Source organism: Streptomyces lucensis JCM 4490 (genome assembly GCF_014650035.1).
Classification (GTDB): domain Bacteria; phylum Actinomycetota; class Actinomycetes; order Streptomycetales; family Streptomycetaceae; genus Streptomyces; species Streptomyces lucensis.
The window spans coordinates 393040-435657 of sequence record NZ_BMUE01000005.1 but is presented as its reverse complement, the minus strand read 5'-3'; the positions used below and the strand labels follow the sequence as shown (position 1 = coordinate 435657).

The 42618-nt window shown below is 73.6% G+C and carries 30 protein-coding genes (1 of these 30 only partly in view); 15 read left to right on the top strand and 15 right to left on the bottom strand.

Annotated elements, in window-relative coordinates; genetic code table 11:
* The first annotated feature begins 605 nt into the window (after window positions 1–605).
* Window positions 606–1055: a PTS sugar transporter subunit IIA gene (locus IE177_RS15180; RefSeq protein WP_190015848.1), complete on the top strand. Its 450-nt coding sequence runs from the start codon at window positions 606–608 to the stop codon at window positions 1053–1055.
* A 77-nt stretch (window positions 1056–1132) separates the two neighbouring features.
* The gene (gene ptsP, locus IE177_RS15175) at window positions 1133–2803 is read left to right on the top strand and encodes a phosphoenolpyruvate--protein phosphotransferase (protein WP_190015847.1); all 1671 of its coding nucleotides are present in this window, start codon (window positions 1133–1135) and stop codon (window positions 2801–2803) included.
* 107 nt (window positions 2804–2910) lie between these two features.
* Here ptsP and IE177_RS15170 read toward each other — a convergent pair whose 3' ends face one another.
* The gene (locus IE177_RS15170) at window positions 2911–3804 is read right to left on the bottom strand and encodes a DUF8829 domain-containing protein (protein WP_190015846.1); all 894 of its coding nucleotides are present in this window, start codon (window positions 3802–3804) and stop codon (window positions 2911–2913) included.
* A 146-nt stretch (window positions 3805–3950) separates the two neighbouring features.
* Complete coding sequence (locus IE177_RS15165; protein WP_190015845.1) at window positions 3951–5918, bottom strand: acetoacetate--CoA ligase; 1968 nt, start codon at window positions 5916–5918, stop codon at window positions 3951–3953.
* A 214-nt stretch (window positions 5919–6132) separates the two neighbouring features.
* On the opposite strand from IE177_RS15165, the gene IE177_RS15160 reads away from it, so the two are divergent.
* Window positions 6133–8493: a glycoside hydrolase family 31 protein gene (locus tag IE177_RS15160; protein ID WP_190015844.1), complete on the top strand. Its 2361-nt coding sequence runs from the start codon at window positions 6133–6135 to the stop codon at window positions 8491–8493.
* Window positions 8494–8524: 31 nt separating this feature from the next.
* On the opposite strand, the gene IE177_RS15155 is transcribed toward IE177_RS15160, so the two are convergent.
* Complete coding sequence (locus tag IE177_RS15155) at window positions 8525–9061, bottom strand: NUDIX domain-containing protein (RefSeq protein WP_190015843.1); 537 nt, start codon at window positions 9059–9061, stop codon at window positions 8525–8527.
* Between the two features lie 308 nt (window positions 9062–9369).
* On the opposite strand from IE177_RS15155, the gene IE177_RS15150 reads away from it, so the two are divergent.
* The 3 genes from IE177_RS15150 (at window position 9370) to glpK (ending at window position 13746) form a co-directional block, all read left to right on the top strand.
* Complete coding sequence (locus IE177_RS15150; RefSeq protein WP_190015842.1) at window positions 9370–11022, top strand: GGDEF domain-containing protein; 1653 nt, start codon at window positions 9370–9372, stop codon at window positions 11020–11022.
* Window positions 11023–11367: 345 nt separating this feature from the next.
* Complete coding sequence (locus IE177_RS15145) at window positions 11368–12117, top strand: MIP/aquaporin family protein (RefSeq protein ID WP_190015841.1); 750 nt, start codon at window positions 11368–11370, stop codon at window positions 12115–12117.
* A 108-nt stretch (window positions 12118–12225) separates the two neighbouring features.
* Window positions 12226–13746 carry a glycerol kinase GlpK gene (gene glpK, locus IE177_RS15140; protein WP_190015840.1) on the top strand — a complete coding sequence of 507 codons (1521 nt, stop codon included), beginning with the start codon at window positions 12226–12228 and terminating at the stop codon, window positions 13744–13746.
* Window positions 13747–13849: 103 nt separating this feature from the next.
* On the opposite strand, the gene IE177_RS15135 is transcribed toward glpK, so the two are convergent.
* The 5 genes from IE177_RS15135 to IE177_RS15115 are packed head-to-tail and all read right to left on the bottom strand — an operon-like array spanning window position 13850 to window position 21808.
* Window positions 13850–14455 (bottom strand): GTP-binding protein, encoded by a 606-nt coding sequence (locus tag IE177_RS15135; protein ID WP_190015839.1) that lies wholly within the window; start codon window positions 14453–14455, stop codon window positions 13850–13852.
* A complete protein-coding gene (locus tag IE177_RS15130; RefSeq protein WP_190015838.1) occupies window positions 14436–18110 on the bottom strand; it encodes a hydantoinase B/oxoprolinase family protein in 3675 nt (1224 codons plus the stop codon). The genes IE177_RS15135 and IE177_RS15130 overlap by 20 nt, the downstream gene beginning before the upstream one ends.
* A gap of 24 nt (window positions 18111–18134) precedes the next feature.
* The gene (locus IE177_RS15125) at window positions 18135–18530 is read right to left on the bottom strand and encodes a DUF742 domain-containing protein (RefSeq protein WP_190015837.1); all 396 of its coding nucleotides are present in this window, start codon (window positions 18528–18530) and stop codon (window positions 18135–18137) included.
* 9 nt (window positions 18531–18539) lie between these two features.
* Complete coding sequence (locus IE177_RS15120) at window positions 18540–18971, bottom strand: roadblock/LC7 domain-containing protein (RefSeq protein WP_190015836.1); 432 nt, start codon at window positions 18969–18971, stop codon at window positions 18540–18542.
* Window positions 18968–21808 (bottom strand): nitrate- and nitrite sensing domain-containing protein, encoded by a 2841-nt coding sequence (locus tag IE177_RS15115; protein WP_190015835.1) that lies wholly within the window; start codon window positions 21806–21808, stop codon window positions 18968–18970. Before IE177_RS15115 ends, IE177_RS15120 begins: the two co-directional genes overlap by 4 nt.
* Before the next feature lie 419 nt (window positions 21809–22227).
* On the opposite strand from IE177_RS15115, the gene IE177_RS15110 reads away from it, so the two are divergent.
* Both IE177_RS15110 and IE177_RS15105 read left to right on the top strand, forming a co-directional pair.
* The gene (locus tag IE177_RS15110; RefSeq protein WP_190015834.1) at window positions 22228–22761 is read left to right on the top strand and encodes a hypothetical protein; all 534 of its coding nucleotides are present in this window, start codon (window positions 22228–22230) and stop codon (window positions 22759–22761) included.
* A 128-nt stretch (window positions 22762–22889) separates the two neighbouring features.
* Window positions 22890–23657, top strand: coding sequence for an IclR family transcriptional regulator (locus tag IE177_RS15105; protein WP_190015833.1), 768 nt, complete (start codon window positions 22890–22892; stop codon window positions 23655–23657).
* 90 nt (window positions 23658–23747) lie between these two features.
* Here the strand turns inward: IE177_RS15105 and IE177_RS15100 are convergent, their stop codons facing one another.
* The 4 genes from IE177_RS15100 to IE177_RS15085 all read right to left on the bottom strand — a co-directional run bounded on the left by IE177_RS15100 (window position 23748) and on the right by IE177_RS15085 (window position 31750).
* The gene (locus IE177_RS15100; RefSeq protein ID WP_190015832.1) at window positions 23748–28412 is read right to left on the bottom strand and encodes a hypothetical protein; all 4665 of its coding nucleotides are present in this window, start codon (window positions 28410–28412) and stop codon (window positions 23748–23750) included.
* A gap of 37 nt (window positions 28413–28449) precedes the next feature.
* Window positions 28450–29343: a hypothetical protein gene (locus tag IE177_RS15095; protein ID WP_190015831.1), complete on the bottom strand. Its 894-nt coding sequence runs from the start codon at window positions 29341–29343 to the stop codon at window positions 28450–28452.
* Window positions 29344–29374: 31 nt separating this feature from the next.
* Entirely contained in the window at window positions 29375–30904 is a 1530-nt protein-coding gene (locus tag IE177_RS15090; RefSeq protein ID WP_190015830.1) for a hypothetical protein, read from the bottom strand.
* A gap of 144 nt (window positions 30905–31048) precedes the next feature.
* Window positions 31049–31750, bottom strand: coding sequence for a GntR family transcriptional regulator (locus IE177_RS15085; protein ID WP_190015829.1), 702 nt, complete (start codon window positions 31748–31750; stop codon window positions 31049–31051).
* Window positions 31751–31881: 131 nt separating this feature from the next.
* Here IE177_RS15085 and IE177_RS15080 point away from each other — a divergent pair, with 131 nt between their 5' ends.
* From IE177_RS15080 to IE177_RS15065, 4 genes are all read left to right on the top strand, one after another.
* Window positions 31882–33201: an MFS transporter gene (locus tag IE177_RS15080; RefSeq protein ID WP_190015828.1), complete on the top strand. Its 1320-nt coding sequence runs from the start codon at window positions 31882–31884 to the stop codon at window positions 33199–33201.
* A 194-nt stretch (window positions 33202–33395) separates the two neighbouring features.
* On the top strand, window positions 33396–34154 hold the full coding sequence (locus IE177_RS15075) for a LamB/YcsF family protein (RefSeq protein ID WP_190015827.1): 759 nt from the start codon (window positions 33396–33398) through the stop codon (window positions 34152–34154).
* Window positions 34151–34768 (top strand): 5-oxoprolinase subunit B family protein, encoded by a 618-nt coding sequence (locus tag IE177_RS15070; RefSeq protein WP_190015826.1) that lies wholly within the window; start codon window positions 34151–34153, stop codon window positions 34766–34768. Before IE177_RS15075 ends, IE177_RS15070 begins: the two co-directional genes overlap by 4 nt.
* A 150-nt stretch (window positions 34769–34918) precedes the next feature.
* Complete coding sequence (locus IE177_RS15065; protein WP_190015825.1) at window positions 34919–35788, top strand: 5-oxoprolinase subunit C family protein; 870 nt, start codon at window positions 34919–34921, stop codon at window positions 35786–35788.
* Window positions 35789–36027: 239 nt separating this feature from the next.
* Here the strand turns inward: IE177_RS15065 and IE177_RS15060 are convergent, their stop codons facing one another.
* Entirely contained in the window at window positions 36028–37446 is a 1419-nt protein-coding gene (locus IE177_RS15060; RefSeq protein WP_190015824.1) for a HEAT repeat domain-containing protein, read from the bottom strand.
* A 300-nt stretch (window positions 37447–37746) separates the two neighbouring features.
* On the bottom strand, window positions 37747–38139 hold the full coding sequence (locus IE177_RS15055) for an ankyrin repeat domain-containing protein (protein ID WP_190015823.1): 393 nt from the start codon (window positions 38137–38139) through the stop codon (window positions 37747–37749).
* A gap of 307 nt (window positions 38140–38446) precedes the next feature.
* Here IE177_RS15055 and IE177_RS15050 point away from each other — a divergent pair, with 307 nt between their 5' ends.
* Together IE177_RS15050 and IE177_RS15045 are read left to right on the top strand one after the other, a co-directional pair.
* Window positions 38447–38641, top strand: coding sequence for a hypothetical protein (locus IE177_RS15050; RefSeq protein ID WP_190015822.1), 195 nt, complete (start codon window positions 38447–38449; stop codon window positions 38639–38641).
* 40 nt (window positions 38642–38681) lie between these two features.
* Entirely contained in the window at window positions 38682–40301 is a 1620-nt protein-coding gene (locus tag IE177_RS15045; RefSeq protein WP_190015821.1) for a hypothetical protein, read from the top strand.
* 92 nt (window positions 40302–40393) lie between these two features.
* Here the strand turns inward: IE177_RS15045 and IE177_RS15040 are convergent, their stop codons facing one another.
* Window positions 40394–41899, bottom strand: coding sequence for an SCO1417 family PLP biosynthesis transcription factor (locus IE177_RS15040; protein WP_190015820.1), 1506 nt, complete (start codon window positions 41897–41899; stop codon window positions 40394–40396).
* A gap of 102 nt (window positions 41900–42001) precedes the next feature.
* Between IE177_RS15040 and yczE the strand changes: the two genes are divergently transcribed.
* Window positions 42002–42618, top strand: the 5' portion of a protein-coding gene (gene yczE, locus IE177_RS15035; protein WP_190015819.1) for a membrane protein YczE. The gene runs 37 nt beyond the window's last position; only the first 617 of its 654 coding nucleotides appear in the window; it begins with the start codon at window positions 42002–42004; its stop codon lies beyond the right edge, outside the window.

Sequence of the window (42618 nt, the reverse complement as noted above, 5' to 3'; positions counted from 1 at the left end):
ACGCCGCCAGCGTTCGTCCTGAGCCAGGATCAAACTCTCCGTGAATGTTTACTCGGCCGTAATTCAGCCGGTGCAACACCACGAGAGCGGTGCGAGAGGAGGAATAATCCACTCGCACACAGCGTCCTCGCTGTGTTTTTCAAAGGAACCTCGTCCCGATCGTGATGACCGGAGACGGGGTATCAACTAATCTGGCGTTGATTTTTGGCACGCTGTTGAGTTCTCAAGGAACGGTCGCTTCCTTTGTACTCACCCTCTCGGGCTTTCCTCCGGGCGCTTCCCTTCGGTGTTCCAAACTCTATCAGGGTTTTTCCGTCTTCCTGACCACCCCCCTGCGGGCACGCAGAAGGAGATCCAGAAGTAGGATCCGACGAGTTTGGGTGCTGCCGAGCGAGGACGCTTTCACATCCCTCTGCCCGAGCAGGAGTACGACTGTACACGGGGCCTCGAGACGGGTGCAAATCCGGGGGGTTGGTGGTCTAGACCACTTACTGGTAGCTTCTATACGGAACCGCCAGTTCACTTGACATAGCCTGCTGCTCAGTGCGCCGCCCGGGGCACCCGGTGATGGCCCGCAAGCAGCTCCACTCCCTGGGAGGCTTCCCATGACCACCGTGACGTCCCCTCTTGCCGGACGTGCCATCGGACTGGCTGCAGTGCCTGATCCGGTCTTCTCCGGGGCCATGGTCGGCCCGGGCACCGCCATCGACCCCGTACGCGAGCCCTCCGAGGCCGTGGCGCCCGTGGACGGCGTCATCGTCTCCCTGCACCCGCATGCCTTCGTCGTCGTGGACGGGAACGGGCACGGTGTGCTCACGCACCTCGGTATCGACACCGTCCAGCTCAACGGCGAGGGCTTCGAGCTGCTCGTCGCCAAGGGCGACACGGTGACGCGCGGGCAGAGCATCGTGCGCTGGGACCCCGCCGCGGTGGAGGCCTCCGGCAAGTCCCCGGTGTGCCCCGTCGTCGCGCTCGAAGCCACGGCCGACTCTCTTTCCGACCTCCGTGACGGCGGCGACGTCAAGGCCGGCGACAGCCTCTTCGCCTGGAACTGAGGGCAGCGCCGCCCCGGGCGGCTACCAGGACAACCACCGCGGCGGCGGGACCCGCCGCACTAACGGAGACGGGTGAGATGGAGACAACGCTGCGAGGCGTCGGCGTGAGCCATGGCGTGGCGGTCGGCGAGGTCCGGCACATGGGCACGGCGGTGCTGGAGCCGCCGGCCAAGCAGATTCCCGCCGAGGAGGCGGAGCGTGAGCAGGGGCGTGCCCGCCAGGCCGTGGACGCCGTGGCCGCCGACCTGACGGCGCGCGGCAACCTGGCGGGAGGCGAGGCCCAGGCCGTACTCGAGGCACAGGCCATGATGGCCCAGGACCCCGAGCTGATGGCCGACGTCGACCGGCGGATCGCCGTCGGCAGCACGGCCGAGCGCGCGGTGTACGACGCGTTGGCGGCCTACCGGGAGCTGCTGGCCGGTGCCGGTGAGTACCTCGCCGGGCGGGTGGCCGACCTCGATGACGTGCGCAACCGGATCGTCGCCCGGCTGCTGGGCGTTCCGATGCCGGGCGTGCCGGACAGCGACGAGCCGTACGTGCTCGTGGCGCGGGACCTGGCTCCCGCCGACACGGCACTGCTCGACCCCACGCTGGTGCTCGGCTTCGTGACCGAGGAGGGCGGTCCGACCAGTCACAGTGCGATCCTGGCACGTGCGCTGGGCGTGCCGGCCGTCGTCGCGCTGCCGGGTGCCGGGGAGCTGACGGAGGGCACCGTGGTCGCCGTGGACGGCAGCACCGGCGACGTCTTCGTGAACCCGAGCGAGGAGAAGAAGGCGGAGCTTCGGGCCGCGGCGGCCGAGCGCAAGGCCGCGCTGGCCGCCTCGACCGGTCCGGGCGCGACCGCGGACGGGCACAGGGTTCCGCTGCTGGCCAACGTCGGCGGCCCGGCGGACGTGCCGGCGGCCGTGGAGGCCGGTGCCGAGGGCGTCGGTCTCTTCCGTACCGAGTTCCTCTTCCTGGACGACAGCAAGAACGCTCCTTCCGAGCAGAAGCAGGTGGAGGCCTACCGGCAGGTGCTGGAGGCGTTCCCCGAGGGCCGCGTGGTCGTGCGTGTGCTGGACGCGGGTGCGGACAAGCCGCTGGACTTCCTGACGCCCGCGGACGAGCCGAACCCCGCGCTCGGCGTCAGGGGCCTGCGCACGCTGCTCGATCACCCCGAGGTGCTGCGGACGCAGCTGACCGCGCTGGCGAAGGCCGCCGAGGGGCTGCCCGTCCACCTCGAGGTCATGGCGCCCATGGTGGCCGACCGCGCGGACGCGAAGGCGTTCGCGGACGCCTGCCGTGCGGCGGGGCTGACCGCCAAGTTCGGCGCGATGGTGGAGATCCCCTCGGCCGCGCTGCGGGCACGTTCCATCCTGCGGGAGGTGGAGTTCCTGTCACTCGGGACCAATGACCTCGCGCAGTACACCTTCGCGGCGGACCGGCAGGTGGGTGCGGTCTCGCGGCTGCAGGACCCGTGGCAGCCCGCGCTGCTCGACCTGGTCGCGTCGGCCGCCGAGGCCGCCCGGGCCGAGGGCAAGAGCTGCGGCGTGTGCGGCGAGGCCGCCTCCGACCCGCTGCTGGCTTGTGTGCTGACCGGTCTCGGTGTCACCTCCCTGTCGATGGGTGCGGCGTCCCTTCCGTACGTACGGGCGACGCTGGCGAAGTTCACCCTGGCGCAGTGCGAGCGGGCCGCGGCGGCCGCGCGGAGCGCGGACAGCGCCGAGGAGGCGCGCGGTGCGGCTCAGGCCGTGCTGTCCGGCGAGTAGCCGCGGGCGTCGGCGCGTCCGGTGTGCCGGCTGATCAGGGGCGTCCCGCCTTCGGGTGGGGCGCCCCTGTGGCGTCGGTGCCTCTGCCCGCCCGTCGTGCGCGGGAGTCAGTGGCGGTGGTCCGCCTCCGTGTTCCCCTCGCCGAGGTCGGGTGCTGCGCAGTAGTCGACGTCGGGCTCCGGGGAGACGAGATCGCCGGATTCGGGGTCGGTGCAGTAGGCGTCGAAGACCTCCGACGCGGTGAGTGGTTCGAGGCCGCCGGCGCGCAGCCGCCAGCCGCAGACCTGGTCGGCCGTGCCGGGTGCGCTGGTGCGCATGACGAGACCGCCGGGGCTGCGGGTGGCCAGGCCGAGCGCGAGGACGCTGGTGAACTCGAGGGCCTCGGCCTCGTCGAGGCGGGTGGCGCCGTGGGCGTCCTGGTCGCCGTGCAGTACGGAGACGAGTGTGTCCGGTGCTCCGGAGACGCTGCACACGAGGTGCCGGTCGCCCGGCGGTGCCGCGTCGAGGATGCGGACCACGAGGTCGGAGGCGCGGGTGAAGGCGGCCCTGCCGATGTCCTCGCCGCAGGTGGGGCAGGGGCCGAGGCGGGTCAGCAGGGTGGTGGCGTACTCCCAGGTGGCCTGGCGTACGGCTTCGTCCACGAGGTCGGGCAGGAGAGTGGCGAGGGGCCGGCCGTCGTAGGGAATGGTGGGACCGGTTGCCGCGAGTTCCGCGGTGAACCGCGTCCGGCTGGCCGGGGCCTCGGGGTCGAGACCGGTTCCGGCGCAGTAGGCGGCGTAGTCCTCGGGGTCGAACAGGGCGATCGTGGTGAGGGCGCCCTCGGCGGCGCGGGCCCTGAGGACGGCTTCGACCTGCTGCAGATAGGTCGCGTGGTCGTCGAAGGTGAAGCTGCGGTATCGCCGCATGCTGCGGAAGTCGTGTTCGTCGGTGAGCAGGCCGATGGTGCCGGCGATCTCCCGGTGCAGGACGCGCCGCATGGTCCGGTGGTCGGTGTGCGCCATGTTTCCCCCTGGTGCGCAGTCGATCAATGCTCACTCACCGTAACCGGCGGCACTGACAACGAGGGAGCCCGGTGGCGGAGCCCCGGACCCCACCCGTCGGCGCGGTGGGTGGTCCGGGGCTGTGCGCGGGTGGTGACGCGGGCGGCTCAGGCGCGTTTGCGGGCGAGTTCCTCGTAGAACCCGAGCAGGCCCAGGTCGTCGATGGATCCGGGGTTGACCGCCTTCTCCATCGGTGTGCCCTGCAGGAGTCGTTTGACGGGAACCTCGATGCGCTTGCCGGTGAGGGTGTGCGGGACGCCGGGCACCTCGATGATCTCGTCCGGTACGTGCCGCGGTGAGAGCTGTTCGCGGATGGCCTGCTTGATCCGCTTCAGCAGTGCCTCGTCGAGGGCGGCCCCCGGTGTGAGGTGCACGAACAGCGGCATCCAGTAGCCGCCGTCGGGCTGTTCGATGCCGATGACCAGGGATTCCCTGATCTCGGGCAGGCGCTCGACGACCTCGTAGATGTCGGCCGAGCCCATGCGCACACCCTGCCGGTTGAGGGTGGAGTCGGAGCGGCCGTGGATGATCACGGATCCGCGTGAGGTGACGGTGATCCAGTCGCCGTGGCGCCAGACGCCGGGATAGGTGTCGAAGTAGCTGTCGTGGTAGCGGCTGCCGTCGGGGTCGTTCCAGAAGCGGATCGGCATGGACGGCATGGGGTTGGTGACGACCAGTTCCCCGACCTCGTCGATGAGCGGCTGCCCGCTCGGGTCCCAGGACCGCAGGTCGGTGCCGAGGCCGGGCGCCTGGAGTTCGCCGGTGTACACGGGCAGGGTCGGGACGGCTCCGGCGAAGCAGGAGCAGACGTCGGTGCCGCCGCTGACGGAGGCGATCCACAGGTCGTCGCGGACCTCGTCGTGCAGCCAGCGGAAGCCGTCGGGCGGCAGGGGGGAGCCGGTGGTGGCGACGCACTGGACCCGGGAGAGGTCGAAGTCCCGGGCCGGGTGCACGCCCGCCTTGCGGCAGGCCATGACGTAGGCGGCCGAGGTGCCGTAGAGGGTGGCTCCGGTGCGTTCGGCGATCCGCCACTGGGCGCCGGTGTCGGGGTAGCCCGGGCTGCCGTCGTACAGGATGATCGTCGTTCCGGTGAGCAGGCCGGAGACGAGGAAGTTCCACATCATCCAGCCGGTCGAGGTGTACCAGAAGAAGCGGTCCCCGGGACCGAGGTCGCAGTGCAGCCCGAGCTGCTTGAGGTGCTCGACGAGGATGCCGCCCTGGGACTGGACGATGGCCTTGGGCAGGCCGGTCGTGCCGGACGAGTACAGCACCCACAGCGGGTGGTCGAACGGGACCTGCTCGAAGACGGGTTCGCGGTCCCCCGCCGTCAGGGCGGACCACTCCAGCGCGCCCTCGGGCGCCTCGGTGCCGAGGACCGGGATGTGGACGACGGCGCGCAGCGTGGGCAGCTCGCGGCGCAGCTCGGCGACGATCTCGCGGCGGTCGTGCTCCTTGCCGCCGTAGCGGTAGCCGTCGACGGTGAACAGGACGACGGGTTCGACCTGCTGGAAGCGGTCGAGGACGCTGCGAGCGCCGAAGTCGGGGGCGCAGGAGGTCCACACGGCGCCCACGGCGGCCGTCGCGAGGAGGGCGACTACCGCCTGGGGGACGTTCGGGAGGTAGCCGCTGACCCGGTCGCCGGGGCTTACGCCGAGGTCGCGCAGTGCGGCGGCGAGGGAGCCGACCTGACGGCGCAGCTCGGACCAGGTCACCGGGCTCGGCTCGTGCGTCTCGTCCACGTACAGGAGCGCGGGCTCGTCCGGGCGGTCGGCGGCGGCGCGCAGGGCGTGTTCGCTGTAGTTGAGGGTGGCTCCGGGGAACCACTGGGCGCCCGGCATCGAGCGGTCGCCGAGGACGCGCGTGGCAGGGGCCGAGAACCGTACGTCGAACCACTCCGTGAGGGCGTTCCAGAACGTGTCCAGCTGGTCGACCGACCACCGGTGCAGCGCCGGGTAGCCTCCCTCGGCCGGGGCGCCGTGGTGCTCGGCGGCCCATGCCTGGAACTGGGTGATACGCGCCTGGGCGATCCTCTCGGGATCGGGCTGCCAGAGCGGCTGGGGGTTCGCGGTCGACATGGGGCGGCTCCCGGGCTGTGCGCGTCGTGTGCGTCGGTCCGCGCACGGGCTGGGGTGTGCGCGTGACGCGGCTGACAGGGACGATGCCATGTGATCGACTTCTGCACCAGGGCGCGCCCCACATAGTCCCTGTCGTGAAGATGTGGTCGTGGCACGGGTGAACGGCAGTTGAACGACACGCGCGCGTGGGGCGCTCAGTGGCAGGGTGAGCAGCATGGACGGTCGTGACCTGGTGCGTTCGGTGAGTGTGGTCGGTTCGGGGAGGGCGGCTCGGGGGTGGCTCACCATGCGGGCCGCGTGGCGCAGGCGGCGTGTCGACGCCGCCGGGCTGCCGCGGCGGGGGGCGGAACGGGCGCGGGTTCCGGGACAGGTGCAGGGTGTGGAGCCGGGGCCGGGAGGCGGGCTGATCCGTTTCGGCCGGTCGGAGCTGCGGATCACCGTGGCGGTGAACGGAGCCGTCTTCCGGGGCTGGGACGGGGCCGGCCCGCAGCCGTCGTACGCGCTCGCGGGAGCCGGTCTCGAGCCGGATCCGCGGGCGGTGCTGGAGCCGGACAAGGACGGTGGCTGGCGGGTGGTCGCCGAGCGGGTGACGGTCGTCGTCTCGCGTCACGGTGCGGTGCAGGTGTGCACGCCGGGCGGGGTGACGCTGCGGCGGGATCTGCCGCCCCGCTGGTGGGAGCCGGTCGGCGGGGGCCCGGCACGGTGGACGCAGCGCTCCGAGGTGGCGGCGGACGCCCGGTTCTTCGGCCTGGGCGGGCGGGCGGCGGGGCCCCGGCTGCGGGACGGCGCGTACCGGCTGTGGAACACCGACCCCGGCCGCGCGTTCGGGCCCGGGGACGATCCGCTGTACCTGACGATGCCGGTGCAGTTGGTGGTGGCGGACGCGGGCACGCATCTGGTGTTCCACGACACGACGTGGGACGGCACGGTGGTCCTGCGGGAGGGTGAGGAGGGCTCCGGGTCCGGGCACGACCGGGCGGGGCGCTGCGAGGTGCGCGTGGACGGTGGTCCGCTGCGCTGCTGGGTGATGGTGGGCACTCCCGCGCGTGTGCTGTACACGTGGGCCGCGCTGACGGGGGCCCCGGCGGTGCCGCCCGCCTGGGCGCTCGGCCACCAGCACGCGCGGTGGGGCTTGGGCGGCGAGCGGGAGGTGCGGCGCGTCGTCGCGGGCCACCAGGAACGTGGTCTGCCGCTGGACGCCGTTCATCTGGGCATCGGCCACCACGACGACCAGCGGGTGTTCACGACGGACCCGGAACGCTTCGCGAAGCTGCCCGTGCTCGCCGAGGAACTGCGCCGCGACGGGATAAGGCTGGTGTCGGTCGTCGAACCGGCCGTGCGGGCCGAGCCGGGCAACGCCGTGTACGACAGCGGTTCGGCTGTGGACGCGTTCGTCCGGGATGCCGCGGGGCGGTCGGTGCGGGGCGTGACGCGGGCCGGTGAGTCGGTCTACCCGGACTTCACGCACGCGCGCGTGCGCAAGTGGTGGGGCGGGCTGTACGAGGAGCGGCTGGAGCAGGGCTTCGCGGGGTTCTGGCACGACATGAACGAGCCGACGTCGCTCCACGCCTTCGGTGAGCGGACGTTGCCGCGGTCGGCCCGGCACGCCCTGGAGGGGCGCGGCGGCGACCACCGGGAGGCGCACAACGTGTACGCGCTGTGCATGGCCCGGGCGAGCTACGAGGGGCTGCGCGAACTGTCGCCGAAGGAGCGGCCCTTCGTGTTCTCCCGCTCCGGCTGGGCGGGGATGCAGCGGTACGGGGGCACCTGGTCGGGGGGCGTGGCGACGGGCTGGCCGGGGCTGCGGGCGTCGCTGTCGCTGGTGCTGAACCTGGGGCTGTGCGGTGTGCCCTACTCGGGTCCTGACGTGGGTGGTTGCGACGGCAGCCCGTCGCCGGAGCTGTACCTGAGGTGGTTGCAGCTCGGCGCGTACCTGCCGCTGTTCCGTACGCACGCGGGTCCGCACGCTGGGCGCGGGGAGCCCTGGGAGTTCGGTGCCGAGGTGCTGGAGCACGCGCGCGCGGCGCTGCTGGAGCGCCGGCGGCTGCTGCCGTACTTCGTCACGCTGGCGCGTCTGGCCCGGCGGACCGGTGCGCCCTATGTGCGGCCGCTGTGGTGGGGTGCGCCGGAGGACCGGGCGCTACGGGACTGCGAGGACGCGTTCCTCCTCGGTGACGGCCTGCTGGTGGCCCCGGTCCTGGATCCCGGGGCCGGACGGCGTGCGGTCCGGCTGCCGAGGGGCCGGTGGTACGACACCGCGACGGAGCGGTCCTACGAAGGGCCGGCCCGGGTGGTCGTCGACGCGCCGCTGTCGCGGATACCGGTGTTCGCGCGCGCGGGGGCGGTACTGCCCGTGCGGGGCGCGGACGACGGGCTGGAGCTGGAGGTGTGGGCGCCGCCGCACGGCCGCACGGGTGGCGGTCTGGTGGTGGCCGACGCGGGCGACGGGTGGGACGAGCCGGAGATCGAGCGCTACGTCGCCCGTCGGCAGGACCGGCGGGTGGTGGTGAGCCGCGAGCGCGAGGGCGGCACGGGTGAGCCGCCCTGCCCGGTGCGCGTAAGGGGCCTCGGCTGAGGCCGGCCGGCGGCGGACCGGCCCGTGGGGCTCAGATGTAGCGGCCCTCGAACCAGGCCCGCGCGGCCACGGTGTGCAGGGGGAAGGCGAGTTCCTCGGGCCTGCGCAGCAGGTGCCGGCCCGCGGTCTCGTCGGTGGGGCCGGACGGCGGGAGCCCCTCGGCCGGGCGTTCCGGGAGGAGTCCGAAGAGCAGGAGGTGGCCGTCGGGCGAGCTCATGGCGTCCACGAGCCGCACGTCGCGGGCGGGCGCGTCGATGCCGGTCTCTTCCCTGAGTTCGCGTACGACGGCCTGCTTCCAGTCCTCCCGGTCGTCGATGTAACCGCCGGGCAGGGCCGTGCCTCCGCGCGCGGGGCCGATGGCCCGGGTGATCACGACCAGGGCCGTGCCCTCGGTGTCGTACACGGGCTGCAGCGCGATCGCGACCGGCAGCGGGTTGCGGTAGGCGACCGACCCGCAGGTCCGGCAGGAGCGCGGCCAGCCGGTCGCGTCTGCTCCGTACGGCGCTCCGCAGCTCGAACAGTGGGAGTTTGGCGCGGAGTTGACAGATGGGTGCTGAGTTTCGGACACGCGCGGACTGTATCCGATCACGTCGGGGACGTCTTCCGGCGGCGAGGCGCGAGAACCGACGGAAGTCGGAAGGCGGCCGGGATCACCCCCGTCGACCCCGGCCGCCTCTCCCGTATCACGACGCCGGAGAGCCGCTTTCGGTTCACCGGAGCGGTCCGCTTCCGCCGTCCGCCCCGCGGCGGGTGCGTGACGATGCGACGGAGGAGGTGACCTCCACCGTCCGACACTGTGCGTGATCGCCCGGGAATCCTGCGTGAACGTCTCATGAACTGCGCCTGCGCGTCCCCGGGCAGCGCCATCATGCTCCCGTGCACTCCTGGACGGATACTCTCCGCTTCGCCTTCCAGCCCGTGGTCAACCTGAGGACGCGCGCGGTCGCCGCACTGGAGACACTCGCCCGCCCGGAGACCGGTGACATCCTCGCCGAGGCCCGCCGCGACCCCGGTCTCGACAGCACGCTCGCCGTGCTGGCGCTGCGCGCCGCGACACGCAGGGAGACGCTGCTGCCGCTGCACCTGAACGTGTTCGCGGCCACGCTCGCCGATCTGGGCGGCCTGACACCGCTGCACGACGCGGTGCGCGCTGCAGGACGCATGCCGTGGGAGGTGACGCTCGACATCGTCCCGCCCTACGCGCACGTGCCGCAGCGGGCCCTGCTGGAGGCGGTGGCCGCGCTGCGTGAGCAGGGCTTCCGGATCAGCGCGGACGGTGTCGGGGACGGCGACGTGCCCCTCAGGCTGCTCGCCGACCTCTCCCCCGACCTGATCAAGCTCGACGCCTCGCTGCTGCGCCGGCCGGCCGCGGTCCGGTCGATGCGGACGCTGTGCGAGGAACTGCGTGCCCTGGTCGCGGTGGAGGGTGTGGAGACCGAGCTGCAGTGCGCGGCGGCGGTGTCGGCCGGTGCGCAGCTGGCCCAGGGCGAGCTGTTCGCGCCGCCGGCCCGGATTCCCGCGGCGGACGTGTACGTTCCGCCGCGCGCGCCGGGTTCCCTGGCCATGCCACGCTCGGGGCCTCCGGTACGGGAGTTCGTCCGTCCGGCCGCGGTGCTGCCGGTGACCGCTTCGGCGGGGCAGGTGCGGGCCTTGCTGACCGGGTCGCCGGACGTCTCCGGTGTGCTGCTGGCGGACCAGGCGGGGAGGCCGGTGCGGTCGGTGCACCGCTCACGCTTCCTGCTGTCCATGTCGGGCCGCTACGGGCACGCCCTGTACGCGGACCGGCCGGCCTTCAAACTGGGCGACGTCCCGAGGACGGTCGGTGTCGGCGCCACCGCCTGGGAGGTGCTGGACGTCGTCGCGGTCGGCGGCCGTGACCGGACCTCCGACGATGTGGCGGTGGTCGACGAGTACGGCCGGTGCGTGGGCGTCGTCCGGCTCGCGGATCTGGTGCGGGCCCTGGCCGAGAGCCGCGTCGAGGAGGCGGCGGGGCTCAATCCGCTGACCCGGCTGCCCGGTTCGGACGCCATCACGGGCGAGGTGGACCGGCGGATCGCGGACGGGCGGGCGTTCACGCTCAGCTGGCTGGACATCGACCACTTCAAACAGGTCAACGACGGTGCCGGGTTCGCGGCCGGGGACGAGCTGATCCGGTCGGTGGGGCGGGCGCTGCAGCAGGCGGTCGGGGGGCACGCGCGCGTGGGTCACATCGGCGGTGACGACTTCCTGGTGCTGGCCGACGAGGAGGCTCTCGATCCGCTGGTCACCGCAGTGCTCGACGCGCCCTGGTCGGCGGGTGGCCGGCCGGTCACCCTCTCGCTCGCGACGGTCGTGTGCGCACCGGGCAGCGTCGGCGACCACCGCCAGGCCGCCGCCCACCTCGCACCGCTGAAGAAGGCGGCCAAGGCACTCGACGGCGCGAGCTGGGTGCTCGGGCGCGCCGGGCTGCCCGGCCAAGAGGTCCGCCGGGACGGTTCGGGGGCGGCGCGGGACCGGGCCGGGGTCGGGGCAGCCGAGCCGCGAAGGTGAACCGCGCCCGTGAGTGGCGCCGTTGAGGTATGGACGCCGTGCGAGGCCGCCGGGGCGTGCCGCCGTCACCGTCGCCGTCGGCCACCTTGACGCCCTCGTGACACCGGTGAACACTTCCCGGTGTCGGCCGACATCGCCGTACATTCTCGGCGTTATCAGGCACTGTGCCACGGGTCTGTCCTGCTCCACGGCCCGTCCCTCCATGGCGATCCGGCCACGACGACACGCTCGTCACGGACGCCGGGCGAGGCGCGGGTCTCCCTGCTTCGGCCGAAGTCGCCAAGGAACCGTTCCTGCACGGAGGGTCGGGGCTGATCGCCCCCACCGGCGCCAAAGGGAGCTGCCATGAGCAATGGAGACATTTTCGTCGGCGAGGTCATCGGCACCGCGATCCTCATCCTGTTCGGTGCCGGTGTCTGCGCCGCCGTCACCCTCAGACATTCCAAGGCGCGGGCCTCGGGCTGGGTCGTGATCGCGTTCGGCTGGGGTTTCGGCGTGCTCGCCGGCGCCTACACCGCCGCCCCCCTCTCCGGCGGCCACCTCAATCCCGCGGTCACCATCGGCATCGCCGTGGACACCGGCAAGTGGGGCAAGGTCTGGGTCTACCTGCTGGGCCAGATCGTCGGCGCGGTGCTGGGCGCCGTCCTCGCCTATCTCGTGTACATGGCGCAGTTCCAGGCCAACGTCCGCACGACGGACGCGACCGGGGGCACGGCCGGCGAACCGGTGCCGACCCTCGGCGTCTTCTCGACGATCCCGGAGATCCGGAACCCGGTCGCCAACCTGATCACCGAGGTCATCGCGACCGTCGCGCTGGTGCTGCCCGTGCTCGCCTTCGGGCTGACGAAGGGACTCGGTGAGTCCGGCATCACGGTGCTGATCGTCTCGCTGCTCGTCGTCGGCATCGGGCTCTCCCTCGGCGGCCCCACCGGGTACGCCATCAACCCGGCCCGCGACCTCGGCCCGCGCATCGTGCACACCTTCCTGCCGATCCCGAACAAGGGCACCTCCGACTGGGGTTACGCCTGGATACCGGTCGTCGGCCCGCTCATCGGCGGAGCGCTCGCCGGCCTCGTCTACAACGCGGCCTTCTGACCCGCGCACGGGCCGCCCGGACCCACGCGGGCCTTCCGGGCGGCCCCGCGCCCAGCGACCCACCCCGCGACCCGATCCCGCGACCCGACCAGCGACTTGGGGACAGCCATGACGGACAACGCCGAGAAGTACGTCGCCGCCATCGACCAGGGCACCACGTCCAGCCGCTGCATCATCTTCGACCTCAGCGGCGCGATCGTCGCCGTCGACCAGCGCGAGCACCGCCAGATCTTCCCCAAGCCGGGCTGGGTGGAGCACGACGCCACCGAGATCTGGTCCAAGGTGCAGGCCGTGGTGGCCGGGGCGCTCGCCAAGGCCGGGCTGCGCGCCGGGCAGCTGAGCGCGCTCGGCATCACCAACCAGCGGGAGACCACGGTCCTGTGGGACCGCGCGACGGGCAAGCCCGTGCACAACGCCATCGTCTGGCAGGACACCCGCACGGCCGCCCTGTGCCGTGAACTGGGCGGCCCGGACGGCCAGGACCGCTTCCGCGAGCAGACCGGACTGCCACTGGCCAGCTACTTCTCCGGGCCCAAGGCGGCCTGGCTCCTGGACCAGGTGCCCGGCCTGCGGCAGCGGGCCGAACGCGGCGAGATCGCGTTCGGGACCATCGACTCCTGGCTGATATGGAACCTCACCGGCGGCACCGACGGCGGCCGGCACGTCACCGACGTCACGAACGCCGGGCGCACCATGCTGATGAACCTGGACACCCTCCAGTGGGACCCCTCCATCCTGTCCGCCATGGACGTCCCCGAGGCGGTACTGCCCGAGATCAGGTCCTCCGCCGAGGTGTACGGCACCGCGGTGGGGCAGCTCGCCGGCGTGCCCGTGGCCTCCGCACTGGGCGACCAGCAGGCCGCCGTGTTCGGACAGGCCTGCTACGACGTGGGCACCGCGAAGAACACCTACGGCACCGGCAGCTTCCTGCTGCTGAACACCGGCAACCGGCCGGTGCCGTCCAAGAGCGGACTGCTGACCACGATGGGCTACAAGATCGGCGGGGAGGCGCCGGTGTACTGCCTGGAGGGTTCCATAGCGATAACGGGCGCCCTGGTCCAGTGGTTCCGCGACCAGCTCGGCATCATCCGCACCGCCGACGAGATCGAGACACTGGCGGCGAGCGTCGAGGACAACGGCGGCGCCTACATCGTGCCCGCGTTCTCAGGTCTGTTCGCGCCCTACTGGCGTTCCGACGCGCGCGGCGTCGTCACCGGACTGACGAGGTACGTCACCAAGGCGCACCTCGCGCGCGCGGTGCTGGAGGCGACGAGCTGGCAGACCCGGGAGGTCGTGGACGCCATGTACCAGGACTCCGGGGTGCGGATCACCACCCTGAAGGTCGACGGCGGCATGACGAGGAACGGCCTGCTCATGCAGCACCAGGCGGACGTGCTCGGGGTTCCGGTGGTCCGGCCCCGGGTGTCCGAGACGACCTGCCTGGGCGCGGCCTACGCGGCCGGGCTGGCGACGGGCGTGTGGAACGGCCTCGACGAGCTGAAGTCGCACTGGCAGAAGGACGCCGAATGGGCGCCCGCGATGGAGGAGCGGGTGCGCGAGCGCGAGTACGGCAACTGGCGCAGGGCGGTGGACAAGAGCCTCGGCTGGCTGGAGGACGGCGAGGCGTAGGGCCTCGGCCGCCGGGTGGAAGAGCACGGCACGCGCGCGTGAGTGCTGGTCCCGGACCACGGCCCGTACCCCGGTCGGCGGGGGTACGGGCCGTGCCCGTGGCTCAGGTCCCGACGGCCTGGCGGCTGCCGGCCGCGTACTCCATGGCGTGCTGGACGACGCCGATGAGCACTTCCTTGACCGACTCGCGGTCGCGGGCGTCGCACAGCAGGACCGGCACGTCCCCGTCCAGGTCGAGGGCCTGGCGGACGGCATCCGCGGGGTACTGCGCGGCTCCCTCGAAGCAGTTGACGCCGACGACGAAGGGGATGGCACGCCGCTCGAAGTAGTCGACGGCGGCGAAGCAGTCCTCCAGCCGGCGGGTGTCGGCGAGGACGACGGCACCGAGGGCGCCCTCGGACAGCTCGTCCCACATGAACCAGAACCGCTCCTGCCCGGGCGTGCCGAAGAGGTACAGCACCAGGTCCTCGCGCAGGGTGATGCGACCGAAGTCCATGGCCACGGTGGTGGTGTGCTTGCCCTCCACCCCGCTTGTGTCGTCGACCGGCCGACCGGCCTCGGTGAGCAGTTCCTCGGTGCGCAACGGCCGGATCTCGCTGACCGCGCCGACGAGGGTCGTCTTGCCCACGCCGAAGCCGCCGGCCACCAGGATCTTGAGCGTGACGGGCTCGACCGGGGGCTTGCCGCGCTCAGATCGCCCGAAGATCATCGGTCTCTTCTCCTGCTCGATGGGATACGGGTGACGGCCGGCCGTAGCCGCCGCCACCGGGGGTTTCGATGACGAGTACGTCGCCGGGGCCGACGTCGGCGGAGCCGCTGCCGCCCAGGTCGGTGACCGTGCCGTCGGCCCGCTCCACGCGGTTGGCACCGAGCGCGCCCGGCTCACCGCCCGCCATGCCGTACGGGGGCACGCGGCGGTGCTGGGAGAGCGTGGAGACGGTCATGGGTTCCAGGAAGCGGATGCGGCGGACGGCGCCGTCACCGCCGCGCCACCGGCCGGCCCCGCCGCTCCCCCGGCGGACGGCGAACTCCTCGAGCCGGACCGGCAGCCGCCACTCCAGGACCTCGGGGTCGGTGAGCCGGGAGTTGGTCATGTGGGTCTGCACGACGTCGGCGCCGGGGAAGCCGTCGCCCGCTCCCGATCCGGAGGCGACGGTTTCGTAGTACTGGTGGCGTTCGTTGCCGAAGGTGACGTTGTTCATGGTGCCGGAGCCCTCGGCCTGGACGCCGAGCGCGGCGTACAGGGCGCCGGTGATGGCCTGGGAGGTCTCCACGTTGCCCGCGACGACGGCGGCGGGCGCCCCGGGGGCGAGCATCGAGCCGGGCGGTACGACGATGTCGAGGGGGCGCAGGCAGCCGTCGTTCAGCGGGATGTCGTCCGCGACCAGGGTCCGGAAGACGTACAGGACCGCCGCGTTGACGACCGCGAACGGGGCGTTGAAGTTGGTGGCGAGCTGCGCGGAGGTGCCGGTGAAGTCGATGGTGGCCCGGCGCTCGGTGCGATCGACGCGCACGCGGACGCGGATGACGGCGCCCGAGTCGGTCTCGTAGGCGTACTCGCCGTCGCCCAGGGCGTCGACGACCCGGCGGACGGCCTCCTCCGCGTTGTCCTGGACGTGCCGCATGTAGGCCTGGACGACGTCGAGACCGAACTCGTCGATCATGCGGCGCACCTCGTCGACGCCCTTGCGGTTGGCGGCGATCTGCGCGCGCAGGTCGGCGAGGTTGGTGCGCACGTCGCGGGAGGGGTGGGGTGCTCCGGTGAGCAGGCGGCGGGTCTCCTCCTCGCGGAAGCGGCCGTTCTCGGCGAGCAGCCAGTTGTCGAAGAGGACGCCCTCCTCCTCGATGGTGCGGCTGTGGGCCGGCATGGACCCCGGGGCGACGCCGCCGATCTCGGCGTGATGGCCGCGTGAGGCGACGTAGAAGAGGATCTCCGGCTCACTCCGCGTGTCCGTCGTCCCCTCGGCGTCGAACACGGGAGTGATCACCGTGACGTCGGGCAGGTGTGTCCCGCCGTGGTAGGGGTCGTTGACGGCGTAGGTGTCGCCCGGCCGCATCCCGGTGCCGCGGCGGCGGATGACCTCCTTGACGCTGGTACCCATCGAGCCCAGGTGGACGGGGATGTGCGGGGCGTTGGCCACCAGGTTCCCGTCCGGGTCGAACAGGGCGCAGGAGAAGTCCAGGCGTTCCTTGATGTTGACGGACTGGGCGGTGGACTCCAGCCGGGCGCCCATCTGTTCCGCGATGGACATGAAGAGGTTGTTGAAGATCTCAAGCAGTACCGGGTCGACTTCCGTGTCCAGGCAGGAACTCTGTGTGATCGCCGTGCGTTCCATGACCAGGTGCCCGGCGTCTGTCGCCGCGGCCCGCCAGCCGTCGTCGACGACGGTCGTGGCGCCGAACTCCGTGATGATCGCGGGGCCGGTGACGGTCTCGCCGGGGGGAAGTCCCTCGCGGCGGTGGAGGGGCACATCACGCCAGGCGCCGCCGGTGTGCAGGCGGACGGTCACGGGTACGGCCCGGTGGCCCTCGTACGGGGCGAGGGCGGACAGGTCGGGGGGTGAGGTGATGCCGGTGGCTTCCACGGAGAGGGCTTCGACGACGACCGGGCGGTCGAGGGTGAAGGAGTACGTGGCGCGGTGACGTTCCTCGAAGGCCCGTGTCATGGCGCCGGGGCCGGCCAGCTCGACGGTGAGGGTGGTGTCGGTGCCGTCGTAGCGGAGCTCGGCGCGGCGGGTGACCCGCACGCGGTCGTGCGGGACGTCCTCCGCGGCCAGTTCGGCGCGTGCGGCGGTCTCCAGGTCGTCGGCGGTCCGGTGGATGCCGGGCATGGCGGCGGCGTCCAGAAGTGCCTCGACGGACTGTTCCCGCATGGCGGTGGTGTCCGCGAGGCCGATGCCGAGCGCGGAGAGGACACCGGCCATGGGCGGCACGAGGACGGTGCGGATGCCGAGGGTGTCCGCGACCTGGCACGCGTGCTGGCCGCCCGCGCCTCCGAAGGAGGTCAGGGCGTAGCGGGTGACGTCGTGGCCCTTCTGGACGGAGATGCGCTTCACGGCGTTGGCGATGTTGGCGACCGCGATCCGCAGGTAGCCCTCGGCCACCTGTTCGGGGGTTCGGTCGTCGCCGGTCCGCCGGTGGATCTCGCGTGCGAGGGCGGTGAACCGCTCGCGGACGACGTCCTGGTCCAGGGGCTGGTCGCCGCCGGCCCCGAACACGGCCGGGAAGTGGCCGGGCTGGACCCGGCCGAGCATCACGTTGGCGTCGGTGACCGTGAGCGGGCCGCCGGCGCGGTAGCAGGCGGGGCCCGGGTCGGCGCCGGCGGAATCGGGGCCGACCCGGTAGCGGGAGCCGTCGAAGTGCAGGACGGACCCGCCGCCGGCGGCGACGGTGTGGATGTCCAGCATCGGGGCGCGCAGCCGTACACCCGCGATCCGTGTGGTGAGGACGCGCTCGTACGCGCCGGCGAAGTGCGAGACGTCGGTGGAGGTGCCGCCCATGTCGAAGCCGATGACGCGGTCGAAGCCGGCGCGCTGCGACATCCGGGCCATGCCGACGATGCCGCCGGCCGGTCCGGAGAGGACGGCGTCCTTGCCCCTGAACCGCACGGCCTGGGTCAGCCCGCCGTTGGACTGCATGAACATCAGCGGCACGCCGTGGAGTTCGCCGGCCACACGGCGGACGTGGCGGCGCAGCACGGGCGAGAGGTAGGCGTCCACGACGGCGGTGTCTCCGCGCGGCACGAGCTTCATCAGCGGGCTGACCTCGCTGGACAGCGAGATCTGGGGGAACCCGGTGCGGGCGGCGAGTTCCCCGATCGCTCGTTCGTGTGCCGGGTGGAGGTGGCTGTGCAGGCAGACGACGGCGACCGCGCGGATCCCGTCGTCGTACGCCCGCTGGAGCGGGCCCGCCAGACGGTCCAGGTCGGGGGCGCGCAGTACGGTGCCGTCGGCGGCGACGCGCTCGTCCACCTCGACGACCCGTTCGTGGAGCGGTCCGGGCAGGTCGATACGGCGGGCGAAGATGCGGGGGCGGTTCTGGTAGGCGATGCGCAGGGCGTCGCGGAAGCCCCGGGTGACGACGAGGAGGGTGCGTTCGCCCTTGCGTTCCAGCAGGGCGTTGGTGGCGACCGTGGTGCCCATGCGGACCGCCTCGACGGGCTCCCGGGAGCCGCCGAGGAGTTCGCGTACACCGGCGACGGCCGCGTCGGACACGGGTGCCCCCTCGCTCGCGCGGAGCCGGGAGGCGGTGAGGGCCGGGTGGTCGGACAGCACCTTGCGGGTGAGCAGCCGGCCGTCCGGGCGGCGCGCGACGATGTCGGTGAAGGTGCCGCCCCGGTCGACCCAGAACTGCCAGCCTGCCACGTCAGTTCCCCGCTTCCGCGCCGGTCACAGCGCCCGGAGGCCGTTGATCACGTCGCGCAGAATACTCTCGTCCGGCAGTTCCGCCGGTGGCACCGGCCGCGTGACGTGGACGAATTCCGCGTGCGCGAGGTCGCCGACGAGGACGCGGACCACGCCGACGGGCAGGTCGAGTTCCGCGGCGAGCTCGGCGACCGACTGGGGTGCGTCCCGGCAGAGTCCGACGATCTCCACGTGTTCGGGGGACAGCGTCGGATCGGCTTCCGGGTCGCCCGCGTCAGGCTCCGTGACGACCACCGCGATCAGGTCGAGGCGGTGCTGCCCCGCACTGGTGGTGCGGCCGCGCGTCATGGCGTACGGGCGGACGACCGGTCCGGCGTCGTCGTCGAACCAGTGGTCTGTTCCCTGACCGTCTCCGCTCATGTCATCCCACTACCCGCCTGCGGGCACGTCGGTGCGCGGGGCGGTGCCCAGATGCGCGCCGACCCGCTTGACCAGCAGCGTCATCTCGTAGGCGACCTGTCCGACGTCGGAGTCGGCGTCGGAGAACACGGCGAGGCAGCTGCCGTCACCGGCGGCGGTGACGAACAGGAAGGCTTCGTCGAGCTCGACCACGGTCTGCCGGACGCTGCCCGCCTCGAAGTGGCGGCCCACGCCCTTGGCCAGGCTGTGGAAGCCGGAGGCCACGGCCGCGAGGTGCTCGCTGTCCTCCCTGGTCAGATCCTTGGACACCCCTGTGGGCAGTCCGTCGCCGGACAGGACGACGGCCTTGCGGATGCTGGCGACCCGGTCGACGAGGTCGTCCAGGAGCCAGTTCAGCTCCCCCTTGTCCGTCATGTGGCCGGTCGGCTTCGGTGCGGTCATCGACCGTCCCCCTTAGTTCCTTGTGCGGTGCCGTTCGTGGTTCCGTCGTCCGCGGCGTTCTCGTCGCGGCCTCGCTGCCAGCCGCGCTGGAGCGACGCCATCCGGCTGCGGACCTCCTCGGCGTCGCGGTCGGCGGGTCGGGCCGCGCGCTCCGCGCGCCGTTCGGTGTCCTGTTTGAGCTGGGGCGCCAGGCTGGCCTGGCGTACGCGCCGGGGCAGCGGCCCGGTGCCCGGTGCCCCGGCCGCGCCACCGGCCGTCGGCGTGCGGTCACCGCTGTTCCCGGCCGCGGCGCCGCCCGGTCGTGCCGGGCCACCCGGGCCGCCGGACGCGAGTGCCCTGGGCCGGCTCCGCCGGGGCAGCGCCGGGGGCTCGGACGCCCCGTCGGCGCCGGCGGCCGGGGCCGCGCCCGGCTCGCCCGCACGGTCGGCGGGTTCGTCGCCGGGGCGCCGGGAGGCCGCACCGCGCCGCCGGGCGGGAAGCGGGGCCGGTGCGCCCGTGTCGGCGCCGCGCGGGCCGGCGGGAGGTTCCCGGTCCGTTTCATCGCGGCGGGAGCGCGCGCCGGTGACGGGCTTGCCGTGCGAGCTGACCAGCTTGGGCGTCTGCCGCCGTGGCAGCGGCACGGGTCCGCTGTCGCGGTCGTCCTCGCGCGTGAACGGGTCGCCCGGCCGGGGGGCCGCGCGGTCCTCGCCGCCGGGCCGTGACCGGCGAGGGCGGAAGATCCCGCCTCGTTCGCTGTCCTCGTCGCCCAGGACGCCCGGCAAGTCGTCGAGGGCGTCCAGATCGACCGGCGCCTCCAGTTCGACCGGGCCGTCCAGCAGGGAGGTGGGCAGGCCGGGCAGCTGCACGGTCGCCTGGGACCGTCCGGCGGCACGGCTCGCCGGCTGCCCGGCTTCCTTCGCCGGGCGGTCCCGGTCGAGCCGGAAGCCGATGCCGTTGGTGTCCGGGACGTCGTCCGTCAGCAGCGTCTCGGGGACGAAGACGACGGCGGTGGTTCCGCCGTAGGGCGACGGCTGCAGGGAGACCCGGACGTTCTGGCGCTGGGCGAGCCGGCTGACCACGAACAGACCGAGGCGGTCGGTGTCGGAGAGCTCGAACTCCGGCGTCTCGGCGAGGCGCAGGTTGGCGTCCAGGAGCGCCTCGGCCGTCATGCCGAGGCCCCGGTCGTGGATCTCCAGCGTGAACCCGTTGGCGACCCGCTCGCCGAGGACCTGGACGGCGGTGTGCGGGGGCGAGAAGACCGTGGCGTTCTCGAGGAGTTCGGCCACGAGGTGGGTGAGGTCGGCGACGGCCGGGCCGGTGACGGCGATGCGCGGCAGGCGCCGTACCTCGATGCGTTCGTAGTCCTCGACCTCGGCGACGGCGGCACGGACGACGTCCATCAGCTGCACGGGACGGCGCCACTGCCGGGAGGGCGCGGCGCCGGACAGGATCACCAGGCCCTCGGCGTGCCGGCGCATGCGCGTGGTCAGGTGGTCCAGGCGGAACAGGTCGGCGAGTTCCTCGGTGTCCTCGGTCCTGCGTTCCATGGTGTCGAGCAGCGTGAGCTGCTTGTGCAGCAGCACCTGGCTGCGGCGGGCGAGGTTGACGAAGACCTCTGAGACGCCGGCACGCAGTTCGGCCTGCTTGACGGCGGCCTCGACGGCGGCGCGCTGGAGGGTGTTGAGGGCCTGGCCCACCTCGCCGATCTCGTTCCGGTCGTACTCCAGGCGCGGCACTTCCGTCTCGACGTCGACCTGTTCACCGGTCGACAGGCGGCGCATCACACTGGGCAGCCGGACCCCGGAGGCCTCGTGCGCCTCCAGGCGCAGCTGACGCAGATCCCGGATGAGGGCGCGGCCCACCCGGATGGAGAGGAAGACGGAGAGCAGGAGGGCCACCAGACCGAGGACGCCCACGACGGCGGCCTGCACGATGACGCGCACGGCGACGGGGCGCGCGCGGTCCTGCAGGCGGTCGCCCACCTGGTCGTCGAGGGTGCCGAGTTCTTCGAGGACGCTCGCCGCCGCGGAGTCCCAGCTCTTGGCGGTGACCCCGCGGGGGGTGCCTGAGTCCGTGCCGATGACGGTCCGTTCGGCCGCGCGCAGGGGGGCGGTGGTGGCGTTCCTCCAGAAGCGTGCGTAGCGTTCGCGCTCCGCGGCGGGCAGCAGCGGCAGGCTGATCTCGTACAGGAGTCCGCGCTGGGCGGCGAGGTCGGAGATGTCCCGGGTCTCGTCGCGGGTGAGGCGGCCGACGACGAGGGAGGAGCCGAGGAGGGCGTCCTCCCGCGAGAGCAGTTCGCGGGCGCGTGCGACGTTGATCAGCGCGCGGGCCTGCTTGTCCGTCTCGACGTCGTCGACGCCGTCGAGTGCGGCGAGCAGGGCGTAGCAGGGGTCGACGAGGTGGTTGTAGCGGACGAGGGCCTGGCCTCGGGTGGCCGTGCCCTCCTCGACGTTGCGGCGCAGGGAGTCGAGGCTGTCGAAGGCGTCGAGGAGGGTGGTGAGGTGCTCGTTGTCGTCCGCGTCCATGCCGTCGCGGACGTCCTCGTCCTTGGCGTTCTCACGGATCGTGGCGATGGCCCGGTCGGTGGCGCCCCGGGTCCGGTTCAGCGCGGCGAGCGCGTCGGCGGCCCGGGGGTCGGCGAGGTAGACGAGTGTCTGGCGGCGCTCCTGCTGGAGGACGCGGGCGGCGTCCTCGGCGGGATAGCCGATGTCCTGCATGACGTCCGAGACCTGGAAGAGCCGGGCGACCTCACGGCCGGTGAGCACCGTGGCGAAGGCCCAGACGGCGCCCAGGGACACCAGCGGCACGAGAACCAGCGCCACGATCTTCCGGCGGATCGACTTCCCGCGAAAGCGCATGGCCTCCCCCAGCTCGACCCCCACCGGCCGGGGGTGACATGTGCGTCAACAAACGGCGCGAGCCTACTACCGCCTTACGGATAACTCGAAGACGTGTCTGGCGGGGGAACTTCCGTACCGGCGGCAGGACATGGCGAGTTGTCCGGGCATTGCGGGAGATTGCCACCGCTGTTCGGCGCGCCGCGCCGGGAGGGGACGCACGGCCTTGGACAGGCGGTTGGCCGAATTCTTTCGCCGTTCGGGAATCTTCACGCCGTCTCGTTCGTCCATCTCTACGGGAGAAGGAGGCGGAATGGGCCACATGAGCCCCATCCCGCGCCCCGGGCGGCGTAGAACAGCGCAAGCCGGGCAGCCAGTGGGGAGTCGGAGTCTTCGGACGCCGGGCGAGCGGTCTGCCGGCGGTGGGGAGTGACACGGTGATGGGCACGGCGGAGCGGGGCAGGGCGCGCGAGACGGGCGTCGCGGAGCGCTCGACGGCGCTGCGGCGCCATGAAGCGGCGGATCGCGGCATCCCGGGGCCGGTGCGCGCCGGTGAGTCCGCCGACGGGGAACGGGAGCGGACGTACCGGCCGCTGTGGGTGGAGGAGCCCGCGCGGCGGCACCCGACGCCTGATCCGGTGCGGGGAGCGGCGGTGCTGGCGGTCATCGTCATAGCGGTGACGCTCGTCCAGGCGATGGTGGCGTTCCTGTGCACGATGGCCGGGTCCTGGCTGGCCTTTCCCATGGTGATCAGCAGCGTGGTGAGCACGGTGGTGGCGACCTGGGCCGTGGTCGACGTCTGGGTGACCCGCCAGGTGTGGAACCAGCGGTACGGCGTCGTCTCCGAGCCGAGCAGCACGGCCCGCGCGCTCCGGCGCGAGCGGCGCGTGCGGCGGCGTCAGGAGCGGGACGAGCTGCGGGAGCAGGAGCGGATACGCCGGCGGGGCGGCGCCGGGCAGCTTTCGCACTCCTGAACCCGCGTGGGCGGGGACCGGACGACGGCCGGGACGCGTTCGGGCGCTTCGGTAGCATGACGTCTCGTATGGCGCATGATCCGGCGCGGTACGCAACGCGGCCACCCGCAGGTGGCGGGAGGTGAGTCATGCCCAGTGCACAGGCCGGTGCCGTGCAGTCGGTGGACCGTGCCGTGAGCGTGCTGGAGATCCTCGCCCGGTGCGGCGAGGCGGGCGTCACCGAGATCGCCGCGGAGCTGGACGTGCACAAGTCCACGGCGTTCCGGCTGCTCGGCGTCCTGGAGAACCGGGGGCTGGTGGCCCGGACCAAGGACCGTGGCAAGTACTGCCTGGGGGCCGGCGTCCTGCGCCTGGCGGGGGCGGCCGCGGTGCGGCTGGAGATCTCCCAGGAAGGCGTACCGGTCTGCCGGGAGGTCGCCGACGAACTGGGCGAGACGGTGAACCTCGCCGTCCTGGACGACGACGCGGCGGTCAACGTGATGCAGGCCCGCGGCACCGCCTCGATCACCGCGCAGAACTGGCTGGGCAGGCGCACCCCGCTGCACGCCACCTCCAGCGGCAAGGTACTGCTCGCCCACCTGCCGCCCACCCTGCGCGAAGGCCTGCTGGCCCGGCCGTTGCCGCGCTTCACGGACCGTACCGTGACCGGCGCGACGAGGCTGCGCGCCGAGCTGGAGGCCGTGGTCGAGCAGGGCTACGGCGTCACGCTGGAGGAGCTGGAACCGGGGCTGGCGGCCGTCGCGGCGCCGGTGCGCGGCCACGACGGCCAGGTGATCGCGGCGATCAGCGTCTCCGGCCCGGTGTACCGGCTGAACGGGGACCGGTTGCCGGAGGTGGCGAAGCGGACGGTGGCGGCGGGCGCCGAACTGTCGCGCCGGATGGGGTACGGCCTCTGACCGGAGCCGTACCCCCGGCTCACACCATGCGCGCAACCCGCCGCACGGTACGCAACGGCTGCGGAACCCGCCGGTTGCCCGCCGCGCCCCTCAGGGCGCGGCCGGCGCCGGCCTTTTGAACATGCGGGTCGCCGTGATCTCGCTGCGCACCGCTTCGCCGGCCCCGGGCTGCTGGGGAAGACCGGGCCGCAGGTGCTCCTCGACGCTGATGTACTTCAGGCCCGCCCTGAGGTCGGCGTCGTTGCGCAGCCGGATGACCAGTGGGAACTCCGCGAGCGCGGTCGTGTCGAACAGGCCGGTGGTGTACAGCAGCTGCACCCCGAGCGCGTCGGACACGGCCCGCTGGAGTTCCAGCAGGTAGGTGGCGTTGGCCCGGCCGATGGGGTTGTCCAGGAACAGCGTGCCCGCGTGCCGGTGCCTGTCGCGTCCCCGGTCGTTGCTGCGCAGCGCGGCCATCGTGCAGTACAGGGCGATGGCCGCCGTGAGCAGCTGGCCGCCCGAGAAGACGTCGCCCATCTGTCCGACGGGGACCCGCTCGGCGCGCAGTACGGCGTCGGGCTTGAGGATCTCGACGGCCACGCCCTTCGGCTGCAGCGCCGCCGCGACTCCGCGCAGCAGCAGGGACATGCCGTCGCGGCGCATGTCCGAGTTCTTCTTCACGGCCGCCCGCGTGGCCTCGTCGATGACCTCGCCGAGCCGTTCGGTGAGCGTGGCCTGGTCGGGCTCCTCGAAGCGGATGCGCAGGAACTCCTGCCCGGACCACTCGCCGAGCCCCTCGGGCAGCCGGGAGAGCCGCTGGGCGGACCTCAGCGTCGCCAGCGCGGACTCCACGAGACCGCGCAGCCGGTCCACGATCGAGTCCCGGTTGCGTTCCAGCTGCGCCAGCTCGTCGGTCAGGACCCGCAGCCGGGGCGCGAAGGCGTCCGCCCACTTCTGCGCGTGCTCGGGCAGCGCCGACGCCGGGAGTTCGCGGATCTGCTGCCGGGCGGGGGTACGGACCTGCTCGTAGCGCGTGGCGTTGGCGTGCCGGACGAGGACGTCGCTCGCCTCGCGCACGGCGGCCTCGGCGGCGGACAGGTCGGCGGCACAGCCGCGCAGCGAGCGGCGGGCCTCGGCGGCGGAGTGCCGGGCCTCCTCCAGGGTGCCGGGGTAGGGCTCCGGCTCGTCCTGCTCCTCCTCCGGCGCGTGCTCGCGCAGCAGGTCCCGGAGCATCGCGGCGATCTCGTCGAAGCCGGCGGCCGCGTCCTCGGCGGCGCGGTGGGCCTCCAGCAGTTCCGCGTGCGCCTCCCGGGCCTCGGTCAGCGCCTCCGTGCGGGCGGCGAGTTCGGTCGTGGCCGTACGCAGCAGTACCTGGGCGTGCCCGGCGTCACGCGGGACGAGTTCCTCGGGGAGCTCGGTGTGCGCCTCACCGTCCTCGGGCGCGTGCCGCTCGGCCTCGCCGCGCAGCCGGCCCAGCTGTTCGCTCGCCGTGGACATGCGGGTCTCCAGGAGCTGCACCAGCTCCTCCGCACGCGCCGCCGCGGCCTGGCGGGACGGCCCGTCGGAGCCGTCGGGCGACTGGAGGAGCTGCTCGGCGCGGGTGCGGACCTTGTTGCTGAGCCGGTCCAGTTCGGCGCGGGCGGCGCTCTCGTCGCTCTCCGCGCGGGCCTGCTCGGCCCGCAGGTCGGCACCGACGCCGACCTTCTCGTACACCTGGGACGCGGCCCGGTAGGCCTCCCGGAGGGCGGGCAGGGAGGCCTCGGAGGCGTCCGCGTCGTCGACGGGGACCTCGTCGGGGGCGCCGGCGATCTCGGAGCGCTCGGCGCGCAGGGCGCGCGCGGTGCGGCGCGCGTCGTCGGCGGCGCGCTGAGCGGCGCGGCGGTCCTCGTCGGCGGCGCGGGCGCGCTCCAGGCACGTCTGGGCGCGGGCCTCGGACTCGGCCGCCTCGTCGGCGAGTTCGCGCAGTTTCGCCTGCCAGCCGGCGCGCTCGCGGAGCCGGAAGGCGAGGCCGGCCAGGGCGTCGGCGGCACGGCGGGTCCTCTGTGCGGCCTCCTGCCGCTCGTCGCGGACCTGCGCGGCCTCGGCGGCCGCCTCGTCGGCCTCCGCGCGGGCGGCGCGTGCCTCGGCGAGGTCGGCCTCGGCCTCCTCGGCGAACGCGCGGGCCTCCTGGGCGGCCCCGGCGAGTTCGGAGAGGTGCCCGGCGGGGCAGCCGGTGCGCCAGGAGGTGAGCCGGGCGGCCAGTTCGCGGTCCTTGCCGAGCCGGGCGGCCAGGGCGCGGATCTCCTCGTCGCGCTCGGTGGCCCGCGCACGCAGGGCCTGGCGTTCCTCGTCGGCGGCGTACTCGTCGTGCATGGCCGGGTTCGGCGGCACGAGGAAGACGTCGCCCGGGGTGGCGGCGCCGTCCGGGGCCGGGGCGAGCAGGGCGGCGGCCGTGCCGACGGCGACGGCGGAGCGGGGCAGCAGCGCGGCCTCGCCGAGGGCCTCGCGGGCACGCGCGTGCGTGTCCGGGTCGGTGATGATGACGCCGTCGACCAGTTCGGGGCGGGCGGCGAGCACACGCGCGTGGTCGACGGGGTCGACGGCCTGGGCGAGGTAGCGCCAGCCGGGCAGCGCGGGGATGCCGCGCTCGCCGAGGAACTCGACGGTGGCGAGCACGTCGGGGCCGGGCGGCAGCAGTCCGCCGTCACCGAGGGCGCCGAGGATGCGGGCGTCGTCGGCGGCGGCCGTCCTCAGGTCGAAGAGGTGCCGTTCCGCGGCCGACACCGCGTCGTCGAGGAGCTCCCGCAACTCGTCGGCGAACCGGTCGAGTTCCACGGGGGTGAGCGGGCTCCCGGCCTGGGCGGCCGCGTCGTCCGCGACCGGCCCGTCCGCGGCGCCGTCGTCGGCTGCCGGCCTGGGCGCGGGCACGCCGGCGCGTGCCGCCGGGGGTGCGCCGGGCAGGCTGAGCAGTTCCGCGAGCCGTTCCTCGGCGGCCAGCGACTCGGCCAGACGCCGTTCGGCCTCGTGGGCGCGCTCGGCTGCGGTCGCGGCGTCCGCCGCGCGGGCGGCGGTGAGTTCCGCGCGGGACTCGGCGGAGGCCGCCTCACGCGCGTGCTCGGTGGCCTTGCGGGCGGCCTCGCGGGCCGTGTCCCAGGCGGCCACGGCCGTCTTCTCGGCGTCGCTCGCGGCGAGCGCGGCGCGCGCCGGGTCGGCGTCCGCCGCAGTGTCGTCCAGCCAGCCGGCGCGGACCGCTTCGGCGGTCTCCTGCTCGACCTCGGCGAGGCGCTGGCGCAGGTGACCGGCCTCGCTGCGGGCGCGCTGCGCCTCGGTGGCGGCAGCCGTGGAGTCCCGGTACGCCGAGTCGCCGGCCTCCTGGAGGGCGGCGGAACGCTCCTCCTCCTCGTTGGCGAGGGCCTCGGCGCTCCCGGCGGCCGCGTGCAGGGCCCGCACGAGATCCACGGCGGCCCTGGCGCGTGCGGCGAGCGCCGGAGCGGCGTCCCGTTCGGCCTCCTGGATGGCGGCGGCCACGCGCGTGACGCGGTCGGTGGCCGCACGGTGGCGCAGCACGGCCTCCGCCGCCTGCCAGGCGGAGTGCAGGGTGCGGGCGTCGGCCAGTTCGCGTTTCTGCGCGGCTGCGGACTTCTCGGCGGCGGCGAGGGCCAGGGAGGCGTGCCGGTAGGCGAGTTCGGCGGCGATCTGGGCGCTGCGCTCCCGCGCGCCCTCGGAGTGCGTGACGGCGTACGCGGCGGCCGTGACCCGCTGGGCGAGGTCGGCGGCCCGCATCCGTTCCCGCACGGCGCGCGCGGACAGCCGCCGGGCGAGGGTGCGGGTGCGGCGCTCGGCGCCGGCGTGGACGTCCCGTGCCCGGGAACGGGCCCCGGCGGCCTCGACGATGCGTCCGAGCAGGTCGACGGAGCCCGCGGTGAAGTCGCGTTCGGCCATCAGTTCGGCGCGCCGGCCGAGCTTGTTGCCGAAGCCGCTGACGAGGTCGGCCAGGCCGTCGGTGTCGCGGGTGTCGGTGACGGCGCGCAGCAGCAGGTCGGTGAAGTCGGAGTCCTTCTTGACCGCGAAGAGACCGGCCGCCTCGCCCTCGTCGGCGTTCATCTCACGCTGGTAGCGGAAGAGTTCGGGGTCCAGACCGAGGTCGCCGAGGTGCTCGATCCAGCGGTCGTGGATCTCCTCCCAGTGCGCCTCCAGGTGCGGGTACGCCTTGCCCGCCTCGGTCAGGGCGTCGCGGAAGCCCTTCATGGTGCGGCGGCGGCCCTGGGCGCCCGAGGCGCCCTCGGCGGGCGGCCGTACGGCGGTGGACTCGGCGACCGGCAGGTTGTCCAGGCTGAGGCCGGGACCGGGCCGGAAGGAGTACCAGGCCTCGGCGAACTTGCGCGGGTCGTTGGAGACCTGCCGTCCGCGCCACTCGCTGACCTTGCCGACGACGACGCACTCGCCGGTCTGCACGTGCTGCCACTCCAGGGCCACGTGTCCGCAGTCGTCGGCGAGCAGGAACTTGCGGAGCACGCCGGAACTGGCGCCGCCGAGGGTGTTGCGGTGGCCGGGCAGCATCACCGAGAAGATCAGCTTGAGCAGGACCGACTTGCCGCCGCCGTTCTCCAGGAAGAGCACTCCGGCGGGCGCGGGCCGGCGCGGCGGCCCGGAGGGCTCCTCCTCGAAGAACTCCGCCTGCGTGGGCGCCGGGTCGGGCACGGGCTCGCCCACGCCCCGCAGGTCAAGCACGGTGTCGGCGTAGCGCGCACCGGCGGGCCCGATGGAGTAGAGGCGGACCCGGGACAGCTCGTACATGGCGGACTCTCGTCAGTTTTCTGGCGGTTCGGAAGGTTCAGGAGTGCGACGGCGTGTGGAACGGCAGCCCGGCGTCGGCCACCAGGTCCAGGTCGTCGGTGTCCTCGGCGGGCAGCAGGGTGGCGGTGCCGTCGGTGACCGGGACGACGCCCAGTTCCAGGAGTTCGGCCATGGCGGCGCCGGCGGCCATGTCGCGTACCTGGAGCTGGTAGCGGGCCGTGGTGCGGTAGGTGCCGCCGTGGTCGTCCCCGGTGCGCTGCAGGAAGCCCGAGTCGGTGAGGAAGGCCAGGGCCTTCGCGACGATGCCGGTGGTGGAGGCGGCCGGACGGCGGGCGTCCTTGGTGGCGCCGGTCGCGCTGCGTCTGGCCCAGATCCGCCAGGCGGCCTCGAGTCCGGGGGCGTCCGTCGCCGGGTCGGTGTTCTCGCCCTGTTCCTCGGCGCGCTCCTCCAGGCGCCGGCAGGCCTGCCGCACGAAGGTGTCGACGCCGTTGACCGTGACGCGGCCGATGTAGGAGTCGTCGGCTAGGTCCTCCGGGCGCGGGAACGCGAGGGCGGCGGTGGCGAGATGGGCCAGTCCGTGCAGGAAGCGGTCGCCGGAGTCGGCGGCGGCGCGACGCGCGTAGTCGCCCATGCGGACGGCGAACACCGAGTCCTCCGCGGCCGTCACGGCCATGCCCGCGCGCGGGGACACCTCCAGCACCACGAGCCCGAGCCCGGCGGCGACGGCGTCGGCCAGCCGTGCGAACGGCGGGTCCTCGCGGTAGCGGCGCAGCAGCTCCGCGTACTCCTGGTCACGCGCGGGCTGCAGCTTGGGCTGCAGTCCGAAGGCGACGAGCCGCGCCGCGTCGGCGGCGTCGGCCGGGGTGACGGCGGCGGACGCCGACGGGGCGGGGGCCGCCTCCGTGTCACTCCACTCGACGTGCTCGCTCACGGCTGTGACTCCTTGTCGTTCTCCGGCTTGCTCATGCTGCTTCCGTCCGGTCCGCGGCCATGCCCGCCGCGTCCAGCAGGGCGGTTCCCACGATCAGGTCCGCCCCGCCGAACTCGGGATCGTCCAGTTCGGTGCCGTCGTCGACGGCGAACAGGAGTTTCTGCTCGCCCTGCCGGTAGGCGGTGCCCACGGCGGGGCTGGCCGCGTGGACCGCCAGCAGGGCCACCAGGTAGGCGAGATCGGGGTCCCCTGTCCGCCGTGCCTCCGCCAGCAGGCCGGACAGTCTGCGCGGCGCGTCGGCGGGCAGGTCGAGCAGTTCCGTGGCGGCGGCCAGCTGCTCCTCGCTGAACCGGCTGTCGTCCGGGGTGGCGATGAGGTCCGGCTCCGGCATCTCCGCGCCCAGGTGCTCCCGCTCCACCGGCGGCGTCAGCAGGATGTCGACCAGGTCGCCGACCCGCACGGACACCGGTGTGCGCAGACCCGTGCCACCCGTGAAGAACGCGTCGGTGACCCGGATCGCCCGCTCCAGCGGCAGCGGCAGGAGGGGGGCGAGGAGGTGGCCGTACAGGTCGGTGCCGGAGGTCGCCGCCGGGGTGGCGAACGCCTGCCGGTCCTGTTCGGCGCGGAAGAGCGGACCGGCCTCCAGCAGTCGCGACTGGAGCTGGGTGTGCCGCCGGATGCAGTCCTTGACGATGTCGACCAGTTCGGCCGCGCGGCGCTTGTGCTCGGTGTCCTCGGTCTCGTCGCGGGCCTTGCGGATGTTGGTGAGGATGGCGTTCTCGTGGCGGTAGCGCTCGGCCACGTGGTCCAGGGCCTCGGCGATCATGTCGGGCACGGAGTTGAGCCAGTCGACCGCGCGCACGTTGCGCCGGGTGGCGTCCAGGGCGCGGCGCAGGGTCTCGGAGTACTGCACCGTGCGGTAGCGGGCCTGTTCGGCGGCGAGCTGGGCGTCGGCGAGGCGGCCGCGGCTGATCAGCACCTCCAGCTTCACCTCGGCGGCGATCTGGGCGCTGGTGACGTCGGTGTCGAGGGCGCCGACCAGGACGTTGACGGCTTCGTCGGTGGTCCGCAGGTAGACCGTGCCGCCGGGGCCGGGGACCTCCTCGACCAGCTTGAAGTCGTAGTCGCGGCGGACGTAGGTGCCGTCCGGCGCGAAGGTGCCGTAGACGGCGCGGAAGCCGCGGTCGACGCTGCCGACGTTGATCAGGTTCTCCAGCACCCAGCGGGCCACGCGCTCGTGCTCGGCGGCGGGCCGGTGCGGGGCCTGGGCGGCGATGCGCGGGACGAGCCGGGCCACGATCTGCTCGTGATCGGCTCCGGTGTCGAAGTCCATGTTGAGTGTGACGAGGTCGATGGCGGCCAGCGCCACCTCGGCCATGCCGTACACCGAGTACTCGCCGGCCAGGTTGGCCTTGCGCGCGTCGAGGTCGTGCAGCGGCGCGGTGCAGGCGAGCGCGCGCAGCCGGCGCGCCAGACCCTCGTCGGCGGCCGGGCCCGGAGCCGGGCGCGGCCCCGCGCTGAGCTGGGGCGGAGCGCTGTCCGTCGGTGCAGGCGAAGTCACGGTGGACAGACTAGGTCCTCGGTCTGACATCGACCCAAACGAGAGGCTGGGCCGGTTTGCCCCCGGGCGGGGAGCGGGGCCGCCGCCGGGGCGCGGGCCGCCCGCGGCCGGCCGCGCGGTTCCCCGTGCCTCCGGGGCGTGCTCCTACCGGGCGGGCTCTTCGCCGACCCGGCGGCGGTACACCTGCACCATCCGTGCCAGGGAGTCCGCGAGGTAGGTCTGCAGCAGCTCCTCCGCGCCGCGCCGGTCACCGGCCTGGAGCGCCTGCAGGATCCGGCGGTTGCGGGCGAGGTAGGGCTCGTGCAGCCGCCGCGGGTCGTCGACGACGTGGAAGGCCAGCCTCAGCTCGGCGAAGACGCTGCGCATCAGCTCGTCGGTGCGCTCGCTGCCGGCGAGGGCGACCAGCTCCTGGTGGAAGTGGATGTTGGCGGTACCCATCGCTTTCCAGTCATTCTCGGCCGCCGCCGCATCGCCTTCGGCGACCGCCGAAGCCAGTTCCCGGAGCAGATACGGCGGGTCGCCCAGGCCCCGGACGACGGCGCACTCGACGAGGGAGCGGGTGCGGTAGATGTCCTCGACGTCCTCGACGGTGAGGACCCGGACGAACACGCCGCGGTTGAGTTCGTGGACCAGCAGGCGTTCGTGTGTGAGCAGCCGGAACGCCTCGCGCAGTGTGTTGCGGGACACCCCGAGCGCCCCGCCGATGCTGTCCTCCGACAGCCGGGTTCCGGGCGGGAAGTACCCGTCGGCGATGCGGCTTCTGAGGATGTCCGAAACCCTCTCGGCCGTGCTGGTGCGCCCCAGGAGGGCACGGTCGTCGGCCAGTCCCGCCAGCTGCTCTGCCATGCCCGGAATTGAATCGCAGACAACGGCACGAGACAACGTGGGTATTGAGGGATCGTTGAACGATCCTCTACGTTGCTCCGCACGGCACGGCTCACTTCCCGCACCCTTCGTCCTCCTTCTGCGAGGTGCCCATGAGCACGACTCCACCGCCACGGTCCGCAACCCGGGGCATAGGCCCGGCTCGAACCGAACACGCCGCCGAGGGCGGCCCGTTCGGCTGGCTGCGGGCCCTCGGCCGGGACGGCCGGCAGGCCTTCGCCGGCGCTTTCGGCGGGTACGCCCTGGATTCCTACGACTACTTCACGCTGCCGCTGAGCATGGTGACGCTCGCGGCGCACTTCGGCCTGAACAGCGGACAGACCGGGCTGTTCACCACCGTCACGCTGGTGGTCTCGGCGATCGGCGGTGCCGTGGCGGGCATCGTCGCGGACCGGGTGGGGCGGGTCCGGGCCCTGATGATCACGGTGATCACGTACGCCGTGTTCACCGTGGCCTGCGGCTTCGCGCCCACCTACGAGACGCTGCTGGTCTTCCGCGCGCTGCAGGGGCTCGGGTTCGGCGGCGAGTGGGCGGTCGGGGCCATCCTGGTGGCCGAGTACGCGAGCGCACGGCACCGGGGGCGCACGCTCGGCGCGGTCCAGAGCTCCTGGGCGGTCGGCTGGGCGCTCGCGGCGCTCGTCTACACGCTGGTCTTCTCCCTCGCCGGCGACGCTCTGGCCTGGCGGATCATGTTCTGGACCGGCGCGCTGCCCGCGCTGCTGGTGGTGTGGCTGCGCCGACGGGTGCACGACGCCCCCACGGCGACCGCGGTCCGGGAACAGGCCTCGGTGCGGGGCTCCTTCACGGCGATCTTCCGGCCGGGCCGGGACGGCGCCCCCGGCCTGCTGCGCACCACGGTGTTCGCGAGCCTGCTCTCCACGGGCGTGCAGGGCGGCTACTACACGCTCGCGACATGGGTGCCGACGTACCTGAAGTCCGAGCGCGGCCTGTCGGTCGTCGGCACCGGCGGCTATCTGACCCTCCTGATCTCCGGCGCGTTCCTCGGTTACCTGACCGGCGGTCACCTCACCGACCGGCTCGGCAGGCGGAACAACATCTGGCTGTTCGCGCTGCTGTCGGCCGGTTGCGTGCTGGCGTACGCGCACATCCCGGAAGGCGCCGGCACCCTGCTGCTGGTGCTCGGCTTCCCGCTCGGCTTCTGCATGTCGGCCATCTTCAGCGGCTTCGGTTCCTATCTGAGCGAGCTGTACCCGACGGCGGTGCGCGGCACCGGCCAGGGCTTCGCGTACAACACCGGCCGCGCGGTGGGCGCGGTGTTCCCCACGCTGGTGGGCTTCCTCGCCGACAGCTGGGGGGTGGGCGGCGCGCTGGTCTTCGGCGCGATCGGCTACGGCCTCGCGGCGCTGGCGCTGCTCGGCCTGCCGGAGACCCGCGGGAAGGAGCTGTCGTGACGCGGACGCGGCGCACCGGGGACCGCGGAGCGACCCGGCGGGCGGCCGTGACGGCCTGCCGCCGCCGTCCGCCGTCGCCCACGCGCCGGACCGGAGGTTCCTGACCCGCGCCCGCGACGAGCAGTACCGGCCGGCCGGCGTCGACCGAGGCCGGCCGGCCCCGTCCTCACGAGAACCGGAGACACGAGACCACCATGACCGTGATCGATCTGAACGCCGACCTCGGCGAGGGCTTCGGCCGCTGGCGGCTGACCGACGACGAACAGCTGCTGTCCGTCGTCACCAGCGCCAACGTGGCCTGCGGGTTCCACGCCGGGGACGCGGCCACCATGCGCCGGGTGTGCGAACTGGCGGCCGCGCGGGGGGTGACGATCGGCGCGCAGGTCTCCTACCGGGATCTCGCCGGGTTCGGGCGGCGCGCGATGGACGTGCCGCCCGCGGAGCTGGCGGCCGAGATCGCCTACCAGATCGGCGCGCTGGAGGTGTTCGCGCGCGCCGCCGGGGCGCGCGTGGCGTACGTCAAGCCGCACGGCGCGCTCTACAACCGGGTCGTCGACGACGCGGAACAGGCTCGTGCCGTGGTCGACGGCGTGCTCCTCGCGGACGCCTCGCTGCCGGTGCTGGGCCTGCCCGGCTCGCGTCTGCTGGCGCTGGCCGCCGAGGCGGGGCTGCCGGCCGTCGCCGAGGCGTTCGCGGATCGCGCGTACACCGACGGGGGCACCCTGGTGCCGCGCGGCCGTGAGGGCGCCGTGGTGACGGACCCGGAGTCCGTCGTGGAGCGCTCGGTGAGCCTCGCGCGCTCCGGCGCTGTCACCGCGCACTCCGGCGCGCGCATCGAGGTGCGTGCCCGCTCGCTGTGCCTGCACGGTGACACCCCGGGCGCGGTGGAACTGGCCCGCCGGGTGCGCGAGCGGCTGGTGACCGCGGGAGTGCGGCTGGAGGCGTTCGCGTGAGGGCGCTTCCGGTCGGCGACGACGCGCTGCTGGTGGAGGTGTCCTCGGACGAGGAGGCACGGGCCCTGCACGCCGAGGTGCTGCGGCGCCGCGCGCAGGGCCTGCTGACCGTCCGGGAGATCGTCCCGGCGGCCCGGACGGTCCTGCTCGACGGACTGGACGACCCGGCCCGCCGGGTGCGCGAACTGGCCTCCTGGGAGGTGCCGCCGCCGCCTTCCCGCGCGCGTGAGCTGGTCGAACTGCCCGTACGGTACGACGGCCCGGACCTCGCGGAGGTGGCGGCGCACTGGCACGTGCCCGAACGCGAGGTGGCCCGCATCCACGCGGGCACCGAGTTCACGGTGGCCTTCTGCGGGTTCGCGCCCGGCTTCGGCTACCTGACCGGCTTGCCGGCGCGGTACGACCTCCCGCGCCGGGCCACCCCGCGCACGGCGGTCCCGGCCGGCGCCGTGGCCCTCGCGGGCCCTTACACGGGCGTGTACCCGCGTTCCTCGCCGGGCGGCTGGCAGCTGATCGGCACCACGGACGCGGTGCTGTGGGACCACGCGCGCGTGCCCGCCGCCCTGCTGGCGCCGGGAGTACGCGTGCGGTTCGTACCGGCGGAGGGCGTGTGACCGGGCCGCGCGTACCCGTGGCCGGGCCGCCCGTGCCCGCCTGCCGCACCCGGACGGCCCACGCGACGGGCCGCACGCCCGGGCCCCGGGCCCGGAAAGGGCAGCCGGCCGGAGCGTCCCTCACTGATGGTCCGGCCCCGGGGAGGACGCATGAGTGACCGTTCGATCGTCGTCGAGCGGGCCGGGGCGCTGACGACGGTGCAGGACCTCGGGCGGCCGGGGTACGCGCATCTGGGCGTGCCCCGCTCCGGGGCGCTCGACCCGCCCGCGGCCGCGCTCGTCAACCGGCTCGTCGGCAACCCGCCGGACGCCGCCGTCCTGGAGACGACCCTCGACGGCTGTGCGGTGCGCGCCCGTTCCACGGTGACCGTCGCGGTGGGCGGCGCGCCCTGCCCGGTCGCGGTGGGCGGCCGGCCGGCCGCGTGGGGCGCCCCGGTCGTGGTGCCGGCCGGTGAGCTGCTGGAGGCGGGGGCGGCCATCGCCGGGGTGCGCAGTTACCTGGCCGTCTCCGGCGGCGTCGCCGTGGAGCCGGTTCTCGGCAGCCGGGCCACGGACCTGCTGTCCGGCCTGGGACCGGCGCCGCTCACCGACGGCACGGTGCTGCCGCTCGGCCCATCGCCCGGGCCTCCCGCGCGGGTGGACGGCGCCCCGCAGCCGCGCCCGCCGGCCCACCTCGTGCTCCGGGTGACCCCGGGGCCGCGCGCGGACTGGTTCACGGACCGGGCGGTCAGGGACCTCACCACGCGCGCGTACCGGGTGTCGCCGTCGAGCAACCGCATCGGCCTGCGCACCGAGGGACCCGGGCTGGAGCGGGCCCGCACCGGTGAACTGCCGAGCGAGGGCATGGTCCTCGGCGCGGTCCAGGTCCCGCCGGACGGACGTCCGGTGGTCTTCCTGGCGGACCATCCGACGACCGGCGGCTACCCGGTGATCGCGGTGGTCCGCGCCGCCGACCTGCCGGCGGCCGCGCAGGCGGTGCCGGGCACCCCGGTCCGCTTCGTACCGGTACGGAGGCGCTGATCCACGGCGCCGCCGGGGGGAACCAGGTGATCCGGTCACGGCGACGACACGCACACGGGTGTTGCCGCCGTGCTGGACGTGCCCGCGTCACCTCCGCGCCTTCCGTGCGGGGAAGGCCGCACGAAACACGGGGTCCGCACCCGAGCGGGTCAGACGGCCGTCATGGCCGCCTGACCCGCCGGTCATCCGGTGTTCACCCAGAAGGCGGTCGTCCGCCCGGGCCGGGTGCCGTCTTGGGGTCAGCCGGCTGTGCCGTCGGGTCCGAAACGGCTGCGCACCGCCGTCTGCACCTCGTCCTCCTCGGCCGGGTCGGAGGCCAGACGGCGCAGTCGCTCCACGACCCGGGCGTCACCGGTCTCGGCGTGCCGGGCGGCGACTTCGCGGGTGGTCTCCTCGCAGTCCCAGAGGCATTCGACGGCGAAGCCGGTGGCGAAGGAGGGGTCGGTGGCGGCCAGGGCGCGGGCGGCGCGGCCGCGCAGGTGGGAGGAGGCCGTCTCACGGTAGATGTGGCGCAGCACGGGCGCCGCGCAGGCGATGCCCAGGCGTCCGGCGCCGTCGACCAGGCTCCACAGGGTGGGCGCGTCGGGCCCCTCACCGCGTACGGCCTCGCGGAGCGCGCCCAGGACGAGGTCGCTGTCCTGTGCGCCGCCACGGCAGGCGAGCATGCGTCCGGCGGCGGCGCCGAGCGCGTCGGGGCGCTGGGCCCAGCCGCGCGCCCGGTCGACGGCGGCGACACTGCGCATCCGTTCGAAGGCGTCGACGGCGGCCTCCGCGACGGGCGCCGTGCCGTCGACGACCGCGGCCTCGATCAGGTCGAGGGCCTCGGGATCGTTGCCCTCGGCGAGGTAGCGCAGTGCGGTGCAGCGGGCTCCGTCGGCGCCGTTCCGCGCGGCCGCGAGGATCTCGGGCCGGTCCTCGGGTCCGGCCACGGCGACCAGACAGCGCGCGGCGGGGACGTGGAGGGCGGCCCCGCGCTCCATGCCCTGCTGGGCCCACTCGAAGACGGCTCGCACGCTCCAGCCGGGGCGCGGGCCGGTGGGCCGCATCTGCCGCTGCCAGCGGTCGAAACAGCCGGTCTCCTGGGCCGCCCGCACGCGCGTGGCGATCGATTCGCGCGGATCCTCGGCCCACAGCCGCCAGGGGCGCGGCTCGAAGGCGTCGCGTACGGCGGCGGCCAGCTCGGCCTCGCCTTCCGGATCGGTGGAGAATCGGGCCAGGACGGGCGCGGCGAGGGCGCGCAGGCCCGCGTCGTCGTCTCTCAGGGCCAGCTCGTCCAGGGCCCAGGCCCAGCTGGAGCCGTGGGCGGCGTACCTGCGCAGCAGTTCGAGCGCGTCCCGCCTGCCGTAGGAGGCGAGGTGCCCGAGCACGGCCAGCGCGAGGCCGGTGCGGGACTCGTCGGTGTCGAGGACGTCCTCGGGGTCGAAGAGGTGCGCCTCGATGGCGTCCAGCTCGCCGTTCAGGTCGAGGTAGAGCCGGGCGTAGTACAGGGAGCGGTTCTCCACCTGCCAGTCGTGGCGGGGGTCGCGCAGCACGCAGTGGTGGAGCGCCGCGAGCGCTTCGGCGCGGGGGGCGGTGAGCGCGTGCAGCGTGCCGTCGCCGCGGCCTCTCTGCAGGAGGCCGAGCAGTGTGCCGCTCGGCGCTATGACCGGATCGAACATGGGAAACAGCCTCACATCAAGCGTCGACGCAACCGGGGAACACGCACTACCTGGCCACGTGACACAACGTCGGAGCGCCCGCCGTCTCTTGCTTGCTGTAGACCATCTCTCTCTGCCTCTCGTCGGTGGCCCATGCGGACCGCATCACGGTCCGCGCGGTGCGGCAACACCTGCCCAGCCATCGCGTCCGTGAATCACGACGTCATGATGACCCGCGCTGTGAGCTGCCGCGACCGTATTTCCGGCGGCCCTTTACCGCCTCCCCCGTTTTCCGTGTCGTCCCTGGTCAGGTCGTTCGGGTCAGTTGACGCCGAACAGTTCCAGAAGGTCCTTCTTGTCGAACATCCGTGCCGTGTCGACGGCCGACGGCGTTCCGGCCGAGGGGTCGGCTCCGCCCTCCAGGAGGACCTTGATCACATCCGTCCCGCCCTTGAAGACGGCCCCCGCGAGCGGGGTCTGGCCCCGGTCGTTGACGCGGTCCGCCTCCGCGCCACGGGCGAGCAGGGCCTTCACCGTGCCGGCGTGGCCGTGGTAGGCGGCGAGCATCACGAGGGAGTCGCCCCGGTCGTTGGTGAGGTCTGCCGGAACACCCGCGTCGACGTACGCCACGAGCGCCTCGGTCCGCCCCTGCCGGGCCAGATCGAAGATCTTGGTCGCCAGCTCCACGACCTCGGGGTCGGGAACTTCACTCATCGGCGGGACCGCCTCTCCTCGGAACTTCGGTGGTGCAGGGAGCGTACGGCAGCGAGCGGAGCGCAGCCGTACGAGTGAATCGCCAGCGTACTGGCTTCCGCCGCACATGACCCGATGTGCCCGAGGTAAAGATCACCAGCGGACGCCACCGAAGGCAACAGGCCTGGTCAAAGGGGTTCGTGAGGGCTCCGCCAGGCGGGGGAAATCATCCGGATTTCACCCGGTTGCACCTTTAATCGTATAGATACATGCTGTGATCCTGGAAGAACTCAGGGTGACTGTCCCCCTCGACACCAGGAGGCCCCCAATGATCCTCTCCATGTCCGGCGTCGTCCTGCTCGGCGTCATCGTGTTCCTCTTCTTCCGCAAGGACGGCCTCAAGGGCTCGCACGCGTGCGTCTCGGCCCTGTTCGGTTTCTACCTCTCCAGCACGGCCATCGCACCGAGCATCAAGGCCGGCGGCGAGAGCCTGGCGAGCCTCCTCGGCGGCATCAAGTTCTGACGCCGCAAGTCCCGACCGATCGCACCATCAGGAGACAGCAGTGGCCCGGCGCCCTCTTCCCCGCATTCTGAGCAAGGACAGCGCACAGATCGCCCGGGCGCAGATCGCCCGGAGCCGGGAGCTGGCCCGGACGGCGGCGGACAGCGCCACCGACGTCCTCCACCCGCTGATCACCGTCTCGCGCGGCCTGGGCCTGCTGGCCTCGGCCGGGCGGCGCAAGTGGGCGCAGACGCCGAAGGACAGGCGCGGGCCACTGCTGTTCCTGGTGGCCTCGGTGTTCCTCCTGGTGGTGCTCGTCCCCTACGGTCCGCTGCTCGCCGTCATCACCGTGATGGCGGCGGCGGCCTGGCAGGGCCGCGATCGCACTCCGCCGGCCGACGAGGGGCCCGACGAGTCCCAGGCCGAACGGCTGCGGGCGCTGTACGAGGCCCTGGTGCCGTACTTCGCCGGCCCCGAGGACCCGGCGCCGCTGTACGCCCACGGCGGGGAGTGGGACAAGGCGTTCACCGCACACGAGTTCGACGACACGGGGCGCGTCGGCCATCTCGTGATCCGCTATCCCGCCTACTTCCCGGACGGCGAGCCCGAGGCCCGCGCACGCGTCGAGCGACTGCTGGCCGCGAAGGCCGGGCGGGGCCGCGAGTACCACTTCGCGTGGGACGAGGAGGGCAACCAGCTCACCGTCACCGTGCTCGCCCCGCTGCCCGCCGACATCGCCGCCCAGCGCTTCGTCACCACGCCCGGCGAGACCGTCCTCGGCTTCACCGACCCCAGCGAGGTCCGGCGCACGCTCCCGCTCGCGTACGGAGAGGAACAGGTCGACGTCCCGCCGGTCGTGTGGCGCACCGGCATCCGCTCCACCGAGCCGCACCTGCTGGCCATGGGACAGCCCGGCAGCGGCACCTCGACGCTGCTGCGCTCCGTCGCCCTCCAGGCCCTGGAGCACGGCGACGTCCTGATCGTCGACGGCGGCGGCACCGGCGAGTACGCGAGCCTGACCGGCCGGGACGGCGTGCTGGCCGTGGAGTGCGCCCTCGCCGGGGCGCTGGCCAGCCTGGAATGGGCCGCGCAGGAGACCGAGCGGCGGCTCGTCGCGACCGACCTGGCCCGCCAGGCCGGCGACCCGCCGCCGCCGGACACCCGGCGTCCGCTGTGGATCCTCCTGGACCGCCCGGGCGTCTTCGCGCACCTCGCGGCCGCGGAGGGCCGCAGGGATCCGCAGGCGCTGCTCCAGGTACCGCTGCGGCACGGCCGCGCGGCGAACGTGACCGTGGTCGTGGCCGAGCAGTTCGACAACGCGGAGGCGCTGAGCGACGTGGTGCGGCAGCACACGCGCGCGCGGGTGGTACTCGGGTCGGCACCGTCGCGGCAGGTGGAGGCGGTGCTCGGGACGCGGCCGCCGACGGCGGCGCTGACGCACCTGCCGCCGGGGCGGGGGTACGCCCGGCTGGGCTACGGTCCGGTGCACCGGCTGCAGGTGCCGCGTACGCCGGATCCGTACGACGACGCGACGAGCGACGCGGATCGGCAGGCCGTGCTGGAGTTGCTGCCGCCGCGGAGTACGCCGGCGGACGCGGGGCCGGTCGCCGCGGAGGCGGTGGCGGTGGCGGATCCGACGAAGCCGGTCGCGGCCGCGGAGGCGCTGGCGGCCGAGGGCTGAGCCGGGCCCTGCTGCGGTGGGGCGGTGTTGTCTCTCGCCCCGCCGCTGCGCCCACCCGTGCCGCCCCAGCGGCACGACTGCCAGCAGCTACGTCACGCCACGAACGTGCGGGGGGCCTCCGTGGCACCGGTGGCGCCCGTCCTCACCAGGTGGGCCGCGGCGGCCAGCCGGGTCGCCGCCTCCTCCGCCACCGCTCCCCCGACCGTGAACGGAAGGCGCACATAACCCTCGAAGGCACCATCGACCCCGAAACGAGGACCTGAGGGCACGCGGACACCGACCCGCTCGCCCGCTTCCGCGAGGCGGGAGCCGGACAGGCCGCCGGCGCGGACCCACAGGGTCAGGCCGCCCTGTGGGACGTGGAACTCCCAGTCGGGCAGTTCCCGGCGGACCGCGGCCACCAGGGCGTCCCGGTTCTCCCGGGCCTGTTCGCGGCGCAGCTCGACCGCCTGCTCCCAGCCGCCGGTGCTGAAGAGCCAGTTCACGGCGAGCTGTTCCAGCACCGGGGTGCCCAGGTCGGCGTAGGCGCGCGCCGCGACCAGGCTGCGGATGACGTCCGGGGCCGCGCGGACCCAGCCGATCCGCATGCCCGCCCAGAACGCCTTGCTGGCGGAGCCGACCGTGATCACCGTGGAACCGGCCGGGTCGAAGCCGCACACCGGACGCGGCATGGCGCCTTCGAAGCCCTCCTCCAGCCACAGCTCGCTCATCGTCTCGTCGGCGATGAGGACCGAGCCGGCCGAGCGGGCCGCGTCCACCAGCCGGCGCCGCTGGTCGTCGTCGGCGAGCGCACCGGTCGGGTTGTGGAAGTCGGCGACGACGTAGGCGAGGCGCGGCGCGGCCTCGCGCAGAACCTGGCGCCAGCGGTCCATGTCCCACCCGGCCAGCCCGTCGGCCATGGCCACGGGCACGAGACGCGCGCCCGCCTCCCGCATCAGCTGGAGGATGTTGGCGTAGGACGGCGACTCGACGGCGATGCGTTCCCCGCGGCCCGCGAAGAGGTGGCAGATCGCGTCGATCGCGCCCATCGCGCCGGTCGTCACCATGATCTGCTCGGGCATGGTGGGGATGCCACGCGCGGTGTAGCGCTCGGCGATCATCGAGCGCAGGGCGGGCAGCCCGGCCGGGTAGTCGCCGTGTGTGTGGGCGTAGGGCGGCAGTTCCTCCAGGGCGCCCTGTACGGCACGGGTGAGCCACGGTTCGGGGGCCGGGAGCGAGGCGCAGCCGAGGTCGATCACCGAGCCGAGGGCCTCCGGGGGCAGCGGCTCCAGGCCCCGGGCCGGCAGCGGATTGCCCGCCGGTACGGCGGTCCAGCTGCCGGCTCCGCGCCGGGACTCCAGGAAGCCCTCGGTCCGCAGCGCCTCGTAGGCGGCGGCGACCGTGGTGCGGCTGACGGAGAGGGCGAGGGCCAGTTCGCGTTCGGCGGGGAGGCGGGCGGCCACCGGGACGCGGCCCTCGAGGACCAGGAGCCGGATGCCGTCGGCGAGGGCGCGGTAGGCGGGCGGGCGGCGGGTGCCGGGGCCGGCGGGCCGTTCCTGCTGGGAACCGAGGAGCCGCGCGAGTTGCGCGGCCCCCATCGCAGAGGTCCAATGCGCCATGAAGATCAGTCCACCTTCCCCGGATTGGCCATGGATGACGATGCATCCCGAGCCACAGAGTGACATGCGTCAGGCCACCGCCACCAGTCAGGGGGGTATCTCGTGTCCACTCGGGTCCGTCTGGGACGACGACTGATCCAGCTGTACGCCGGACTCGTGCTGTACGGCGCGAGTTCCGCGCTGCTCGTGGAGGCGGGCCTGGGCCTCGAGCCCTGGAACGTGCTGAACCAGGGGCTCGCGGCACTGACCGGACTGACCATCGGCGTGGTGTCGATCGTCGTGGGAGCGGCGGTGCTGCTCCTGTGGATCCCGCTGCGCCAGCGCCCGGGGCTCGGCACGGTGTCCAACGTCTTCGTCGTCGGCCTGGCCATGGACGGCACGCTCGCGCTCGTCCCGGACGCGCACTCCCTCGCCGTACGGGTCCCGCTGCTGCTCGCCGGGATCGTGCTGAACGGCGTGGCCACCGGCCTGTACATCGCGGCGAGCTTCGGCCCGGGCCCGCGCGACGGGCTGATGACGGGCCTGCACCGGCGCACCGGCCGCTCGATCCGGCTGATGCGGACGGCGGTCGAGGTGGCGGTGGTGGTCACCGGATTCGTGCTGGGCGGCACCATCGGAGTGGGCACGGTGCTGTACGCCGTCTCCATCGGGCCGCTGGCCCAGCTGTTCCTGCGGATGTTCGCCTTCGCGCCGGCACCCGCGGGCAGCACGGTCGTTGC

Excerpts from the sequence above, each read along its gene's own strand:
- IE177_RS15180 (WP_190015848.1), top strand. The coding sequence starts at position 606 with ATGACCACCGTGACGTCCCCTCTTGCCGGACGTGCCATCGGACTGGCT.
- ptsP (WP_190015847.1), top strand. The coding sequence starts at position 1,133 with ATGGAGACAACGCTGCGAGGCGTCGGCGTGAGCCATGGCGTGGCGGTC.
- IE177_RS15170 (WP_190015846.1), bottom strand. The coding sequence starts at position 3,804 with ATGGCGCACACCGACCACCGGACCATGCGGCGCGTCCTGCACCGGGAG.
- IE177_RS15165 (WP_190015845.1), bottom strand. The coding sequence starts at position 5,918 with ATGTCGACCGCGAACCCCCAGCCGCTCTGGCAGCCCGATCCCGAGAGG.
- IE177_RS15160 (WP_190015844.1), top strand. The coding sequence starts at position 6,133 with ATGGACGGTCGTGACCTGGTGCGTTCGGTGAGTGTGGTCGGTTCGGGG.
- IE177_RS15145 (WP_190015841.1), top strand. The coding sequence starts at position 11,368 with ATGAGCAATGGAGACATTTTCGTCGGCGAGGTCATCGGCACCGCGATC.
- glpK (WP_190015840.1), top strand. The coding sequence starts at position 12,226 with ATGACGGACAACGCCGAGAAGTACGTCGCCGCCATCGACCAGGGCACC.
- IE177_RS15135 (WP_190015839.1), bottom strand. The coding sequence starts at position 14,455 with ATGATCTTCGGGCGATCTGAGCGCGGCAAGCCCCCGGTCGAGCCCGTC.
- IE177_RS15125 (WP_190015837.1), bottom strand. The coding sequence starts at position 18,530 with ATGAGCGGAGACGGTCAGGGAACAGACCACTGGTTCGACGACGACGCC.
- IE177_RS15120 (WP_190015836.1), bottom strand. The coding sequence starts at position 18,971 with ATGACCGCACCGAAGCCGACCGGCCACATGACGGACAAGGGGGAGCTG.
- IE177_RS15115 (WP_190015835.1), bottom strand. The coding sequence starts at position 21,808 with ATGCGCTTTCGCGGGAAGTCGATCCGCCGGAAGATCGTGGCGCTGGTT.
- IE177_RS15110 (WP_190015834.1), top strand. The coding sequence starts at position 22,228 with ATGGGCACGGCGGAGCGGGGCAGGGCGCGCGAGACGGGCGTCGCGGAG.
- IE177_RS15105 (WP_190015833.1), top strand. The coding sequence starts at position 22,890 with ATGCCCAGTGCACAGGCCGGTGCCGTGCAGTCGGTGGACCGTGCCGTG.
- IE177_RS15100 (WP_190015832.1), bottom strand. The coding sequence starts at position 28,412 with ATGTACGAGCTGTCCCGGGTCCGCCTCTACTCCATCGGGCCCGCCGGT.
- IE177_RS15085 (WP_190015829.1), bottom strand. The coding sequence starts at position 31,750 with ATGGCAGAGCAGCTGGCGGGACTGGCCGACGACCGTGCCCTCCTGGGG.
- IE177_RS15080 (WP_190015828.1), top strand. The coding sequence starts at position 31,882 with ATGAGCACGACTCCACCGCCACGGTCCGCAACCCGGGGCATAGGCCCG.
- IE177_RS15075 (WP_190015827.1), top strand. The coding sequence starts at position 33,396 with ATGACCGTGATCGATCTGAACGCCGACCTCGGCGAGGGCTTCGGCCGC.
- IE177_RS15065 (WP_190015825.1), top strand. The coding sequence starts at position 34,919 with ATGAGTGACCGTTCGATCGTCGTCGAGCGGGCCGGGGCGCTGACGACG.
- IE177_RS15060 (WP_190015824.1), bottom strand. The coding sequence starts at position 37,446 with ATGTTCGATCCGGTCATAGCGCCGAGCGGCACACTGCTCGGCCTCCTG.
- IE177_RS15055 (WP_190015823.1), bottom strand. The coding sequence starts at position 38,139 with ATGAGTGAAGTTCCCGACCCCGAGGTCGTGGAGCTGGCGACCAAGATC.
- IE177_RS15050 (WP_190015822.1), top strand. The coding sequence starts at position 38,447 with ATGATCCTCTCCATGTCCGGCGTCGTCCTGCTCGGCGTCATCGTGTTC.
- IE177_RS15040 (WP_190015820.1), bottom strand. The coding sequence starts at position 41,899 with ATGGCGCATTGGACCTCTGCGATGGGGGCCGCGCAACTCGCGCGGCTC.